Here is a 55,484-nt window from a genome sequence, read left to right as displayed (position 1 = left end):
CCGGCTCCGATGAGGTCTGACCTCGGCGAGCCGGCTTCGGTAAGGCTTGGCTAACTACCGGGCCAGTCTAGGGGCCCGGTTCCGCCGCCCGTCTGGGCACAATGGCCTTCATGCCCCTCGACGCACCCACGGTCGGCTTCGACCTCGACATGACCCTGATCGACTCGCGCCCCGGTATCCACGCCGTCTACCAGGAACTTTCCGCCGCGACCGGGACGTACATCGACGCCGACCAGGCCGTCAGCAGGCTCGGTCCGCCGCTCGACTGGGAGCTGCGCCACTGGTTCCCCGAGGAGCAGATCGCGGCAATGGTCCTCAAATACCGTGAGATCTACCCCACACGCGCGATCCTGCCCACCCCCGCGCTGCCCGGCGCGGCCGACGCGGTGCGCGCGGTGCGGGAGCTCGGCGGCCGGGCCGTCGTCGTCACCGCCAAGAACGCCCCGCAGGCCCGGCTGCACCTCGACCACCTCGGCATCACCCCGGACGAGGTCGTCGGCGGGCTGTGGGCCGAGGGCAAGGCCGTCGCGCTGCGCCAGCACGGCGCGTCCGTATACGTCGGCGACCATCTCGGCGATGTGCTCGGCGCGCGCGCCGCGGGCGCCCTGTCCGTCGGGGTGCCGACCGGTCCGATCGGCGCGGACGAGCTGCGCGAGGCCGGCGCCGACGTCGTACTCGACGATCTGACGTCATTTCCGGCCTGGTTGAAGGGTTACGCCGCCGAACGCGCTTGACAGCCGGGCCTCGTACTCGCGTACGGGACCGGCTGGTTCGGGTGGGCTCCGGGGCCGGTCAGGCGCGGGCCCGGCGGCGCTGCTCCGCGATGGTGAGCAGCACGCCCGCCCCCGCGATCAGGAAGCCGACGCCCATCAGCATGCAGACCAGATAGGCGACGGACGGGAACGGGGCGGTGTGCAGGAACAGCGGCGCCACGGTGACCAGTGTGGCGAGCGCGCCGACGAAGAACACGACGACGCCGACGCGAACCAGCCGATCACCGGTGGTGAGGGCGTCGCGGTCGGTCCTGGCCTGGGTTTCGGTACTCACCCAGCCAGGGTAGTTCCCTGCTCGTAAGGACAGGCCGGGACGTCTTGTCAGCTGCCCCTGGACCATTAGCCTTGGTGTCGGCGGGTCGGAAGGCGACCCGCTGTCGTGCTATCCAGAGCCGTTTTCGGCGCCCCCGCACACAACGACGAGTACGAGGACGAGGACAGACGTGCCTACCGGCAAGGTCAAGTGGTTCAACAGCGAGAAGGGCTTCGGCTTTCTCTCCCGCGACGACGGCGGCGACGTCTTCGTCCACTCCTCCGTGCTCCCCGCCGGGGTCGACGCACTCAAGCCCGGCCAGCGCGTCGAGTTCGGCGTCGTCGCCGGTCAGCGCGGTGACCAGGCCCTGTCCGTGACGGTCCTCGACCCGGCCCCCTCGGTGGCCGCGGCCCAGCGCCGCAAGCCCGACGAACTGGCCTCGATCGTCCAGGACCTGACCACGGTCCTGGAGAACATCACGCCCATGCTGGAGAAGGGGCGCTACCCCGACAAGGCGGCCGGCAAGAAGATCGCGGGCCTGCTGCGCGCGGTGGCCGACCAACTGGACGTGTAGCCCCGTCGGGGTTCAGCCGAAGGACAGCGCATCGCGGCCGAGGGGCGGGACGAGCCCCTCGGCCGCGGCGCGTGTCAGCAGACCCCGCACCGCGGCGTAGCCGTCCTCGCCGAGGTCGGCGGTGAACTCGTTGACGTAGAGCCCGATGTGCCGGTCGGCCACCGCCGGGTCCATCTCCTGGGCGTGCTCCAGCACGTACGGCCGGGACGCCTCCGGGTCCTCCCAGGCGAGCCGCACCGAGGCGCGGGCCGACTCGGCGAGCAGGCGCAGCGTGTCCTCGCCGAGGGAGCGCTTGGCGATGATCGCGCCGAGCGGGATGGGCAGCCCGGTGGTGGACTCCCAGTGCTGGCCCATGTCGGCGAGGCAGTGCAGCCCGTAGTTCTGGTACGTGAAGCGGGCTTCGTGGATGACGAGCCCCGCGTCGACCTTGCCGTCGCGCACCGCGGGCATGATCTCGTGGAACGGCATGACGACGACCTCGCCGACCCCGCCCGGCACGACGTCCGCGGCCCACAGCCGGAACAGCAGGTACGCCGTCGACTTCTCGCTCGGCACGGCGACGGTCCGGCCCGTGAGGTCCGTGCCGGGCTCGCGCGTGAGGACCAGCGGGCCGCAGCCCCGGCCGAGCGCGCCGCCGCACGGCAGCAGCGCGTACTCGTCGAGGACCCACGGCAGCACCGCGTACGACACCTTGAGCACGTCGAACTCACCGCGCTCGGCCATGCCGTTGGTGATGTCGATGTCGGCGAACGTCACGTCGAGTCCGGGCGCGCCCGGCACCCGGCCGTGCGCCCACGCGTCGAAGACGAAGGTGTCGTTCGGGCAGGGAGAGTAGGCGATCTTCAGCGCCGGTTCAGTGCTCATGCGAGGTCCAACTCTCCAGTGCGGGCGGGAGCTTCCCGAATGCGTCGGTGAGGGCGGCGAGGGCGTCGCCGATCCGCCAGGCCGAACGGTCGCGCGGGCCCACGGAGTTGGAGACCGCACGGATTTCGAGGGCCGGCAGGCCGTACTGGTCGGCGGCCTCGGCGACGCCGAAGCCCTCCATCGCCTCGGCGGCGGCGGACGGGTGGCGGGCCAGGAGTTCGGCGGCGCGCTCGGCGGTGCCGGTGGCGGTGGTGACGGTGAGGACCGGGCCGGGCAGGGCCCCGGTGGCCCGGGCCACGGCCTGGCACAGGCCGGGCGGGGCGGCCAGGCGGTCGCGGCCGAAGCCCAGTTCGGTGACGGGCAGGAAACCCTCGGGGGAGCCGGCGCCCAGGTCGGCGGCGATCAGGTGCGAGGCGACGACGAGCGAGCCGAGCGGCGCGACACCGGGGAAGCCGCCGCCGATCCCGGCCGACACGACCAGGTCGTACGGGGCGCGGGCGAGCGCGATGGCGGTACCGGCCGCGGCCGCCGCCGGGCCCACCCCGGCGGGCAGCACGTCCACGTCGACGGCACGGCCCTCGGCGCGGAAGGCGCGGGCGTTGAAGCCCGCGGACGTACGGGTGGCCGGCGGCCGCGTGCCGCCGGGACGATCCGGCTCCTCGGCGGGCGGCGCGTATCCGGCGACCGCGAGGCCGGCGGCGACGGAGTCCGCCTCCGCCGCCACCGCGGTCACGACCAGTACACGCATCAGGCGGGGCCCGGTCGTCAGGAGTTGGTGCGCTTGAGCGTGAAGCTCCAGACCGACTCGGGCTTGTTGTCCTTGTCGACCTGCACGATGCTGACCTTCTTCTCCTTCGGCGTGGCGCCCTGGCCGCCGGTGGAGAAGACGTCGGCGTTGGGGAAGCTCCGGTAGGTCTGCGAGGACGCTTCGGTGATCGGGCTGCCGTCGAGCAGCGCGATCCACTTGCTGCCGTTCTCCACGACCTTGGGGTCGACGCCGAGGCGCAGGGTCGAGCCGGGTGCGTAGTCGATCGACTTGGCGTCCTTGACGCCGCTGAGGCAGCCGGTGAGCTTGGTCTCGGCGAGCGGCTTGCCGTCCTCGCCGCGGCAGGAGGCCTCCGCGTTGACGGAGTTCGTGCCGACCGTCACGGTCGCGAGCGCCGTCGGCTTGTCGCAGGCGGAGAGGACGAGGAGTCCGGCGGAGGCGGCGGCGAGTGCGAAGCCGGCCCGGCGGGTCCTACCGGAAGCAAGTGACATTGTGCGGCTCCGCCGCGGGGCAACGGTCATGGGGGGAAGGCTATCGGTCGCCCCGAGCCAAGCCGCGCGGGGGTGCGGCGTACGGTGTGGCGCCGCCCCGCCCGGCCCGTACGGGCCCTGGCGCGCCCGGCGGCTCAGGCCACCCGGGGGTGGGGCGTACCGCGGCGGGCCGCGCCGAGCAGGCCCCGCACCGAGACGGCCGCTCCCAGGGCGAGCAGGGCCGCGGCCACCGACATGCCGAGGATCCCGTTGAGCGGAAGCGCTATGCCGATCGCGCCGCCGAGCACCCAGGCCACCTGGAGCAGCGTCTCCGAGCGGGCGAACGCGGAGGTGCGGACCTCCTCGGGCACATCGCGCTGGATCATCGCGTCGAGGGACAGCTTGGCCAGGGCCTGCGTGAGCCCGGCCGTCGCGCCGAGCACGGCCACCATCACCCCGCTGAAGAACGCGGCGGACAGGACCGCCGCGCCCAGCGCGATCGTCAGCATCGTCACGATCAGCACCTCGGGCCCGCGCGCCCGCAGCAGCGAACCGACCGCCGTGCCGAGCGCGTTGCCGACGCCCGCCGAGACACCCACGATGCCGAGCGAGACGGCCGCGCTCTGCCCGGACAGCGGGTGCTCGCGCAGCAGGAACGCCAGGAAGAAGATCAGGAACCCGGACAGGGAGCGCAGCGCGGCGTTGGCGTACAGGCCGTTCTGCACGGACACCCCGACCGTGCGCAGGCTGGGCTTCTGGCCGCCCCGGTCGGACAGGCGCGCCTTGGTCTCGCCCTTGGCGGAGTCGACCTTGGCGGGCAGCGTGAAGGCCAGGAACGTACCCCCCATGAAGACACAGCACGCCCCGTAGAGCGGCCACTCGGGCCCGATGCGGGAGAGCCCGGCGCCGATCGGGGCGGCGGCGCCGGTGGCCAGCAGACCGGCGAGGGTGACCCGTGAGTTCGCCTTCACCAGGGAGAAGCGCGGTGGCAGCAGGCGCGGCACCACGGCGCTTCTGACCACGCCGTACGCCTTCGACGCGACCAGCACGCCGAGCGCGGCGGGGTAGAGCTCGAGGCCGCCGGTGGCGACCGCGCCCGACATGGTCAGGGCGAGCAGGGCGCGGGCCAGCATCGCGCCGGCCATCGCGGCGCGCCGCCCGTGCGGCATCCGGTCCAGCAGCGGGCCGATGACGGGCGCCAGGAGGGTGAACGGCGCCATCGTGATCGCCAGGTAGAGGGCGACCCGGCCGCGGGCCTGGTCGGTCGGCACGGAGAAGAACACGGTCGACGCGAGCGCCACGGTGATCATGACGTCGCCGGCGCCGTTCACCGCGTGCAGCTCGATCAGTTTGCCGAGCCCCGACTCACCGGCGCCGTGCGCGTGGGTGGCCTTTCTGATCGAACGCGCCGTCCCCGTGAAGGGCGAATGCAGGGCGCGACCGACCGTCCGCCCTGCCCTGCCCAGGCGGCCGGACCCGTCCGAAGAACCTGACGACCTCGCGGTTGCCACCCCGCCATAGTGCCCCAAGCCCGTCCGACCCGAACCAGGATTCGGACGTGCAGGTGGGCCGGGGGCCACGAAGGGGGTAGCGTGACAGGCGCGCCGCCCGCGGCTGCCCAAGGCCGCGCGCCTCTCCGTGATCCCGCAGAATGGATCGCAGAAGGTGCGCCTCCACGCTCATACGGAGCAGGGGGGACCCCCTTGGTCAGTGAACTGGACAGCCGCTGGGCAGTTGATCGCCCGGGCGCGGACGTTGACGCGGCCCCCTGGTCCGCTCCGCCCGCCCCGTACGCATTCGGCTCCCCGGCGCACCCGTGAGACGGCGTAGGAGAGAAGCGAGACCTGTGAGTGCTGCGACGACGCGAAGCCGTACCCCTGACCGCCTGTGCGCCGAGGCGGTCGACCTAGCCCGCGAGGCGGCGGAGGAAGCCGCCGCGCCCGGTGTGGTCGGCGAGCACGTGACCCTCGTGTCGGAGGGCGACCGGGTCGTCACGCACTTCTTCGAGTGCAAGGAGCCCGGATACCGGGGCTGGCGCTGGGCGGTGACCGTCGCCCGGGCCTCCCGCGCGAAGCTGGTCACCCTCGACGAGACGGTCCTGCTGCCCGGGCCCGACGCCCTCCAGGCACCCGAGTGGGTGCCGTGGAGCGAGCGGCTGCGGCCCGGTGACATGGGCCCCGGCGACCTGCTGCCCACCGAGGCCGACGACCTGCGCCTCGAACCCGGTTACACCGGCGAGGACGCGCCGCCGCCGAACTCGGCGGTCTCCGAGGAGATGGCCGAACGCGTCGACGCGGAGGACGCCGAGCTGGCCGACCGGTCCGACGCGGCCCCGGCGGGCACCGCGCGCGGCTCCATCGCGTCCGTCGCCGACGAGCTCGGCATGCGGCGGGCGCGGGTGCTCTCGCGGTACGGGCTGCACGCCGCGGCCGACCGCTGGGAGGAGTCCTTCGGCGGGAAGACCGCGATGGCTCAGGCGGCGCCGGCCTCCTGCGAGTCCTGTGCGTTCCTCGTCCCGATCGCGGGGTCGCTGTCCCAGGCGTTCGGGATCTGCGCGAACGAGTTCGGTCCCGCGGACGGGCGTGTCGTGGCGCTCGACTACGGGTGCGGGGGGCATTCGGAGGCGGCGGTCATGCCGAAGCCGCCGCGTCCGGCGGCGCCGGTCCTGGACACGGTCGCCCCCGACCCGCTGCCGCTGCGCCCCGCGCGGGACGGCTCGGTCGGGGAGACCCCGGACCCCACGGAAGATCTGGGCCACTCGTAACCCCGGGCACACGGGCACCCCTTGGGCTGCGCCCCGGACCCCCTGAGGGGCTGCGCCCCTCGAACCCCCGCAAGGGGCTCCGCCCCCTGCACCCCCGGTCGCGCCTTAAGGGCGCTCGTCCTCAATCTCCCCCAAGGCCTTAAGGGCCAGGGGGGACCCCCATGACGGGCTGAAGGTGTCCCAGCACCGGTGCTGCTAGGGGCGCGGGGAACTGCGCGACCAGCCACGCATGGTCCGCAGCCGAAAAACCCGCACGGTCCGCAGCCGAAAAAAAGGGGGCCCGGGGCGCAGCCCCCGGAAGCCCACCCACCCCACTCCACCGGCCCGGGGCAGAGCCCCGGTCGGCGGAATTGAGGCCACCCGCCCGGCGCGCGGTACCTTCGGGCCGCGGTCCCGGGACGCGGGGCAGGACAGAGCGGAGTACGGCGTGATCGTCAAGGCGATGGCGGCCGAAGGGGCCGACCCCTTCGGGACGGCGCGGCTGCGGCGCGGGGTCCTGAACGCCTGGGGCGCGGGCCCGGCCAGATTCCGCGAGGACGCCAACGCCGAGGAGGACCTCGCCCTCGGCGGCTACCGCGACCGCCTCGTCGTGGAGCTCGCCCAGAACGCCGCCGACGCGGCGGCCAGGGCGAACACCACGGGCCGCCTCAGGCTGACGCTGCACCCGGCGTCCCAGGACACCCCCGCCGTGCTGGCCGCGGCCAACACCGGCACCCCCCTGGACGCCGTCGGCGTCGAGTCGCTCTCCACGCTGCGCGCCAGCGCCAAGCGGGCCGACACCGAGGTCGCCGTGGGCCGCTTCGGCGTCGGGTTCGCCGCGGTGCTCGCCGTCAGCGACGAGCCCGCCGTGGTCGGACGCACCGGCGGCGTGCGCTGGTCGCTCGCCGAGGCCCGCGAGCTGGCCGCCGACGCGGCCCTCGCCAGCCCCGGCCTCGGCGACGAACTGCGCCGCCGCGACGGACACGTACCGCTGCTCAGGCTGCCGCTGCCCGCCGAGGGCGCCGCCCCCGAGGGCTACGACACCGTCGTGGTGCTGCCGTTGCGCGACGGCACCGCCGAGGACCTCGTACGCCGTCTCCTCGACGGCATCGACGACGCCCTGCTGCTCACCCTCCCCGGCCTCAGCGAGATCGTCGTCGAAACCCCGGACGCCACAAGGGTGTTGAGGCGGTCCGTGCACGACGCGTACGTACACATCGACGACAGCCGCGACGAATCCATCCACCGCTGGCGGACCGTCAGCCACCACGGGCCGATCGGCAAGGAGCTGCTCGCCGACCGGCCCGTCGAGGAGCGGCTCCGGCCGCACTGGACGGTGACCTGGGCGGTCCCGGTCGACGAGGACGGCGCGCCCGAACGGCCCCGTACCGCCGCCGTGGTGCACGCGCCGACCCCCACCGACGAGCCGCTCGGCGTGCCCGCGCTGCTCATCGCCTCGTTCCCGCTCGACACCGCGCGCCGCCACCCCGCGCCCGGCCCGCTCACCGACTTCCTGGTGCGGCGCGCGGCCGACGCGTACGCCGAACTCCTCGGCGCCTGGCGGCCGGTGTCGACCGGCGTCGTCGACCTGGTGCCGGGTCCGCTCGGCCGGGGCGAGCTGGACGGAGCCCTGCGCGCGGCCGTCCTGAAGCTGTTGCCCCGGGTCGCGTTCCTGGCGCCCGCCGCGCCCACCGAGGAACTCGTCGCGCTGCGCCCCTTCGAGGCGGAGGTCGTCGAGGGCGTGGGCGTGGACACGGTGCGCGTGCTCGCCGAAGTGCTGCCCACGCTGCTGCCCGCCGGTCTCGAACGGCGCCCGGAACTGAGGGCGTTGGAGGTCGGGCGGCTCTCGCTCGGCGACGCCATCGAGCGCATCGCGGGCGCGGAGCGGGACCCCGAGTGGTGGTACCGGCTGTACGACACGCTGGCCGGGGTCGACCCCGACCGGCTGTCCGGACTTCCGGTGCCGCTCGTGGGCGGCCGTACCGCCATCGGGCCCCGGCAGATCCTGCTTCCGCTCGCCGACACCCCGTCCGACCTGGGCCGCCTCGGTCTGAAGGTCGCCCATCCGGACGCGACCCACCCGCTGCTCGAAAAGCTCGGCGCGCTGCCCGCGACCCCGCGCGCGGTCCTGACGACCCCTCAGGTACGGGCGGCCGTGGCGGGCTCGCTCGACAGCGGGGAGGTGTGGGACGAGGACGCCCTGGATGCCGATGAACTCGCCGACACCGTACTGACGTTGGTGCGGGAAGCGGCTCTCGAACCCGGGGACGAGCCCTGGCTCGGCGCGCTCGCCCTGCCCGACGAGGACGGCGAGCTCGCCCCGGCCGGCGAACTCGTCCTGCCCGGATCGCCGTTCGCCGCCGTCATCCGTGAAGGTGAACTCGCCGAAGTGGACCGGGAGTTGGCGGACGGCTGGGGCGAGCAGCCGCTCACCGCGTGCGGAGTGCTCGCCACCTTCGCCCTCGTACGCGCCACCGACGTCGTCCTCGACCCGGACGAACTGGAGCCCCGCGACGGGGACTTCGCCGAACCGGACGACGCGGGGCTGCTCGACGCGGTCGACGTGTGGTGCGAGGACGTCCTGGACCGGCTGCCCGAGACGCCGGTCCCGCCGGTCGCCACCGAGATCGTCGCCGTCCGGGACCTCGACCTCGTCGACGACGAATCCTGGCCGCAGGCGCTCGCCCTGCTCGCCCGGCCGCCGCTGCGGGACGCCCTGGTCCAGCCGGTGCGCGTGCTGCTGCCCGACGGCACGACGGAGTCCGTACGCCCCTACACCGCGTGGTGGCTGCGCGACCACCCGGTGCTCGCCGGGCGGCGCCCCGCGGGCCTGCGCGCGGCCGGCTCCGACCCGCTCCTGGCCGGTCTGTACGAGTCCGTGGACGCGACCGGGTTCGACGACGCGCAGGTCCTGCGGGCGCTGGGGGTACGCACCTCGGTGGCCGCGCTGCTCGACGAGCCGGGCGGTGCGGCGGAACTCCTCGGCCGTCTGGGGGATCCGGAGCGCCCGGTGTCCGCCCCTCAACTCCACGCCCTCTACACGGCGTTGGCCGACCTCGACCCCGAGCAGGTCACGCTGCCGGACGAGTTGCGGGCGGTCGTGGACGGGGAGGTGCGGGTGGTCGACGCGGCCGACGCGGTCGTGGCGGACGCGCCCGATCTGCTGCCCCTCGCCGCCGGCCTGCCCCTGCTCCCGGTCGCCCCGGCGCGGGCGGCCGAGCTCGCGGAGCTGCTCCAGGTGGGGCGGCTCGGTGAGGCGGCGGCCGCGGAGGTGACGTCCGAGGGCGTCGAGCACGAGGTGCCGGAGGCGGTGCGGGCCCTGCTGGGGCCGGCCGCGCCCTCGACGTACGTCGAGCACGAGGAGCTGCGGGCGGGTGGGGTGGAGCTGGACTGGCGTCGTTCGGCCGACGGTACGGTCCACGCGTCCACCCTGGAGGGGGTGGCGGCGGGCCTCGCCTGGGCGGCCTCCCAGTGGCCCCGGCGCTTCGAGGTGGCGGCGCTTCTGGAGGACCCGTCCCGCACGGCCGAACTGTCGACGGCCCGCTGGTTCGACTAGCGGGGCGTACGCCGGGGCTCCGCCCCGGGCCCGGGGTTTTGGCCCCTCCCCGCCCCTTCCCTCAACCCTCCGGGGGCGGGTGGGGATGGTAAGGGCTTCCGGGGGCTGCGCCCCCGGGCCCCCTGGTTCGGCTGCGGACCGTAGGGGCCGTTCGCGCAGTTCCCCGCGCCCCTAGCGGCGCCGGGTGCTGGGACACCTACAGCCTGTCCGGCGTTTGAGGACGAGCGCCCTTTAGGCGCGAACGGGGGTCTGGGGCGGAGCCCCAGGGTCTGGGGCGGAGCCCCAGCGGGGCCGGCCGGGCCCGGGCAACGGGCACCCCCTAGTCCGGGTAGCGGAGCGTTACGCGGCGCCACACCAGCTCCAGCAGCGCCGACGCCAGCACCGCGATGCCGACGGCAGTCCACGGCATCACCGCCCCGACCAGCTTCAGCGCGAAGAAGTTCTGCAGCCACGGCACCGCCAGGACCAGCAGGAACGCCACGCCCATGGCGACCACCAGGACGATCCGCCACCACGTGTAGGGGCGGGCGATGATCGCCAGGACCCACATGGAGACCAGGAAGAGGGTCAGCGTCGTGACGCTGGTCTCCGCGTCCAGCTCGCCCGAACCGGTGTAGTACGCCCGCGCCACCATGTACGTCACGAACGTGGCCACCGCCGCGATGACCCCGCTGGGGATCGCGTACCGCATCACCCGCCGCACGAAGTGCGGTTTGGCGCGCTCCTTGTTGGGCGCGAGGGCGAGGAAGAACGCGGGGATGCCGATGGTGAAGGTGGAGAGGAGGGTCAAGTGCCTTGGCAGGAAGGGGTATTCGACCTGGAAGCAGACCACGAGGACGGCCAGCAGGACCGAGTAGACCGTCTTCGTGAGGAACAGCGTGGCCACCCGCGTGATGTTGCCGATGACGCGACGCCCCTCCGCCACCACCGAAGGCAGCGTGGCGAAGCTGTTGTTGAGCAGGACGATCTGGGCGACCGCCCGGGTCGCCTCCGAGCCCGAGCCCATGCTCACGCCGATGTCCGCGTCCTTCAGCGCCAACACGTCGTTCACGCCGTCGCCGGTCATCGCGACCGTGTGCCCGCGTGACTGGAGGGCGGCCACCATGTCGCGCTTCTGCTGCGGGGTGACCCGGCCGAAGACCGAGTTGGAGTCGAGGACGTCGGCCATCTCGTCCTGGTCGGTGGGGAGTTGGCGCGCGTCGACCGTGTCGGCCGCGCCGTGCAGGCCGAGCTTCCCGGCCACCGCGCCGACGGAGACCGCGTTGTCACCGGAGATGACCTTGGCCTTGACGTTCTGCTCGTCGAAGTAGCGCAGGGTGTCCGCCGCGTCCGGCCGCAGCCGCTGTTCGAGGACGACGAGCGCGGTGGCCTTGGCGTCGGAGGCGACGGCGGGGTCGTCGAGTTCGCGGGAGGCCCGGGCCAGCAGCAGCACCCGCAGGCCCTGCTCGTTGAGCGCGTCGATCTCCGCGAGCGCCGGGTCGCCGGTCTTCAGCAGGACGTCGGGCGCGCCGAGCAGCCAGGTGCTGTTCTCGCCGTCGCCCTCGCTGAACGCGGCGCCGCTGTACTTGCGGGCCGAGGAGAACGGCAGCGACTCGGTGCAGCGCCACACCTCGCTGTCCGGGTAGGCGTCGATGATCGCCTGGAGGGAGGCGTTGGGGCGCGGGTCGGACTCGCCGAGCGCGCCGAGCACCTTGCGTACGTACGCCTCGTCCGAGCCGTTCAGGGGGCGCAGCTCGGTGACGTCCATGCCGCCCTCGGTGAGCGTGCCCGTCTTGTCGAGGCACACCACGTCGACGCGGGCCAGGCCCTCGATCGCGGGCAGCTCCTGGACCAGGCACTGCTTGCGGCCGAGCCGGATGACGCCGATCGCGAAGGCGACCGAGGTCAGCAGGACGAGCCCTTCGGGGATCATCGGGACGATGCCGCCCACCGTGCGGGCGATGGAGTCCTTGAAGTTGTTGTCCTTGACCACCAGCTGGCTGATGACCAGGCCGAGCGCGGTGGGGATCATCATCCACGTGACGTACTTGAGGATGGTCGAGATGCCGCTGCGCAGCTCGGAGTGGACGAGGGTGAACCGGCTTGCCTCCTCGGCCAGTTGAGCCGCGTACGCCTCCCGGCCGACCTTGGTGGCGGTGAACGCGCCGCCGCCCGCGACGACGAAGGCGCCCGACATCATCTTGTCGCCGGCCTTCTTCAGGACCGGGTCGGCCTCACCGGTCAGGAGGGACTCGTCGACTTCGAGGCCGTCGGCCTCGACCGCCTCGCCGTCCACCACGATCTTGTCGCCGGGCCCGAGCTCGATGACGTCACCGAGCACGATCTCGGACGTGGAGATCTCCACGGCCCGTCCGTCGCGCCGGACCGTCGGCTTGGCCTCGCCGATGACCGCGAGCCCGTCCAGGGTCTTCTTGGCCCGCATCTCCTGGATGATGCCGATGCCGGTGTTGGCGATGATCACGAAGCCGAAGAGGCTGTCCTGGATCGGCGCGACGACCAGCATGACCGCCCAGAGCACGCCGATGATCGCGTTGAACCGGGTGAAGACGTTGCCGCGGACGATCTCGGCGGTGGAGCGACTGCTGCGTACCGGAACGTCGTTGACCTCGCCGCGCGCCACCCGCTCGGCGACCTCGGCCGTCGTCAGACCGCCGGCCCGCCGCGCCGTGGCGGGCGGCTTCATGGGATGGACGGGGTCGAGTTCCGCCCCGGCGTCGATGTTGGCGGGCTGCGTCATGATTTCGACGGTACGGGGGGATCGGGCGCTTCACCTGCCGGGACGGCCGAACATCCGACCCTGGGAGGAGACGAATGGTCCTGCGGCTGTACAGAGGTCCCGCGCGTTACTGACCTTCGGCCCTTGCGCCCTGCCCGGCGGCGCCCGCCTCCTGCGCGGCGTGCCGCTTGAGGGCGGCGTCGCGGCCCCGGACGTACCAGATGCCGATGAGGCCGAGGCCGCCGCCGGCCAGGCAGGTCCACACCCACCACAGGTGGCCGTGGTCGTCGAACCAGCCGTAGAAGGGGAGCTGGACGAGGAAGAGGACGAACCAGAGGATCGTGCCGCCGGTGATGGTGGCGACCACGGGGCCCTCAAGGGGCTCCGGCGCCTCGTGCTGGGGTGTCCACTTCGCCATGCGATCAGTGTAGGGCGCGCCGTTTTCGCGGAATCCGGACACCGGGAGATGCCCGGTCCGGCATCGTGGCGATCCCCGTCCACCTGCGGTGACCCCTTGGCGTTGCAGGGGTCTACGCGCGGAGATGGTGATCTTCGACTTATGTATTCATACTGAAACGGCTTACGGCTGACTCATTCTGTTCGTTAAAACGTCCAAAGAAGTTCGGGTACGTGCCGTTTCCCCGCCCCTTCACGACTGAGGTTCCGCATGCCCTCCTCGGCCCCCGACACGGTCGACGCCGCAGCTCAGCCGCCGGTACCCAACAGGCCGACCAACGGCCTCGACCGCTACTTCAAGATCTCCGAGCGGGGTTCCACCCTGGCCCGTGAGGTCCGTGGCGGATTCGCGACCTTCTTCGCGATGGCCTACATCATCGTGCTGAACCCGATCATCCTCGGCAGCGCGAAGGACATGTACGGGCACCAGCTCGACAGCGGACAGCTGGTCACCGCGACCGTGCTCACCGCGGCCTTCACCACGCTGCTCATGGGCGTCATCGGCAATGTGCCGATCGCGCTCGCGGCGGGGCTCGGTGTGAACACCGTGGTCGCCCTCCAGCTGGCGCCCCGGATGAGCTGGCCCGACGCCATGGGCATGGTCGTCCTGGCCGGCATCGTGGTGATGCTCCTGGTCGCGACCGGGCTGCGCGAGCGCGTCATGAACGCGGTGCCGCTCGGCCTGCGCAAGGGCATCGCGATCGGCATCGGCCTGTTCATCATGCTGATCGGCCTGGTCGACTCCGGCTTCGTCTCGCGCATGCCGGACGCCGCGCACACCACCGTGCCGCTCGAACTCGGCGGCAACGGGCACCTGCTCGGCTGGCCGGTCCTGGTCTTCGTGCTCGGCGTGCTGCTCACGCTGGCGCTGATGGTCCGCAAGGTGCCCGGCGCGATCCTGATCTCCATCGTCGCGATGACCGTCCTCGCGATGATCATCAACGCGGTGGCGACGGTGCCGTCCTGGGGTCTGACGACCCCGAAGTGGCCGGGCAACCCCGTCGACACCCCGGACTTCGGGCTCGTCGGCCAGGTCAGCCTCTTCGGCGGCTTCTCCAGGGTCGGCGTCCTGACCGGCATCCTCTTCGTCTTCACCGTGCTGCTCTCGTGCTTCTTCGACGCGATGGGCACGATCATGGGCATCAGCGACGAGGCGGGCCTGACCGACGCCAAGGGCAACATGCCCGGCATGAACAAGGTGCTGTTCGTCGACGGCATCGCGGTCGCGGTGGGCGGTGCCTCGTCCTCGTCGGCCACCACCTGCTTCGTGGAGTCCACGGCGGGCGTCGGCGAGGGGGCCCGCACGGGCCTCGCCAACGTGGTCACCGGCGGGCTGTTCACCGTCGCGCTCTTCCTGACCCCGCTCGCCACGATGGTGCCCTCCCAGGCGGCGACCCCCGCGCTGCTCGCGGTCGGCTTCCTGATCCTGTCCGGCTCGATCCGCGAGATCGACTGGGCGGACTGGACGATCGCCATCCCGGCCTTCGTGACGATGCTGATGATGCCGTTCACGTACTCGATCACCAACGGCATCGGGATGGGCTTCGTCACCTTCACGGTCCTGCGTCTGGTGGCGGGCAGGGCGCGCGAGATCCCGGTCGCGATGTACATCGTCTCGGCGGTGTTCGCCTTCTACTACCTGATGCCGGCACTGGGTCTGACCTGATCCGGGCCCCCTGCGGGTTCGGGCTGAGGGTGCCCATGCCCCGGTACGGCCAGGGGCGCGGGGAACCGCGCGAGCGGCCCCGCCCGGGTGGCACGCCTACGCCGCCCCGTAGAACCGCTCCGTCTCATCGACCGCCGCCTTGAAGCGCTCGTCGAAGTCGTCGCGAATGAGCGTCCGGACCACATAGTCCTGGACGCTCATTCCGCGTTTCGCCGCATGGTGCCTGAGCCGTTCGAGCAGCTCACCGTCTATCCGCAGGCTGAGCACGCTGGTCCCCATGGAGCGAGGGTCGCCGCCCGCCAGGGCATCGCGCGTCACTTTTCCCGGCCAACTCACTCGTTCGGGTGATGTTCGGTGATGCCCGGCGGGATGGGGCCGGTGTGGCGCTCGACACCTGGGCTTAACCCAGTGGTATTTAGCCAGAGTAATGAGTTATGCTAACGAACATGTCTGACCTGTCCCACGACAGTGGCGAGGACGCCGCCGCCGTGAACTCCCTGCGCTCGGCCGTCATGCGGCTGGGCCGGCGCCTCAAGCACCAGCGCGTCGACGAATCGCTCAGCCCGACCGAGATGTCGGTGCTCGGCACCCTTGCCCGTTGCGGTTCCGCCACCCCCGGTGAGCTGGCGCGCAAAGAGCACGTACAGCCGCCGTCGATGACCCGAATCGTCGCACTGCTGGAGGCGAAGGGCCTGGTCAGGCTGGAGCCGCATCCCGATGACCGCCGCCAGAAGGTGGTCAGCCAGACCGAAGAGGCCGAGGCGATGCTCGAAGAGAGCCGCCGCAAGCGCAACGTCTGGCTGGCTTCCCTCGTGGAAGGTCTGGACGAGGACGAATGGGCGAAGCTGCGCGCGGCCGCCCCGGTCCTGGAGAAGCTCGCACACCTGTAAACGCGCATCACTAGGAGGCGAGCCCTTTTGAGTACGGGATCCGGAGCAGACTCCGCCCCCGCACCTACCCCCACCTACAACAAGCGTGGCGGGGGGACGTTCTCCTCGCTTGCGGTACGCAATTACCGACTGTTCTTCTCCGGCGCCATCGTGTCCAACATCGGCACCTGGATGGCCCGGATCACCCAGGACTGGCTGGTCCTGACGATCACCGGCTCCTCGGTGGCGGTGGGCATCACCACCGCCATGCAGTTCCTGCCGATGCTCCTGTTCGGCCTGTACGGCGGCGTCATAGCCGACCGGTTCGCCAAGCGGAACATCCTGTTCGTGACGCAGGCGGCGATGGGCCTCGGCGGCCTCTTCCTCGCCGTGATGACCCTGTCCGGACACGTCCAGGTGTGGCACGTGTATCTGACGGCGTTCTTCACCGGCCTGGTCACCGTCGTCGACAACCCGACCCGGCAGTCCTTCGTCTCCGAGATGGTCGGACCCGACCGGGTGCGCAACGCGGTCAGCCTCAACTCGGCGAACTTCCAGTCCGCCCGGCTCGTCGGCCCCGCCGTCGCGGGTGTCGTCATGGCGGCCGTCGGACCCGGCTGGGCGTTCCTCGCCAACGGCCTGTCCTTCACCGCCCCGCTGATCATGCTGACGCTGATGCGGACCAAGGAGCTCCAGCCGACCCGTCTCGCCCCGCGCGGCAAGGGCCAGCTGAGGGAAGGGCTCGCGTACGTCTCGGAGCGGCCCGAACTGATCTGGCCCATCGTGCTCGTCGGCTTCGTCGGCACCTTCGGGTTCAACTTCCCGATCTGGCTGAGCGCGTTCGCCTCCGACGTCTTCCACGGCGGCTCCGGAATGTACGGCGTGTTCAACAGCCTGATGGCGATCGGCTCGCTGGTCGGCGCGCTCCTCGCGGCCCGTCGCTCCAGTACGCGGCTGCGGATGCTGGTGCTCGCGGCGGTGCTGTTCGCGGTGCTCGAACTCGCGGCCTCCGGGGCGCCCGACCTCGGTCTGTTCATGGCGCTGCTCATCCCCGTCGGCATCCTGGGCCTCACGGTGAACGTGACCGCCAACGCCTCCGTGCAGATGGCCACGGACCCCGAGATGCGGGGCCGGGTGATGAGCCTGTTCATGATGGTCTTCACCGGCGGAACCCCGCTGGGCGGCCCGCTCTTCGGCTGGCTGACCGACGTCTACGGCGTCCGCGTCAGCCTCGCGCTCGGCGGTCTCATCTGCGGCGTGGCCGCGGTCGGGGTCGGCCTGATGCTGGCCCGCGCGGCCAACCTGCGCCTGAAGGTCGACGTACGCCCCGGCCACCGGCACCTCGAATTCGTTCCGAGGAACCCGGCGCTCGTGGCCGCCGCCTGACGGCCCGTGCCCGCGCCCGCAAGCCCACCGGATGCGGCAGCACGACCCGGCACGGCCAGGCCCGGAACGGCACGACCCGGCTCGGCACGGCTCAGCACGACCCGGCACGGCTCGGCCCGGCCCCCGACTGCGGGGGCCGGGCCGTTTCCGTACCGGGTCGCGGCGGCCGGTCTCCCACGGGCGGTACTCGCCGTGCGCGACACCCGGGGCCGATCTTGGTTGACTGTCCCCATGCGCCTCTTCGCAGCCGTCCTTCCTCCCGCGCGGGCCGTCGACGAACTCGCCCGTGCGGTAAGGGAGTTGGCGGAGCTGCCCGGCGCGGATCGGCTGCGCTGGACCGGGCGCGAGGGATGGCACCTCACCCTCGCGTTCCTGGGCGAGGTCGACGACGCGGTCCTGGACGAGCTGCGCGAACGGCTGCGCCGAGCGGCCCGCCGCACGGAACCCTTCGCGCTGCGCCTGCACGGCGGCGGCCGCTTCGACGGGCGCGCCCTGTGGGCCGGGGTCGCGGGCGGCCTCGACGAGCTGCGGCTGCTGGCCGAACGGGCGGACGCGGCCGCCCGCCGCTCCGGCATCCCGATGGACCAGCACCGCCGCTATGTGCCGCACCTCACCCTGGCCCGCTCGCGCGCCCCGATGGACCTGGGGCCCTATGTCGGCGGGCTCGCCGCGTTCGAGGGAAGCCCCTGGCGGGTCGCCGAGTTGGCGCTGATCCGCAGCAGCCTGCCGCACACGGGCGTCCCCGGGGAGCGCCCCCGCTACGAGGCGGTCGCCCGCTGGCCGCTCGGCCGGGACGGTTAGGCTCAAGGGGTGGACCCGAAGACCAGGAACCGGATCATGGCCGGTGTGCTCGTGCTGATGTTCGTCGTCGTAGCGGTGGCGGCCGCCGTCGGCTGACCGCGCGTCCCTGACGAGACCGCGCGCCCCTCAAGCGGGACCGGAGGGACGGCGCCCGCACGCTCGCCAAGCCCCGACTCCGGTTACGGGGACCTCCAGCTGATCGGGCCGGCCGGCTGACCGGTCCGGAGCTCCCGGGCTCCGGACCGGCGCGCGGCGGCTACCAGGCGAAGGCCTCCGGCGACGGGCCGGGGCCGGGGAAGACGTCGTCGAGGGCGGCCAGGAACTCCTCGGACAGGTCGAGTTCGACCGCCCGCAGCGCCGCGTCCAGCTGGTCCGCGGTGCGCGGCCCGACGATCGGGCCCGCCACTCCCGGCCGGGTCAGCAGCCAGGCGAGGGCCACCTCGGCGGGGTCGAGGCCGTGCTTGGCGACGAGTTCCTCGTACGCCTCGACGCGCTGCCGCACCGCCGGATCCGTGAGGGCCTGGGCCGCGAGGCCGCCCTTGGAACGGGCACCCGTGCCCTCGCGCTCCTTGCGCAGGATGCCGCCGAGCATGCCGCCGTGCAGCGGCGACCAGGGGATGACGCCGAGCCCGTACTCGTGCGCCGCCGGAACGATCTCCATCTCGGCGCGGCGTTCGGCGAGGTTGTAGAGGCACTGCTCGCTGACCAGGCCGAGGCGGCCGGTGCGGGCGGCGATCTCGTTGGCCTGGGCGATCTTGTAGCCGGGGAAGTTGGACGAACCGGCGTACAGGATCTTGCCCTGCGCGATGAGGACGTCGATGGCCTGCCAGATCTCCTCGAAGGGGGTCAGGCGGTCGATGTGGTGGAACTGGTAGAGGTCGATGTAGTCGGTGCCGAGGCGCTTGAGCGAGGCCTCCACGGAGCGGCGGATGTTGACCGCCGAGAGCTTGTGGTGGTTGGGCCAGGGCTCGCCCGCCGCCATGTTGCCGTTCAGCTTGGTGGCGAGGACGGTCTTGTCGCGCCGGTCGCCGCCCTTGGCGAACCAGCTGCCGATGATCTCCTCGGTACGGCCCTTGTTCTCGCCCCAGCCGTACACATTGGCCGTGTCGAAGAAGTTGATGCCGGCGCCCTGCGCGGCATCCATGATCGCGTGGCTTGCCGCCTCGTCGGTCTGCGGTCCGAAGTTCATCGTCCCCAGGACGATCCTGCTCACCTGGAGACCCGTGCGTCCGAGCTGCGTGTACTTCATGGGAGACCAGCCAACGTCTTCGAGCGCGCTCAAGGCAAGGGGCCGGGCCGGGACTCCCCCGCCCGGGACCGGCCCCTCGGGTACGGCGGGCGGCGCGGGACCGGCCCCTCGGGCACGGCGGCCTACCAGGCGAAGGCCTCCGGGGAGGGGCCGGGGCCGGGGAAGATCTCGTCGAGCGCGCCGAGCAGCTCCTCGCTCAGCTCCAACTCCAGCGCGCGCAGAGCCGATTCGAGGTGGGCCGCGGTGCGCGGTCCGACGATGGGGCCGGTCACGCCGGGCCGAGTCAGCAGCCAGGCGAGGGCCACCTCGCCCGGGTCGAGGTCGTGCTTGGCGAGCAGGTCCTCGTACGCCTGCACCCGGGCCCGCACTGCGGGGTCGGCCAGGCCGGCGGCGGAGCGGCCCTTGCTCGTCGTGCGCGAGCCCGTGCCGTCGCGCTCCTTGCGCAGCGCGCCACCGAGCAGGCCCTGGTGCAGCGGAGACCAGGGGATGACGCCGAGCCCGTACTCCTGGGCGGCCGGGATGATCTCCATCTCGGCGCGGCGTTCGGCGAGGTTGTAGAGGCACTGCTCGCTGACCAGGCCGAGGCGGCCGGTGCGGGCGGCGGTCTCGTTGGCCTGGGCGATCTTGTAGCCCGGGAAGTTGGAGGTTCCCGCGTAGAGGATCTTGCCCTGGGTGATCAGGACGTCGATGGCCTGCCAGATCTCCTCGAACGGGGTGGCCCGGTCGACGTGGTGGAACTGGTAGACGTCGATGTGGTCGGTGCCGAGGCGCTTGAGCGAGGCCTCCACGGAGCGGCGGATGTTGACCGCCGACAGCTTGTTGTGGTTGGGCCAGGCCTCGCTGCTCCACGGCTTGCCGGGCGTCATGTCCCCGTACATCTTGGTGGCGAGGACGACCTTGTCGCGGCGGCTGCCGCCCCGGGCGAACCAGGAGCCGAGGATCTTCTCGGTGAGCCCCTTGTCCTCCTCTACGCCGTAGATGTTGGCGGTGTCGAAGAAGTTGATGCCCGCGTCGAGTGCGGCGTCCATGAGGACGTGGCTGTCGGCCTCCTCGGTCTCGCCGCCGAAGTTCATCGTGCCGAGGACGAGACGGCTGACCTGGAGTCCGGTGCGTCCGAGCTGGGTGTACTTCATGGGGCCATCAAAGCCTGCTCGAGTGTGCTCGAAGCAAGGGCTCCGCTCAACTCCCCAGCCAGCTCGACGCGTCGAGGCGGAAGGCCTCCGGAGGCACGGCGGTGCGCAGAGACGCTTCGAGCTCGCGCAGCCGGTCGCGGCCCAGCGTCTCGCCCCAACTCGCCCTCAGCTCCTCGAAGACGGCCGCCGACCGGGCGAGCGCGTCGAGGCCGCGCGGGGTGAGCCGGACCAGTTTGCGGCGGGCGTCGCCGGGGTCGTCGGCGCGCTCCGCGTAGCCGAGCGCGATCAGCCGGTCCACCGTCTTGCCCGCCGCCTGCTTGGAGACGCCGAGCCGCCGCCCGATCTCGCTCGCGGTCGACCCCGGCAGGCCGATGGCCTGGAGGGCGAAGCCGTGCGCGGGCCGGATGTCGGGGTGTCCCTGGCGCGCGAGCTCGGCGTGCAGCCGGTCGATGAGCGAGCGGAACCCGGCGAGCAGGAGCAGGGGCAGCTCGTATCCGGGCGCGTCGACGGGAGGCGCCGGCGGTGGCGTGTGCCCGGCCTTGCCGGTCGGCGGCGCCTGGGGCGTGCCCGCGTCGGCCGGGGGCCCCGAAGGCCGGACGTTGCGAGAATCGACAACCTGGTTTACCTTTTTTTCGTCAACCACGTTGTCCATTCTAGTCCCGGGGCTTCGGCGTGGGCCGCCGTCCCGGCCGTACGGAAGCAGGGCTTCACCATGTCCACCGAGACCAGCCCGTCCACCAGCCCGTCCACCACGGCCTCCACGGCGCTGTTCGCCGAGCACACCCTGGAATCGGCTCCGGCCGCCTCGCGCAAGTCGATGGAGGCCACCATCCGCCACCTCGGCCGGCTCACTCCGCCGGTCGCACGGATGGCCACCTCCCCGCACCTGCTCGACGGCTTCCTCAAACTGAACGCCCTCTTCGAGCAGACCACCCTGGAGCCGGTGGCGCGCGAGGTCCTCGTGATGACGGTGGCCGTCCGCAACGAGTGCCATGTCTGCGTGGACATGCACACCCGCAGACTGCGCGAACTGGGCGCGGACGAAGCCCTGTTGACCGCCCTGCGCGAGCGCCGTCCGCTCGAAGACCCCGAGCTGGACGCCGTACGCCGCTTCGCCCTCGCGGTCCTGGCGAAGGCGGGCGGCGTCGAGGACGAGAGCGTCAAGGACTTCCTGTCGTACGGCTACACCGAGCAGAACGCCCTCGAAGTGGTCCTCGGCATCGGCACCTACACGCTGTCCACCTTCGCGAACCGCCTGACGGGAGCCGGCATGTGATCACTTCGAGCCGACGGGGCTGACGTACGTGCCGGGGTGGGTCGCGCCGTCCTGGAGCAGGACGGAGGAGTACTCCCAGGCCAGGGTGTGGGAGTGGGTCTCGTTCGGCGGGGTGATCACGATCGACTTCGGCTGGAACTCCTGCCCGTCCCCCTTGTCGAACGGCAGGTAGAAGATGTTGAAGGTGGTCGTCGCGCCGGGTCGTACGGTGACCGCCGAGGGGGTCTCGGAGGTCTGACGCGTCAGTGACCACTTGGTCGTGCCGCCGACCAGATCGACGCCCGGATAGCCCTTCATCACACAGGACTTGGCGCCCCTGTTGGTGAGCGTGATCGTGACGGCACCCTGCGAGCCCTTCGACTGGGCTCCGCTGCCGGGGGCGATGGCGAAGGCGAGCTGTGAGGTCTGGCAGTGGGAGCCCCCGGCGCCCGTGCCGGTCCCGGTCCCCGCGTCGGTGCCGCCGCCGGTGCTGCCGCCGGAGGGGGCCATGGTCCGGCCGCCGTCCGTGCCGGGGGAGCCGGAACCGGACCCGGTACCGGCACCGGTACTGCTGGTGGCGGTGCCGGCCGGGGTGTCGGTGGCGACCTTGTCGGAGCCACCGTTGGCGCCGCCGCAGGCGGTCAGGGTCAGGCCGGCGGCGAGGAGGGTGAGCGCGGCCAGGGAGGAGGTGCGCAGAGGCGACACGGCGATCCTTTCGTTGGGCGGGCCCGGCCCATCAGGGCCGGTGGGGCGGCCCGCGTTTCGTGGTTCCGTTCGACAGCTGGGACGATTGTCGGGTCCGGGACGCCAGGATTCGTAGAGATCCGTCGAGCATCGTGTCGAGCTTTGTCGAGGAGAGACTTCCATGACGGTGGGGCCCATCGCGGTGACCTGGCCGCGCGTACGCCGGGCGGTGCGGTGATGGAGGCCGTGGACCGCGCGTTCGCGGCGGCCCTGTACATCGAGGGCGACGCGGCGCTCGACACCGGCGCCTCACTGCTGGCCGCCGCGCCCGAAGCGGATGCCGAACTCGCCCTGCGCGGGCGGGAGTTCGTGCGGCGCGCCTGGGACCGGGGGTGGCAGCCCGCCGATGTCGTACGGATCGTACGGCGCGACCTGGACGAGCCGCAGGTACGCATCCTGGCCGGGCTGATCCGCGACGAGCTGTCCCGTTACGAGCGGCTGCCCGCGCGCTGGCAGGGGCAGCTCGACGAGCTGCCCCGCGAGGAGTGGCGGGCCGACCGCTTCTCGTACGCCACGGCGGTTCTGGAGCTGTACCGGGTGCTGCTCGCGCTGCCCGCGATCGAGCCGGCCGGGCCCGCGCCCGGCGCCTCGGTGCTCGGACCGCCGGTGCACGGCGAGCCGAAGACGCTGGCCCGCATCCGGGCGCTGCTGGCCAAGGCCGAGGCGACCGGGTTCCCCGAGGAGGCGGAGGCGCTCACCGCCAAGGCGCAGGAGCTGATGGCCCGGCACAGCGTGGACGACGCGCTGCTCGCGGAGCGCGGGGCGGGCGGGGAGGTGCCGGGGGCCTGCCGGATCGGGGTGGACGCGCCGTACGAGACGGCGAAGGCGATCCTGCTCGACGCGGTGGCCTCCGCCAACCACTGCCGGGCGGTGTGGAACTCCGAGCTGGGCTTCTCGACGGTCGTCGGGTTCGAGGGCGACCTGGAGGCGGTGGAGCTGCTCCACACCTCGCTCCTCGTGCAGGGCACGGCGGCGATGACGGCCGCGGAGGCGGCGCAGCGGGCGGGCGGGCGCAAGCGCACGAAGACGTTCCGGCAGTCGTTCCTGCTGGCGTACGCCGGGAGGCTCGGGGATCTGCTCGCGGCGACGGCGCGGGGGGTGGAGGCGGAGTTCGGAGGTGAGCTGCTTCCGGTGCTGGCCACGCGGGCGGTGGCGGTCGCGGGGCGGGCGGAGGAGATGTTTCCCCGGACGGTGTCGACGCGGGTGCGGGGGGTTTCGGACGAGTCGGGCTGGCGGGACGGCCGGGCGGCGGCGGACCGCGCCCACCGGGGTCGCATGCGCGGCCTGGAGGGCTAGGGGGGGTAGGCCGAGCCCCCTGGGGCTCCGCCCCAGACCCCGTTCGCGCCTTAAGGGCGCTCGTCCTCAAACGCCGGACGGGCTGAGGTGCCCGGTGCTGGCCCGCACCGGGCATTCAGGGGCGCGGGGAACTGCGCGAGAAGCGAGCACGGGCCGCAGCCGGAAACAGGGGGCCCGGGGCGCAGCCCCGGAAGCCCACCCACCCCACTTCCCCCCGGAGGGTTGCGGGAAGGGGCGGGGAGGGGCAAAGAACCCGGGGCCTGGGGCGGAGCCCCAGCGCACCTCGACCGGCCGCACCCCCAACCCGGAGCCACGCCGCAGGCGACCCGGTAGCCTCGGGATCATGAGTTGGGTTCGGGCGCTGAAGGAGACCGCCCGCTCGGGGCTGAAGGTCGAGCGGCGCCGGCTCGAACCCCTCGTCGCCCTGCGCGGCGCGGCCGGCCTCGCCATCGTCGTCGGCATCAGCCTCACCCTCTTCGGCCCCTCCGTCGCCGCCAGCTCGGCATTCGGCGCGTTCCAGGGCGCCATCGCCACGTACCAGCGCAGCTGGCGACCGCGCCCCGTGCTCGCCCTCGCCTCCGGCCTCTCGCTCGCGATCTCCACCTTCCTCGGCTACCTCGTCGGCACCCACTCCCCGTTCTTCCTGCTGCTGCTCGCCCTGTGGACGTTCATGGCGGGCCTGGCCTGGGCGGTCGGCCCGACCGTCGGGGTGATCGCCTCGTCGAACGTGGCGATCATGCTGGTCACCGTCACCCTCCCCAGCACCGTCGCCGAGGCCGCCGGGCACGCCGGGATGATCGCGGTCGGCGGGATCGTCCAGGCCGCCCTCGTCGTCCTGTTCCCCATCCGCCGCTGGGGCGCCCAGCGCGACGCGCTCGCCGACGCCCTGGCCGCGGTCGCCGACTACGCGCGCAGGCTGCGGCACGACCCGGTCGCCCCGTTCGACCCCGAGCCGCTCATGACCGCCCGGCTCGCCGCCGCCGTCACCCCGCGCGAGGCCCGCCGCCGTCCCGCCGAACTGCACGGCGCCCGAGGTGTCGCCGAGCGGATCAGGCCGGTGCTCGCCTCGCTCGCCGACCCCGCGCTCGGCGTGCCGGAGGAGGGCGAGGAACGCCACCGGGTAAGGGAGTTGCTCGCCGCCGCGGGCACCGTCCTGGACGCCGCCGCCCGGGCCGTCCGGCACGGCGAGGCACCCACCATTCCGCCACCGGCCCTGGCCGCCCTCGCCACCCCCGACACCGGCGCCATCCTCACCGGACCCGCCCGCCGCGCCGCCGGCCGGCTCACCACCCTGCTCGCGGACGTCGTCGAAACCGCCCAGGGCAGCGGCACCGGCCAGGGAGCGGAGCCCCTGCTCCGGCCGACCCTGCCCCGGCTGGTCCCGGGCGCCCTGCGCACCATGCGCGCCGAGCTGGGCCGCCGCCGCTCACCGGTGTTCCGGCATGCGGTACGGGTCTGCGCGGTGGCGACGGTGGGCTATCTGCTCGGCTACGTCCTGCCGTTCGGCCACGGCTACTGGGCCCCGATGGCCTCCGTCATGGTGATGCGCCCGGACTTCACGCTCACCTACGCCCGCGCGGTCGCCCGCTTCGGCGGCACCCTCGTCGGCGTCGCCCTCGCCACCGGCATCGTCCAGCTCACCCACCCCGACACCGGTCTGTCCGCCGCCATCGCGGTGGCCTGCGCGTTCCTCGCCTATCTGCTGATGCGTACCGGCTACGCGGTGCTGAGCGGCTGCGTCTCCGCGTACGTCGTCTTCCTGCTCGGCATGGGCGGCCTCCAGTGGACCCAGACCGTGCCCGACCGCGTGTTCCTCACGCTGATCGGCGGCGCGCTCGCGATGGTCTCGTACGCCGTCTACCCGGCCTGGGAGACCCCGCGTCTGCGCACCCGCCTCGCCGACTGGCTGGCCGCGAACGGCCGTTACGCCTCCGCCGTCGTCGCCCACTACGCCGACCCGGACCGCGGCACCGGCGAGCTGCGCCAGGCGCTGCTCGACACGCGCGAGGCCCGCATCGCCTGGCAGGAGGCGCTCGACAAGGCGACCCACGAGCCGGTGCGGCACCGGGGTCTCTCGCACCTCGCGGCGGACGAATCCGCCCACGCGCTCAGTCAGTTGGGGCGTACGGCCATGCTGATGGAGGCACACCTGCCGGACCGGGACGCGGTGCCGGTGCCGGCCGCCGCGAAACTCGCCGAGGCGCTGCGCGAGGCCACCGAGCAGGGCGCGAAGGCGGTCCGCGAGCGGCGCGTCCCGCGCTGGGAGGAGGTCGAGCAGGCCCTGGACGCCTGGGACGGCGAGGGCGTGCCCGACCGCGTGGTGCGACGGGGGGCCGGTCTGGTCCTGCACTGCCTCGATGATCTGACGGACGCTCTTACCGTCTCCAACTCGCCTAAGCCGTAGGAAAGTTGGGGTTCCCGACCGGCCCTCCGGCTGCCGTTACGGGGTCGGCAGGCCCGCCGTCGGGAGGCCGGCCGGGAGCGAGCCCGCCTGGCCCCGGGTGAACGAGTCCGTCCCGGCGCCCTCCCACGTGACCTCCAGCTTGTCGCCCTTGATCGTGGCCATGCCCTGGGTGCGCTCGGTGTTCCCGTCCGCGCACTTCAAGGTGAGCATGGTCATGCTGGAACTCTCGGCGACGGTGCCGGAGCACACGTGCGGGGAGAGCAGCGCCGCCTTCTTGTCCGCGACGGCCATGGTGACCTTCTTGCCGCCGGTCGTCGCGGTCCAACTGCCTTGCAGATCGGCGGCCTTGGCCGGGGTGCCGGCGGCGCCGGGCGCCGAGGACGCGCTGCCCGAGCCGTTGGACGACTTGGCGGCCGGCTCGTCGTCGCTCTTGCTACCGCTGCCGCAGCCGGTCAGGACCAGGGCGACCGAGAGCCCGGCCGCGGCGAATCCGGCGGTACGTATGTGCCTGTGCACGGTGTGACTTCCCCCTGTGAGCGCCGAGGCGCTGAACGGTGTTCAAGACCGCGACAAGCTACCAGCCGAAGCGGCCCGCCCCTGGGCGCGAAAGTCTGAACCAGCGGGCGCCGGAGCGCGTCTCTTCTTGTGTACGAGGAGTTCGAACGGGGACGGCCCGGCGCGGATGTCGTGGCGCGAGGGGGCCGGGGCGGCTGTAACCGCTCGGGCACCCCGCGTGCACGTGCATCTTCCCATGCAGGCGCACATGAACACAGCTATGATCCGGGGCAGTTGACCATTCACAGTTGCACGTCTGCACATCCCGGGAGCGACCTTGCACCACGCGTACAACGGCATGGCGGCAGCGGCGCTTCAGGGTGCCGCGTGGCAGAAGAGCCGGCACAGCAACTCGCAGGGGTCCTGCGTCGAATTCGCCAAACTGCCGGGCGGTGGGGTGGCGGTACGCAACTCACGCCATCCCGACGGGCCCGCCCTCGTCTACACCAGAGCGGAGATCGAGGCGATGCTGCTCGGGATCAAGGACGGCGAGTTCGACCATCTGATAGCCGACTGACGCCGGGTGGTGGTGACGGCCGGGAGGATGGTCCGCGCACGGCCCTCGACTGACAGGTGTCAGCAGCGGGGGTGCGGGGCCCCACAGGCGTCAGCGGCAGGCGAGAAGGGTCCCTGGGGGGGTCCCTGGGAGCTGGCTTCCCGTCCGTTCAGTCCGACTCAGTCCGACGGTTGCAGCCGGAACAGGGCCCAGACGACCTTGCCGCTGATCGCCCCGGACAGCGGGTGCCAGCCCCAGCTGTCGGCGAAGGATTCCACCAGGAACAGGCCGCGGCCCGACTCGGCGCCGAAGTCGTCACCGGCGCGCTCGACCGGGCTCTCGTCGCTGGGGTCGCGCACCGCGCACACCAGGCGGCTGGTCCAGCGCATCAGGTGCAGCCGTACCGGGACCTCGGTCTCGCGCGGGGTGTCGGCGGGCAGGGCGTGGCGCAGCGCGTTGGTGACGAGTTCCGACACGACCAGGGCGACGTCGTCGAAACGCTCGCCGAGACCCCACTGCGTGAGGGTCGAGCCGGTGAACTTCCTTGCTCCGCGCACCGCTTCGTAGCGCGCGGGCAGCGCACAGGACGCGGAACCCGCCACGGTCGAGGGGTCGATGGGCGGAAGCGCCTGCCTTAAGGGCTCGTAAGGCTCCAGCATGGTCGATCCATTCGTCCCCATGCGAGGCACTCCCGGGTTCGCGGCCGTGGCGGTACAGGACGCAAGCGACTAGACGCAGTTGAGCACGCAGGTGCGCGAGGACCATGGTTCCGAATGCTTCGGCCCGATGCAAGGGCAGATGCACGTGCACGCGACCGACCTGTCCACGACCGTGCCGTTTCTTGCTCATTTCTTCCTCAGAAGTTCCTCAGGCCGATTTCACTCCTTGACCATTTCCGTAATCACGCGGGTACGGGGTGAAGCGTTTTGATGGCAGACTGCCCACCACCATTGGATGGGGAGGACGGCGAAGTGACCGCAGGGGAGGCATGGGGATCCCCCCGGCCGAGCGCAGTCGAGGCCGGCGGAGGCTCGGTGGTCCGGCGCATTCTGCTGGGCTCTCAGCTGAGGCGCCTGCGCGAGTCGCGCGGCATAACCCGGGAAGCAGCCGGCTATTCGATCCGGGCGTCCGAGTCCAAGATCAGTCGTATGGAGTTGGGGCGGGTGAGCTTCAAGGCCAGGGATGTCGAGGACCTGCTCACGCTCTACGGCGTCGGCGACGAGGCGGAACGCATGTCGTTGCTGGGCCTCGCCAAGGAAGCCAACATCGCGGGCTGGTGGCACAGCTTCGGCGATGTGCTGCCGGGCTGGTTCCAGACGTACATCGGTCTGGAGGGCGCGGCCTCGCTCATCCGCATCTATGAAGTCCAGTTCGTGCACGGCCTGTTGCAGACCGAGGCGTACGCCCACGCGGTCGTCTCGCGGGGCATGCACGGTGCGCCGGCCGCCGAGATAGACAAGCGCGTCGCGCTGCGTCTCGAACGTCAGAAGGCCCTGGTGTCGGAGCGGGCCCCGCAGTTCCACGCGGTGCTCGACGAGGCCGCACTCCGTCGTCCCTACGGTGAACGTGACGTCATGCGGGGCCAGTTGAAGCATCTGATCGAGATGTCGGAGCAGCCCAACATCAACCTTCAGGTGATGCCGTTCAGCTTCGGCGGGCACGCGGGCGAGAGCGGCGCCTTCACGATGCTGCGGTTCCCCGAGTCCGATCTGTCGGACATCGTGTATCTCGAACAGCTCACCTCCGCACTGTATTTGGACAAGCCCGAAGAGGTCGCGCAGTACGAGCGGGCCATGGCCCGGCTGCAACAGGACAGTCCCGGCCCGGAAGAGAGCCGCGATCTTCTGCGCGGACTCCTTCAACTCAGCTGACTCATCAGTAGGATGACGTCACATCAGGCCAGTGACGCGGTTGACCGCGCGGAGCCGGCGGACACAGCAGTAGGGGATGGCATGTCCTTCTTCACCGACCTCGCCCACCAGTTCATAGACGGCCAGTGGCGCACCGGCAGCGGGTCGTGGGACATCATCGACTTCGATCCGTACAACGGGGAGAAGCTCGCCACCATCACCGTGGCCACCGTCGAGGAGGTCGACGAGGCCTATCGCGCCGCCGAGCGCGCCCAGCGGGAGTGGGCCGACACCAACCCGTACACCCGTCGGCTCGTCTTCGAGCGCGCCCTGCGGATCACCGAGGAGCGCGAGGCCGAGATCATCGAGGCCATCGTCAGCGAGCTGGGCGGCACCCGCCTCAAGGCCGTGTACGAGGTCCACCTCGCCAAGGAGTTCCTGCGCGAGGCGATCCAGCTGGCCCTGCGTCCCGAGGGGCGCATCCTGCCGTCCCCGGTCGACGGCAAGGAGAACCGGGTCTACCGGCTGCCGGTCGGTGTGATCGGCGTGATCAGCCCCTTCAACTTCCCCTTCCTCGTGACCATCAAGTCCATAGCCCCGGCACTTGCGTTGGGCAACGCGGTCGTCATCAAGCCGAACCAGAACGCGCCGGTGGTCGGCGGCGGGCTCATAGCGAAGATCTTCAAGGACGCGGGGCTGCCCGCGGGCCTGTTGAACGTCCTGGTCACCGACATCGCCGAGATCGGCGACGCGCTCATCGAGCACCCCGTTCCCAAGGTGATCTCCTTCGCGGGCTCGGACCGCACCGGGCGGCATGTCGCCTCGATCGCCGGCAGCCACTTCAAACGCGTCATCCTGGAGCTGAGTGGCAACAGCGCGCTTGTTGTCCTCGACGACGCCGACCTCGACTACGCCGTGGACGCGGCTGTTTTCAGCCGTTTCGTCTACCAGGGCCAGGTCTGCATGGCCGCCAACCGGATTCTGGTCGACCGGTCGGTGGAGGAGGCGTTCACGGGCAAGTTCCTCGCCAAGGTGGCCTCGCTCAGAACGGGCGACCCGGCCGACCCGGCCACCGACATCGGCCCCGTCATCAACAACTTCCAGGCGGAGGCGCTGACTTCGCTCGTCGAGCAGGCCCTCGCGGAGGGCGCCACCGCGCTCGTACGGGGCCGCACGCGCGGCAACCTGGTGGAGCCCACCGTCCTGACGGGCCTGCCCGCCGACTCTCCCGTACTGCGCCAGGAGATCTTCGGCCCGGTCGCCCTGCTCATCCCCTTCGACGGGGAGGAGGAGGCCGTACGCATCGCCAACGACAGCCCGTACGGGCTCAGCGGGGCCGTGCACACGGCGAACGTGGAGCGCGGGGTGCGGTTCGCCAAGCGGATCGAGACCGGGATGATGCACGTCAACGACTCGACGATCCAGGACGAGCCGCTGGTCGCCTTCGGGGGCGAGAAGTACTCGGGGCTCGGCCGCCTGAACGGGGACTCCACGGTCGAGGCGTTCACGACCCAGAAGTGGATCTCGGTCCAGCACGAGCGGAGCCCGTTCCCGTTCTGAGCGGGGTGCGGGGCGGGCTGCCGGCCGCCGCGCCGACGCCCGAAGTAGAGGACAGCATCTGACCTCTATGCCTCCTACCGTGTCTCTTGTCGGGTTGAACGGCAAGCGCGGAAGAAGGCGGTTGGATCATGGTCACTCACGTTCCCTCGGAGACGCACGGCGACGAGCGCGGCGCTCTCATCAACTTCGTGGAGGCCCAGCGCGGCGGGCTGCGCCGGGCGCTCATCGGGCTCACCGACGAGCAGGCGGCGAGCCGGCCGAGCGCCAGCGAGCTGTCCCTGTCCGGGCTGCTCAAGCACGTCGCCGAGTGCGAGCTGAACTGGCTGCGGATGGCGCAGCAGCGGCCCAACGAGAAGCAGCGGGACCAGTCCACCTGGCACGAGAGTTTTGTCCTCGTCGGGGACGAGACCGTCGAGGGCATGCTGGCCTTCTGGGCCGAAGTGGCCGCCGAGACCGAGGAGTTCATCCACAAGGTGCCCTCCCTCGACGACACGTTCCCGCTGCCCGATGCGCCGTGGTTCCCCAAGGAGGGCCGGGTCTCGATGCGCTGGCTGATGATGCACCTCGTCGAGGAGATCGCCCGGCACGCCGGGCACGCGGACATCATCCGCGAGTCGCTCGACGGGAAGACGGCGTTCGAGCTGGTGGCGCTCGCAAACGCCTGACGCTTCGCGCGCGGGGGCGGGGTCATAGTCTTGCGGTCATGTCAGCCATCCGCCTCCTCGTCCTCGGCGCGGTACGTCAGCACGGCCGGGCGCACGGCTACCAGGTGCGCAACGACCTGGAGTACTGGGGCGCCCACGAGTGGTCCAACGCCAAGCCGGGTTCGATCTATCACGCGCTCAAGCAGATGGCCAAGCAGGGCGTGCTCCTCGCGCACGAGGTGGCGCCCAGCACGGCGGGCGGGCCGCCGCGCACGGAGTACGAGCTGACGGAGGCGGGACGGGCGGAGTACTTCCGCCTGCTGCGCGAGGCGCTCGCCTCCTACGACCAGAAGATGGACGTGCTCTCGGCGGCGATCGGCTTCATGGTCGACCTGCCGCGAGCGGAGGCGCTCGCGCTGCTGCGCGACCGGCTGGAGAAGCTGGCGGCGTGGCGCGGCTCGGTGACGGAGTATTACGTGCCGGAAGGCGGCCCGGCCCAGCTGGGCCACATCGGCGAGATCATGAACATGTGGGTGCACTCTGCGGATGCGGAGGCGGGGTGGACGCGGGGGCTGATCGCCCGGATCGAGGGCGGGGCGTACGTCTTCGCCGACGAGGGCGACCCGTTCGTGGGCGTCCTCCCCTGACCTCGTGGCGCCCCGGGGCCCGCCAGCCCCGGGGCGGAGGGGGTCAGTGGTGGAAGGCCGTGGCCTCGGATTCGTCGCGGCCCAGGGGAGCGGACTGGCGGCGGAGCTCGGGCAGCAGGCGGCTCAGGTCCTCCAGGAGCAGGGCCGCCAGGTCGGAGGAGAAGCCGTTGCGGCACACCACCCTCAGCACCGACAGATCCTCCCGGTTCGCCGGGAAGGTATAGGCCGGAACCAGCCATCCCCGCTCCCGCAGACGCCGCGAGACGTCGAACACGTCGTACTGGCGCACATCCGGCGCCGTGGTGAAGGCGAACACCGGCAACTCGTCGCCACGGGTGAGGAGTTGGAAGTCCCCGAGCGCGTCGATCCGCTCCGCGAGCCCGCGCGCGACGTCCCGCGTGGTCTGCTGCACCGCCCGGTACCCCTCCCGGCCGAGCCGCAGGAACGTGTAGTACTGGGCCACCACCTGCGCCCCGGGCCGCGAGAAGTTCAGCGCGAACGTGGGCATGTCGCCGCCGAGGTAGTTCACCCGGAAGACCAGCTCCTCGGGGAGCTCCTCCGCCGAGCGCCACAGCGCCCAGCCGACCCCGGGGTAGACGAGGCCGTACTTGTGGCCCGACGTGTTGATGGAGGACACCCGCGGCAGCCGGAAGTCCCACACCAGGTCCTCGTCGAGGAAGGGCGCGACCATCGCCCCGGACGCCCCGTCGACGTGGACGGGGACGTCCAGACCCGTACGCTCCTGCAAATCGTCGAGCGCCGAGCAGAGCGCGGCGATCGGCTCGTACGACCCGTCGAAGGTCGAGCCGAGGATCCCGACGACGCCGATCGTGTTCTCGTCGCAGAGGGCCGCGGCGGCCTCCGGGTCGAGGTGGAAGCGGTCGCCCTCCATGGGCACCTGCCGCGCCTCGACCTCCCAGAAGGTGCAGAACTTCTCCCAGCACACCTGCACGTTCACACCCATGACCAGGTTCGGGCGGGCATCGCGCGAGGGATAGCGGTCCGCGTTGCGGTTCATCCAGCGCCGCTTGAGCGCCATCCCGGCCAGCATGCACGCCTCGCTCGACCCGGTCGTGGAACAGCCGACCACGGCACCGGGGTCCGGGGCGTGCCACAGGTCGGCGAGCATCGCCACGCACCGCCGCTCCAGCTCGGCGGTGCGCGGGTACTCGTCCTTGTCGATCATGTTCTTGTCCCGGCACTCCGCCATGAGCACCCCGGCCTGCGGTTCCATCCAGGTGGTGACGAAGGTCGCCAGGTTGAGCCGGGAGTTCCCGTCGAGCATCAGCTCGTCATGGACCACCTGGTACGCGGTCGCGGGGGCCAGCGGCCGGTCGGGCAGCCGGTGCCGGGGCGGCGCGGAGGTCATCGAGCCGACCGGGTCGGCCTCGCCGAAGAACGGGTTCAGGGCGAGCCTCCCGTACTCCTTCTCGTCGGTACGGTCCTTGTCGCTGCCGCCGCGGTGCAGTGCCATGAAGGATCAACCGCCTTTCCGGGAAGGGGAGTTGGAGGGGGCGACCTCAGTTGCGGGCCAGGATCACGGCGGTCCCGTACGCGCACACCTCGGTGCCCACGTCGGCCGCCTCCGTCACGTCGAACCGCATCATCAGGACCGCGTTGGCGCCCCGCGCCTTCGCCTGCGCCACCAGCCGTTCCATCGCCTGGTTCCGGGTCTCGACCAGCGTCTTGGTCAGGCCCTTCAGCTCGCCGCCGATCATCGACTTGAGGCCGGCGCCGATCTGGCTGCCCAGGTGGCGGGAGCGTACGGTCAGGCCGAACACCTCTCCGATGACCTGTTGCACGGTGTAACCCGGCACGTCGTTCGTGGTGACGACGAGTACGTCCGACTGCGGGCCCTGTCCGCCGCCGTATTCCTCGATGCCCATCCGGTTCCCCTTCGGTAGCGCCTGTCCGTCCTTCCAGCCTGCCCCTGGAACCTCGCTTTCGCGCGTTACGTTGATAACTTTGGCTGCCGACGGCAGACAGCCCGACCCACACCCACACCCAGGAGCCCGGTACCCGTGACTTCCCTCGCCCTCGGACCGAGCTGGCTGGACCCCGACTATCTGTTGCAGACCTTCGGCCTGGTCGGCCTGCTGATCATCGTGTTCGCCGAGTCCGGCCTGCTCATCGGCTTCTTCCTGCCGGGCGACTCGCTCCTGTTCACCACCGGCCTGCTGGTCACCACCGGCAAGCTGGACACCCCGCTGTGGCTGGTGTGCGTCCTGGTGGTGTTCGCCGCGGTCCTCGGTGACCAGGTGGGCTATCTGTTCGGCAAGAAGGTCGGCCCCTCGCTGTTCAGCCGGCCCGACTCGAAGCTCTTCAAGCAGGAGAACGTCGAGAAGGCCCACGAGTTCTTCGAGAAGTACGGGCCCAAGTCGCTGGTCCTGGCCCGCTTCGTGCCGATCGTGCGGACGTTCACGCCGATCATCGCGGGCGTCAGCGGCATGAACTACCGCTCGTTCGTCACCTTCAACGTCATCGGCGGCACCCTGTGGGGCGCGGGCGTCACGCTGCTCGGCGCGGCCCTCGGCAACGTCGAGTTCGTGCACAAGAACATCGAGCTGATCCTGGTCGCGATCGTGCTGGTCTCGGTCGTCCCGATCGCCATCGAGTTCCTGCGGGCCCGCTCCAAGGCGAAGAAGAACCCGCCGGCGGCCGAGGGCCCGGGCGGCCCCGGTGAGGCCCCGCAGCGCGGCGGCCGCCACGCCAAGCGCTGAGCGCTGAGCGCTCAGCGGCGGGTAAGCGGCTGGGCTGGGCCGGCGCCTATGGCCGCAGCCCGGTGGGGGCCGGCCGCGCCCCGCGCGGCGGAGCCGGGCCCCCTTCGGGGCCGGCTCAGAAGCCGCGGGTCCGCTTCGCGGCCGCGCGGCCCGCGCCCGGGGCCCGCAGGAAGAGCCGGGCGATCTCGTTTCCGAGGTTCACGCCGATCGCGATGGCCAGGGCCAGCGCCGCCGCCTTGGCCAGCGAGGTGACACCCTGGTTGAGATGGTTCTGGGCGATCGCCAGGACACCGAAGTAGGTGGCGCTACCGGGCAGCAGCGGGCCGATCGCGGCGGTCACGTACAGCAGCGCCGAGGTGTTCCAGTACCGCGAGAGCAGCTGGCCGAACAGGCCGACCAGGCCGGCCGCGACGGCCGTCGCCATGATCGGGGAGCCCTTCGCGGTGACGGCGATCGAGGCGTACACCACCCAGGCGACCCCGCCGTTGGCGGCCACGATCAGCACGGTGGAGCGGTCCTGCTGGAGCAGGACCGCGAAGGTCAGACAGAGCAGGATCGACGCGAGGGTCTGCAGGATCGGCCGGTCGATGGGCTGGAAGGTGCCCTCCGGGTTGAGCTGGGCGTGGAACTGGAGTCCGCCGTACAGGACGGTCAGGACGCCGACGACGATCGCGACGAAGAAGTACCCGACTTCGAGCAGCCGGGCCGCGGCGGTGACGTAGAAGCCGGTCAGACCGTCCTGGACGGCCGCCACCAGGGCCCGTCCGGGGATCAGGGCGAACAGGCCACCGGTGATGACCGCGGGCGCGCTGAGCTTCCACTGGAGCAGACTGAGGGCCACGCCCATCGCGGCGGGCGGCATCGCGGCCACGGCGAACTGGTAGAACTCCGGCAGCCCGCGCGACGCGCACAGCCAGGCGAGACGGTCGCCGAGCACCGCGCCGACCGCCGCCACCAGGAACACCGTGATGCCGCCGCCGAGCAGCACGGAGGCCGCGCCGGCGAGCAGCCCGCAGGCGGTGGTGAGGGCCCAGCCCGGGTAGGGGTGGCGGTTACGGCGGATCTCCGCGAGGCGCCGGTAGGCCTCTTCGAGAGAGACCTCGTGGTCCTCGCTGGTCATGTCCGTGACGAGCCGGTGCACGGCCGCCAGACGGGTGTAGTCGGTGCCGCGGCGGCGCACGGTGCGGTTGGCCGTCACCGGGTCGTCCACGAGCGAGGGCTGGTGGGTGATGGCCAGCATGGTGAAGGTGACCGTCGGCTCGCAGCGGTCCAGGCCGTAGCTGCGGCAGATCGCGAACATCGCGGCCTCGACGTCCTCGGCGCCCTCGCCGCCCGCGAGCAGCAGCTCGCCGATACGCAGCACCAGGTCGAGGACGCGGGGCACCGCGGGGCCCGTGTCGTCGTGCTTCTGGATCGGCTCGGCGACCGGCCGGTCGCCGACCGGCATGCGCAGCATGGTGCGCATCCGGTCCTGCCAGGGCGCGTCCTTGGACAGCCGCACGAGCGGCATCGACCCGGTGGTCGCCATCGGGTTCGGCTCGCGCGCGGTGTAGCCGCTGGGGGTGGTGAACGCGGAGGCCGGCTGGTCGGCGGGCTGCTCGACGACCGGAGTGGCGAGCCCGGCGGGCAGCGCGAACTCGGAGGTCGGCGACTCCTCCTCGGGCACCTGCGGCTGGTCCACACCCTCGGGGGGCGCGAAGGCGCTGCGGGCCTCGTCGGACTGCGGCTTGCGGTCCTCGATCACATCGTGCTGCTCGGACCCCACTGGTCCCTCGCCTCCCTCCGGCCGCTTGCGTGCGCCTGCCCAGTATGTGGGCCGTCATGAACTCATACGACTGCGGGCGGCCCACCCCGGAGGTGAGCCGCCCGCAGTCGTTACGGAAGTACGCGCGTCAGTGCGCGCCACCCTGCGCCTCAAGGCGCTTGTAGGAGGCCTCGACCTCGGCCTCGGCCTCGACGCGGCCGACCCAGTCGGCGCCCTCGACGGACTTGCCGGGCTCCAGGTCCTTGTAGACCTCGAAGAAGTGCTGGATCTCCAGGCGGTCGAACTCGGAGACGTGGTGGATGTCGCGCAGGTGCTCGACACGCGGGTCGGACGCCGGGACGCACAGCAGCTTGTCGTCGCCGCCGGCCTCGTCGGTCATCCGGAACATGCCGATGGCGCGGCACTTGATGACGCAGCCCGGGAAGGTCGGCTCGTCGAGCAGGACCAGGGCGTCCAGCGGGTCGCCGTCCTCGCCGAGGGTGTTCTCGACGAAGCCGTAGTCGGCCGGGTAGCTGGTCGAGGTGAAGAGTCGACGGTCCAGGCGGATCCGGCCGGTCTCGTGGTCGACCTCGTACTTGTTCCGCGATCCCTTCGGGATCTCGATGGTGACGTCGAACTCCACGGGTGGCTCTCCTCCATGATCAGCACATGCATCGGACGGGGCTGCGTCGCCGCCGAGTTCCCGGCCGGACGCAGTTCTGGTGATTAAGTGTCCCTCACGCAGGTGTGTGATCGCGAAAGGGGCTGGTCCTCGGTGCCGGGACCCAAGACATGGCAGCTCACGGCAGGTGCGGCGGCGGTCGGCCTGGCACTTTCGGCCGGGGCCGTGGCCCTGGCCGGACCGTGGGACTCAGGCCAGCGTACGGCCGAGCGCGACCGGGCCGCATCGCGGGAGGCCAGGGGTGGCGCACATCACCAGCGCCCCACGGATCCGGACGCTCCGGCTCCGGCTCCGAGCGCGCCCAGCGTCCTCGCGGCCCTCGGTGTCCCCGGCGGCGCCCCCGTCGCGGCCGCGCTGCCCGCCGCCCTCGCCCCGCTGCTCGGCGACCCGGCGCTCGGGGCCCGGCCGGCGGCCTCGGTGATCGACACGATCACCGGCCAGGAGCTGTACGCGTCGCGCGCGGACGCGGCCATGACACCGGCCTCCACCGTCAAGATCGCCACGGCGACCGCGGTCCTCACCGCGCTCCCGGCCGACCACCGCTTCGCCACCACCGTGGTGGCCCCCGTGGAGGGGAGCGCGCTCACGCTCGTCGGGGGCGGCGATCCCACCCTGGACACGGCCCGCCTGACCGCGCTCGCCGACGGCACCGCCCGCGCGCTGCGGGCCCGCTCCCTCGACCACGTCCAACTCGCCTACGACGCCTCGCTGTTCAGCGGTACCCCGGTGCATCCGATCGGGCCCAACGAGAACCTGGCGCCGGTCGTCGCCCTCATGACGGACGAGGGGCGCACCTCGGACGCCGGAGCCGCCGACGGCGGGCCCGCCGGGCGCACCGCCGACCCGGCCGGCGACACCGCCCGGGCCTTCGCCCGGCTGCTGCGGGACCGGGGAGTGCGGGTGGACGGCCCGGTGGCGGGCGCCAGGCCCGCCGGCGCCAAGGAGCTGGCGAGCACGCTGTCCGCGCCGCTGCCCGATGTCGTCGAGCGGATGCTGACCAACAGCGACAACGACATCGCCGAGGCACTGAACCGCCAGACGGCGATCGCCACCGGCAGGCCCGCGAGCTTCGACGGGGGCGCCGAGGCGGTGGCCGCCCAGCTCGGCAAGCTCCAACTCCCTTTGAACGGAAGCGTGTTCACGGACGGCAGCGGACTCAACCGGGCCGACAAGGTCACCGCGGGACTGCTCACGAGACTGCTCGCGAAGGCCGCCGACCCGACCCGCCCCGAACTGCGCCCGGTCCTCACCGGCCTGCCGGTCGCCGGGTTCACCGGCACCCTCAGCGCCCGCTACGGCTCCGCCTCCGCCGCGACCGGCCTGGTCAGGGCGAAGACCGGCACGCTGGGCGGCGCCGGGGTCAACACCCTGGCCGGCACGGTCGTGGACGCGAGCGGCCACCTCCTGGCGTTCGCCTTCCTCTCGGCCGGGCCGCCCGGCGCCGACCCGGCCCCCGCACAGCGGGCGCTCGACCGGCTCGCCACCCGGCTCACCGCGCACTGAGGGACGCCGACCGGGTTCCCTCACGGTGTCGACAACGTACGGTTGACGCATGACTGGCATCGGCGGTGCAGGTACCTCTGGGATGGTCGACTGGAACCTCGCGGTCGCGACCGCGACCCGACTGGTGCGGCCGGGCCCCGACGTGAGCCGCGACGAGGCACGTGAGATCGTCGCCGAGCTCCGTCGGCACGCCAAGGCCGCCGAGGAACACGTACGGGCGTTCACCCGGATGATCCCGGAGGGCGTAGAGCCCGAGGACACCCCGGTCCTGGTCGTCGACCGGGCCGGCTGGGTGAAGGCCAACGTGGCCGGCTTCCGCGAGGTGCTGCGGCCACTGCTCGACAAGATGCAGGAGCGCCGGGGGAGCAGCCCCGGCGGGGCCGTGCTCGGCGCGGTCGGCGGCAAGGTCACCGGCGTCGAGCTGGGCGCGCTGCTCAGCTTCCTGTCCTCGCGGGTCCTCGGGCAGTACGAGACGTTCGCGCCGCCCACCCGGGACCTGCCCGCGGCGCCCGGCGGCGGCGGGCGGCTGCTCCTCGTGGCGCCCAACATCGTCCACGTGGAGCGCGAACTCGACGTGGCCCCGCACGACTTCAGGCTCTGGGTGTGCCTCCACGAGGAGACCCACCGCACCCAGTTCACGGCCGTGCCCTGGCTGCGCGACCACCTGGAGAGCGAGATCCAGTCGTTCCTCGACCAGACCGAGGTCGACCCGATGACCGTCCTCGAGCGGCTGCGCGAGGCCGCCCAGACGTTCGCGGGCGGCCGCCCCGAGGGCGAGGAGGACGAGGGCCGCTCCCTCGTCGAGCTGGTGCAGACCCCGGCCCAGCGCGAGATCCTCGGCCGGCTCACCGCCGTGATGTCCCTCCTGGAGGGGCACGCCGACTACGTCATGGACGGGGTCGGCCCGCAGGTCGTGCCCTCGGTGGGGGAGATCCGCGAGAAGTTCCAGCAGCGCAGGGCCAAGGGGGCCTCCCGGCTCGACATGGCGCTGCGCAAGCTCCTCGGCCTCGACGCCAAGCTCCGCCAGTACCGCGACGGCGAGCGGTTCGTGCGGGCCGTGGTGGAGGAGGTGGGCATGGACGGCTTCAACCGGGTGTGGACCTCGCCGAACACGCTTCCGACGAAGTCCGAGATCGCCAAGCCGGCCGACTGGGTCGCCCGGGTCCACCGCCGCGCCGAGTCCTGACCCGAAAGCCGCCGGTGGGCGGGTGTCAACGCGGGAATCACCCATCCGAGGGACCGTGGGGCATGGGTAGGCGTGCAATGCTCGGGTAACGGCTCTGTTCTGTCACCATCTACGCACTCTGTGTGACTGAACAGCCCCGGTTGTTACCCCGCTCCTCCGATTCCCCCGCTTCCTCTCCGCGCCGAGGCACCCCCCAACTTCACCGAAGGGCACCGGACATGGGTCCCCATCCTGCGGTCGCAGCGATACGCCTGGCGGTTCGCCGCGTACTCCACGACGTACTGAACGAACACTCCCGCGACCACGAGGCCGTCGCCACCGCCGTGACCGCGGGGGCCCCCGCCGGTCCCGGGACCGGCGGCCGCAGCACCGCGCCCGAGCCCCTGGTGCTCGTGGCCTGCTCGGGCGGCGCCGACTCCATGGCGCTCGCCTCCGCCCTCGCCTTCGAATCCCGCAAGCTCTCGCTGCGCGCCGGCGGCATCACCGTCGACCACGGCCTCCAGCACGGCTCCGACCTGCGCGCCGCCGAGGTCGTCTCCCGCATGACCGGCCTGGGCCTGGACCCCGCCGAGGCCGTCGCCGTGCGGGTGGGCCGCGAGGGAGGGCCCGAGGCCGCCGCCCGGGACGCCCGCTACGCCGCCCTGGACGCCGCCGCCGAGCGCCACGGCGCCGCCGCGATCCTGCTCGGCCACACCCGCGACGACCAGGCCGAGACCGTGCTCCTCGGGCTCGCCCGCGGTTCCGGCACGCGCTCCCTTTCCGGCATGGCCGCCGTCTCGGGGGCGGCGGGCCGCTACCGGCGCCCCTTCCTGGAGATCGACCGCCAGACCGCCCGCAAGGCCTGCATGGTGCAGTCCCTGCCGGTCTGGGACGACCCGCACAACGCCGACCCCGCCTACACCCGCTCCCGGCTGCGCCAGGAGGGCCTGCCCGCCCTGGAGAAGGCGCTCGGCAAGGGCGTCGTCGAGGCCCTCGCCCGCACCGCCCAGCTCTCCCGCGACGACGCCGACGCCCTGGACGCCTGGGCCCTCCAGGCGGAGGCGACCGTACGGGACGACGCCGGGCTCCTGGAGTGCGCGAAGCTCTACGCGCTGCCGCCCGCCGTGCGCCGCCGCATCGTGCGCCGGGAGGTCATCGAGGCGGGGGCGCCCGCCGGTTCGCTCTTCGCCCGCCATGTGGAGGAGGTCGACAAGCTGATCACCAGCTGGCGCGGCCAGCGGGCCATCAATCTCCCGGGCCGCGTCGTCGCCCGTCGGCAGGGTGGCAGACTGGTCATTCGGCAGAGCTGAGCTCACGCACGTAACTCGGCTCCCGCACGGACCAACCGAACCCCCCAAGAAAGCGGCCCGGGTGAACGAGAAGGACATGGGCACCGACCTCCAGTCGGTGCTCATCACCAAGGAAGAGATCGACGCGAAGCTGGCGGAGCTGGCCGGGAAGATCGACGCGGAGTACGCGGGCAAGGACCTGCTCATCGTCGGCGTTCTCAAGGGCGCCGTCATGGTCATGGCGGATCTGGCCCGCGCGCTGTCCACCCCGGTCACCATGGACTGGATGGCCGTCTCCTCGTACGGTGCGGGCACCCAGTCCTCCGGCGTCGTGCGGATCCTCAAGGACCTGGACACCGACATCAAGGGCAAGCACGTCCTGATCGTCGAGGACATCATCGACTCGGGCCTGACCCTGTCGTGGCTTCTTTCCAACCTCGGATCGCGCGAGCCCGCCTCCCTCGAGGTCTGCACGCTGCTCCGTAAGCCGGATGCCGCAAAGGTCGCGATCGACGTGAAGTGGATCGGTTTCGACATTCCGAATGAATTCGTCGTGGGCTACGGCCTCGACTACGCCGAGAAGTACCGCAATCTCCCCTTTGTCGGCACGCTCGCGCCGCACGTCTACGGCGGCTGACGCAACCCGGGCCGTTCGGGGAACCACAGGCCGCCTCCCGCCGTTGGAGCAGGGGAAGGTCCCTTTGTCAGCCGTACCGTGCGACCACGGGTGACAATGCTGGGGTACCGTCCGAAGAACAGTCTTTACACACAGTCTTAGTCACACTCACAGCAGCATTTACCTACGGGCAGGAGGGACGGGGCGTTCTCGCTCCGTATGGATGGACGTGAAGCGATACTTCCGTGGGCCGGTCATGTGGATCGTGCTGGCCGTCCTCGCCGTGGTCGTGTTGATGCAGGTCGTCGGCTCGTCGGGCGGCTACAAGACGGTCGACACATCCGATGTCGTTCAGGCGATCAACAACAAGCAGGTCGAACAGGCCAAGATCACCACTGGTGACAGTCAGGTCATCAAGATCGACCTGAAGGACGGCCAGAAGGTCAAGGGCAGCAGCAAGGTTCAGGCCAACTACATCGGTGACGCCCAGGCGACCGACATGGCCAACCAGCTGCAGACCGGAGTGAAGGGCGGTGACATCCCGAAGGGATACACCGTCTCGCCCGACAAGCAGAACCCGTTCCTCGGGATCCTGCTGTCGCTGCTCCCCTTCGTCCTCATCGTCGTGGTCTTCCTGTTCCTGATGAACCAGATGCAGGGCGGCGGCTCCCGAGTCATGAACTTCGGGAAGTCCAAGGCCAAGCTCATCACCAAGGACACCCCGAAGACGACCTTCGCCGATGTGGCGGGGTCCGACGAGGCCGTCGAGGAACTGCACGAGATCAAGGAGTTCCTCCAGGAGCCGGCGAAGTTCCAGGCCGTCGGCGCCAAGATCCCCAAGGGTGTGCTGCTGTACGGCCCGCCCGGTACGGGCAAGACGCTGCTCGCCCGCGCCGTCGCGGGTGAGGCCGGCGTTCCCTTCTACTCGATCTCCGGTTCCGACTTCGTCGAGATGTTCGTCGGTGTCGGCGCCTCGCGCGTGCGTGACCTCTTCGAGCAGGCCAAGGCGAACGCCCCGGCGATCGTCTTCGTCGACGAGATCGACGCCGTCGGCCGACACCGCGGTGCGGGCCTCGGCGGCGGTCACGACGAGCGCGAGCAGACGCTCAACCAGCTGCTCGTCGAGATGGACGGCTTCGACGTGAAGGGCGGCGTCATCCTGATCGCCGCCACCAACCGGCCCGACATCCTCGACCCGGCGCTGCTGCGCCCCGGCCGCTTCGACCGCCAGATCGCGGTCGACCGTCCGGACATGCAGGGCCGTCTGGAGATCCTCAAGGTCCACCAGAAGGGCAAGCCGGTCGCCCCGGACGTCGACCTCTCGGCCGTCGCCCGCCGCACCCCCGGCTTCACCGGCGCCGACCTGGCGAACGTGCTGAACGAAGCGGCGCTCCTGACGGCGCGCAGCGACAAGAAGCTGATCGACAACCACGCCCTCGACGAGGCGATCGACCGCGTCGTGGCGGGTCCGCAGAAGCGGACGCGGATCATGTCCGAGAAGGAAAAGAAGATCACCGCGTACCACGAGGGCGGTCACGCCCTGGTCGCCGCGGCTTCTCCCAACTCGGACCCGGTCCACAAGATCACCATCCTGTCGCGCGGCCGGGCCCTGGGTTACACCATGGTCCTGCCGGACGAGGACAAGTACTCGACCACGCGCAACGAAATGCTCGACCAGCTGGCGTACATGCTGGGCGGGCGCGCGGCCGAGGAGCTCGTCTTCCACGACCCGACGACGGGCGCGGCCAACGACATCGAGAAGGCCACGTCCACCGCTCGCGCGATGGTCACGCAGTACGGCATGACCGAGCGTCTTGGCGCGATCAAGTTCGGCGGTGACAACACCGAGCCGTTCCTGGGCCGCGAGATGGGGCACCAGCGCGACTACTCGGAAGAGGTCGCGGCGCTCGTCGACGAAGAGGTCAAGAAGCTCATCGAGACGGCGCACAACGAGGCCTGGGAGATCCTGGTCGAGAACCGCGACATCCTCGACAACCTGGTCCTCCAGCTCCTCGAGAAGGAGACGCTGGGCAAGGAGCAGATCGCCGAGGTCTTCTCCGGCATCGTCAAGCGCCCGGCCCGCCCGGCCTGGACCGGCTCCTCGCGGCGTACGCCGTCGACGAGGCCGCCGGTGCTCTCGCCCAAGGAGCTGGCGCTCACCAACGGCGCCACCACCAGCACCAACGGCTCCACGCCCCTGGAGACGCCCACGGAGGCCATCCCGGCCCCCGAGGACCGTCCCGAGAGCTGAGCACCGGGGCCGCACCGGCCCCGGAATGCATGCCGCGCCCCCCAGGTTCTAGCCTGTGGGGGCGCGGGTGTTTTCCGGCCACGCGCATGGATTGCCAGTCGAGGAACGAGGCACAGATGACCGACCCGGTGACGCTGGACGGCGAGGCCAAGATCGGCGAGTTCGACGAGAAGCGGGCCGAGAACGCGGTGCGCGAGCTCCTCATAGCCGTCGGCGAGGACCCGGACCGCGAGGGCCTCCAGGAGACGCCGGCGCGGGTGGCCCGGGCCTACCGGGAGATCCTGGCGGGTCTGCGGCAGACGCCCGAGGAGGTCCTGACGACGACGTTCGACCTGGGCCACGACGAGATGGTCCTGGTGAAGGACATCGAGATCGTCTCCCTCTGTGAGCACCATCTGCTGCCGTTCCACGGGGTGGCCCACGTCGGCTACATCCCCGCCGAGTCCGGCAAGATCACCGGCCTGTCCAAGCTGGCCCGCCTGGTGGACGTGTTCGCCCGCAGGCCCCAGGTGCAGGAACGCCTCACGACCCAGGTGGCGGACTCGCTGATGCGCATCCTCGACGCGCGCGGCGCCATCGTGGTGATCGAGGCCGAGCACATGTGCATGTCGGTACGCGGCATACGCAAGCCCGGTGCGAAGACGACGACGTCGGCGGTCCGCGGCCAGCTCCGCCACCCGGCGACGCGCAGCGAGGCGATGAGCCTGATCCTGGCCCGCTGAGCCCGAGCGCGGCCCGCTGGACTCCGTACCGCCGAACTCCCGGCGGGATGGGGCCCCTTGACGGCGAACGGCCCCGCTCCTCTGCTTCGGCAGGGGGGCGGGGCCGTTCGGCGTCGCGGCGGGGGTGACGGCGCCTCAGGTGACCGGGGCCGTGTTGTCGTCCTCGTCGTCGGGCAGCTTGCAGACGCGCTCCAGGAACAGCGCGGCGGCCACCACCGCGATGCCGGCGAGCACCGAGAAGCCGGCGTAGATCGCCTGGTCGCGGCGGGCCGGGACGTCGAGGTAGCTGAGCAGGTAGACGCCCGTGCCGCCGTACATCCCGCAGACCAGGGCCGCGACCAGGGCGCTGGCCTGGCCGAAGACCACCGCGCGGGCCGCCATCAGGGGCTCCACGCCCTTGGCGCCCGGGCGGCGCTCGCGCTGGGCCCGCAGCCGGGCGCGGATGGAAAGGCCGGTCGCGAGCAGGACGACCGCGATCACTCCGAGCACGATGGGCGCCGCGAGCGGCACGCTGGGCAGGGTGGAGACCGAGTCCCACAGCCGGGCGCCCGCCCAGGAGAGCACTCCGGCGATGGCGAAAAGACCGGCCAGCACGCCCAGGCGCAGTTGCTTCACGGAGTAGGGCCCTTCGCGTCTCGAGTGATCGACCTTAAGAAGCGTAACGACTACTCGGGCAGGCGGAGTTCCAGATCGGCGCGCGGCTGTACGCCGGTGCGGCCCACGCCGCTCAGCAGGTCCGCGATCGCGCCGTGGCCGGGCAGCTGGGCCTCGGGGTCCACGTCGAGCCACGGGGCGAGCACGAAGGCGCGCTCGTGGGCGCGGGGGTGGGGCAGGGTGAGGACCGGGTCGTCGGAGACGACGTCGGCGTAGGCGACGATGTCGACGTCGATGGTGCGCGGGCCCCAGCGCTCGTCGCGGACGCGGTCGAAGGCCTCTTCGATGGCGTGGCCGCGCTCCAGGAGCGAGGCCGGGGGCAGGGTGGTCTTCACGACGACGACCGCGTTGAAGTACGAGGGCTGGGAGCCGGGGTCGACGCCCCAGGGCTCGGTCTCGTACACCGGCGAGACGGCTTTGACGCGCAGGCCCGGGGTGTCCTCCAGGGCGTCGATGGCGCCCTGGAGCGTCTCCAGGCGGTTGCCCAGGTTCGACCCGAGGGCGATGATCGCGCGGCGCGGGTTGGAGAGCGTCACGTCCGCCGCGTCGACCTGCTCGACCACGGAGGCGGGCACCGGCTGTACGGTCGGGTCGCTCTGCGCGGCCCCCTGCGAGAACACGCTCATACTCGGCTCCGGGTGATGGTGATGGTCACGTCGTCGAACGGGACGGTGATCGGCGCGTCGGGCTTGTGGACGACCACCTCCACCTCCTGGACCCCTTCGTGCTTGAGGCACTGCTGGGCGATCCGCTCGGCGAGCGTCTCGATCAGGTCGACGGGCTCGCCCTGGACGACGTCCACGACCTCCTCGGCCACCACGCCGTAGTGCACGGTCTTCGCCAGGTCGTCGTCGGCCGCCGCGAGGCGGGTGTCGAGGCCGAGCACCAGGTCCACGATGAAGGTCTGGCCCTCTTCGCGTTCCCGGGGGAAGACGCCATGGTGCCCACGGGCCTTGAGGCCGCGCAGCGCGACACGATCCACGCGAATCACTCCTGCTGTCGTTGGTCAGACGGGCATGCGGCCGCGTGCGGGCGGCATGGTGCCCACAATCGAATCTACCTGCGGGCACTGACACTGCTCGCCCACGGGGGCTATGGACAGATCAGGACAGGCCTGGTAGCCGCCCCTACCCGATGACTCCGGCTTCAACCCTCCGAGACTCCGGCTTCAGCCTTCCGAAGTCCCCAATCGTGCCCGGATTCAGTCCTCTTCCGACTCTTCGTCGCCCGATTCGGCCAGTACCGGCGAGCCGTGGTGGGACCAGAGGCGCCAGCCCTCGGATGTGCGGCGGAACACATTGGTGGCGACCACGAGCTGGCCGACGAGCGGGCCCAGCTCGCCGCTCTCCTCGGCGGGGCCGCCGCTGAGGATGTTCTCGGTGCAGGTGACGAGCGCGGTGTCGCCGAGGATGACGACCTTCACATCGGTCAGGAAGAACTGGATGTACTCCGTGTTCGCCATGATCAGGGCGTACGAGCGCAGCACCTCGCCGCGTCCCGAGAGCACCGGCCAGCCCGGGTGGACGCAGGAGATCCCGGTGTCGCCGGCCTCGGTGGCGTCCAGCCAGAGGGCGGACAGCTCGTCGAAGTCGCCCCGCTCCAGGGTCTCGTAGAACGCGGTGTTGGCGCGCTCGACCGCCTCGCTCTCGGTGCGCGCGCTCACCGGGCTCCCTCTACGGCGTGCGCCACGCGGACGGCGTCGGCGGTGGCCCGCACCTCGTGGACGCGGACCGCCCAGGCGCCCTCGTGGGCGGCGATGGCGGAGACGGCGGCGGTGGCCGCGTCGCGCTCGCGGGCGGGCGGCGGGGCGCCCTCGTGGCCGGCCAGGACGCGGCCGAGGAAGCGCTTGCGGGAGGCGGCGACCAGGACCGGGCGGCCGAGCGCGCGCAGCTCGGCGAGGTGGGCGACGAGCGCGAGATCGTGGTCGGCCTGCTTGGCGAAGCCGAGGCCCGGGTCGATGACGAGCCGCTCGGGGGCGATGCCGCCCTCGATGACGGCCTCCGTGCGGGCGCGGAGCTCGGCGACGACCTCGGCGACCACGTCGGCGTAGACGGCGCGGTTGTTCATGTCCTGGCTGAAGCCGCGCCAGTGCATGACCACGAAGGGGGCGCCGGTGGCGGCGACGGCGGGGATCATCGCGGGGTCGGCGAGACCGCCGCTGACGTCGTTGACCAGGACCGCGCCCGCCGCGATCGCCTGCTCGGCGACGCGGGCGCGCATGGTGTCGACGGAGACGGTGACGCCCTCGGCGGCCAGGCCCCGTACGACGGGGATGACGCGGCGCAGCTCCTCGTCCTCGTCCACACGGGAGGCGCCGGGGCGGGTGGACTCGCCGCCGACGTCGACGAGGTCGGCGCCCTCGGTGACGAGGTCGAGGCCGTGCTTGACGGCGGTGGAGGTGTCGAACCACCTGCCGCCGTCGGAGAAGGAGTCGGGCGTCACGTTGACCACGCCCATGACCGCGCAGCGGTCCCATTCGGGCAGGCCTTCGACGGACCCCCGCGCGTTCCACGTACTCATACGTCAAGCCTAGGCGTCAGCCGGGCGTTCCAGGACCACGCTCGGGGGTGGCGAAAAGGCGCTGGAGGAGATCGTGCAGGGCGACGCGGTCGGCGTCGGGGAGCCCGTCGAGGGCGGTGTGGGTGGCGAGCATGCCGGTGCGGACGGTCTCCACGGTGCGCATGCCGTCGTCCGTCAGGACGACGTTCTTGACGCGGCGGTCGGTGGGGCTGGGCTCACGGCGCACCAGGGCGCGGGCTTCGAGGCGGTCGATGATCCCGGTCACGTTGGACGCGTCGCAGTGCAGCGTGGTGGCGAGCGAGCGCATGGAGGCGGGGCCCCGGCGCAGCACGGTCAGGGTCTTGGCCTGGCTGGAGGTGAGGCCCTCGTCGGCGGCGGCCGAGGTGAAGTCGCCGTAGAAGCCGGCCAGGGAGTCCCAGATGGCGTCCATGAGCGCGGCGTTGCTGACGGCGGTCGGGCGGCTGGTTCCAGGCATGCCGTCCACTGTACCCGTGGTTCGAGCGAAACTTGACTACCTCAACCTTTGATGTTTACCTTCATTAAGTTGCTTGAGGTAATCAAGCTTCCATGTGCTCAAGTACCTACTCCTGCCGTACGGAAGAAAAAGTGACCACTAACCAACGCCCCAGCGGCGGTACCGGGCTCGTCCTGGTCCTCGGCCTTGCCGCCATGGTCGTCTCGATGATGCAGACCCTGGTCGTGCCGATCCTCGGGATCATCCAGAACGACCTCGGCACCACCACCTCGGGCGTCAGCTGGGTCACCACCGCGACCCTGCTCTCGGCGGCCGTCTTCACCCCGCTGCTCGGCCGCTTCGGCGACATGCACGGCAAGAAGCCGACGCTGATCGGGGTGCTCGTGGTCATGGTCGTGGGCTCCGTGCTCGCCGCCACCACCAGCTCGCTCGTCCTGCTGATCATCGGCCGGGTGCTCCAGGGCGCGGCCACCGCGATCTTCCCGCTGGCGCTGTCCGTGCTGCGCGAGGAGATACCGGCGCAGAAGCTGCACGGCGCGATGGCGCTGGTCAGCGGCACCCTCGCGTTCGGCAGCGGCCTCGCGCTCGTCGGCGCCGGGCTGCTCACGCAGGGCTCGCACCCCGACTACCACCGGGTCCTCTGGCTCGCCGTGATCCTCGCGGTCCTCGCCCTCGTCGCGGTCATCGCCGTCGTGCCGGCCTCCCGCAACAAGACGGGCGGACGCACCGACTGGCTCGGCGCGGCCACCCTGGCCGCCTTCCTCGTCCTGCTTCTGCTGCCCATCTCGCAGGGCCACGAGTGGGGCTGGTCCTCCGCCCGTACGGTCGGCCTCTTCGTCGGCGCGGTCGTGATGGCCGGGGTGTGGGTCCTGGTCGAGCGCAAGGTCGCGGCGCCCATGGTCGACATGCGGATGTTCGCGCACCGGCCGGTGCTCTTCACCAACCTGGCCGGGCTGCTCCTCGGCTTCGCGATGTTCTCCCAGTTCATCGGCGTCTCGTACCTGGTGCAGATGCCGGACCGCCTCACCGGCTACGGGTTCTCCGCCTCGGTGCTGCGGGCCTCCGTCGAGTACCTGCTGCCGACCACGCTCGTCTCGCTGGTCGCCGCGCCGCTGGGCGGGCAGCTCGTCGGGCGGATAGGAGCGCGCTTCACGCTCGCGGCGGGCGCGGCCTTCGGTGTGCTCGGCTTCGCCTGGCTGACCGGGGCGCACGACTCGACGGCGTCCGTGATCCTCGCGGGCATGCTGATCGGAGCGGCCATCAGCTTCGGGTACGCGGCGATGCCGGCGCTCATCGTGGCGAGCGTCCCGCACCACCAGACGGGCATCGCGAACGGGATCAACTCCATCTCGCGGTCGGTCGGCTCCGCGATCGCCAGTGCGGTGATCACGTCGCTGCTCGCCTCGAAGGTGCTCTCCGGCCTGCCGGCCGGGGTGCCTCCGCTGCCGGCGGAGAGCCAGTTCACGCTCAGCTTCGCGCTGGCCGGGGTCGCGTTCGTGCTCGTGGTGGGCGTGGCCCTGGTGGGCCTCTCCTCCGACGGCCTCCGCGCCCGCCGGGTCACGGCGTCCTCGGAAGCCCCGGACCCGGAGCTGCAGAACGCCTGACGCCTGGGCGGGGCCGCGGCGGGCTGAGACGCCCGGTGCGGCCCCGCACCGGTCCTGCCAGGAGCGCCCCGAGCTTTCCGCAGCGCTCCCGGCGGGCTCCCCGCGAGGGGGTAAACGCGGAACCCCGGCCCAGGCCCCCGCAGGGGGACCCGGAACCGGGGTTCGAGGGGGTGGTGGCGGCTACGCCGCCGTCGCGCCCTGCTTGCCCGGAGGGACGTGCGCGCAGGCGCCGCGGTCCCGTCGGACCGCCCGGGTGAGGCGGGCCAGGGGGGCGGGGAGACCCAGGTTCACGAAGCCCTCCGCCTGCATCACGGCGAAGCCGATGCGAGGGAGGTCCGCGTGGGCCCGGTAGACCATGAAGCGCGGCTCCCACCGAGGCTGGAACTTCGCGTTGAACTTGTACAGCGACTCGATCTGGAACCAGCGGGAGAGGAAGACCAGCAGCCCCCGCCACAGCCGCAGCACCGGCCCCGCGCCGATCTTCTCGCCCCGCGCGAGCGCCGAGCGGAACATCGCGAAGTTCAGCGATACCTGGCGTACGCCGATCTTCTCGCAGGCCTGGAGGGAGGCCACGATCAGCAGCTCGTTCATGCCGGGGTCGGCCGCGCGGTCGCGGCGCATCATCTCCAGCGACATTCCGTCCTTGCCCCAGGGGACGAAGTGAAGGATGGCCTTCAGGTCGCCGTAGGGGGAGGGGACGGCGCCCTCGTCGTCGGCCTTGTGGGCCGTGGCGATCACGCAGTCCCCGTCGTTCGGGTCGCCGATGCGGCCGAGCGCCATCGAGAAGCCGCGCTCGGTGTCCGTGCCGCGCCAGTCCTCGGCGGCCCGGCGGACGCGCTCGAGCTCACCGTCGGAGAGGTCACGAACGCGCCGTACGCGGGTTTCGTAGCCATTGCGCTCGATGCGCTTGACCATCTGGCGTACGTTCCGCATGGCGCGTCCGGCGAGGGAGAAATCCGCGACGTCCACCACCGCCTCGTCACCCAGCTCCAGCGCGTCGAGCCCGGTCTCGCGGGTCCAGACCTCGCCGCCGGTCTCCGAGCAGCCGACGACCGCCGGGGTCCAGGAGTGCGCCTTGGCCTCGTCCATGAAGCGCTCGATGGCGCCGGGCCAGGCCTCGACGTCGCCGATCGGGTCGCCCGAGGCGAGCATCACGCCGGAGACCACGCGGTAGGTGACGGCCGCCTTGCCGCTGGGCGAGAAGACGACGGCCTTGTCGCGGCGGAGGGCGAAGTGGCCGAGCGAGTCGCGGGCGCCGTGCTTGGCGAGCAGTTCGCGCAGCTTGTGCTCGTCGTCCTGGGTGAGCCGGGCCGCCGGGTGCTCGGGGCGGAACGCCAGGTAGATCGTGGTGATCGCGGTGAGCAGGCCGAGCGCGCCGAGCGAGTAGCCGACCGTCCAGCTGGTCTTGCCCTGGTACTCGACCGGCCCCTCGACGCCGAACAGGCCGAACATCACGTGCTGGATGCGGTCCACGATGCTCGGGTTGCCGACCGTGCGGTTGGGGTGGACGCTCACGATCACCAGGCCGAGGCCCAGCGATCCCGCTCCCATCAGGAAGAAGTTGGCGACGGCCTTCCAGCGGCTGCGCGGGTCGGGCAGAGCCGTGAACTCGCTCCGGTGGCGGACGAGCAGGGTGAGAAGTACCAATGAGATCAGCACCCCGACGACGGAGTGCCGGTACCAGAACTGGGCCACCGCCCCGATCGGCAGCAGCACCACGGCGGCCCGCCAGGCTCGTCGCTTGCGGCGCTTCAGGCCGTGCGCGAGGAGCAGCAGCAGGATGCCGGCACACAGTGCCACGGCCGCCGCGAAGGGGCCGAAGGTGCCCGGCAGCACCTCGCTGACGGTGTGGAACCGACTGTGCCGGACGCGATCGAAGACTCCGGCCGCGACGTCCAGGAGGCCCACGATCGTGCAGGCCGTACCGACCAGCTTGGGAACCGACTCGGGGCGCGGCCCGCGGAGGACCTTTCGTACACGAGTCGGAACCGATCCGTTTTTGTCCCCATCTATCCTGACAGACATCGCTTCCCGTGACTCCGCGAGAGATTCAGTTGGCCGGGGGACGGCGTCCGCACCGTCCAGCCGGACAATTTGCGTCCTCTAGGACGGGACTTGTGGGGGGCGGGTTCCCTCGGTCTCAGGAAAATCTCAGTCAGAAAGTTTCATCGACTCATGGGTCTCACGAGCAACAAGGTCCTGGCACTCGCCGTGTTCCTGGCGGTGGTGCTGTTCGCGGTCACCATCTGGTTGTGGCCGCGCCTGGCGCGTCGCAGCTGGAAGGCCGTGACGGGCCGGATCGGGCTGCTGCTCGCGACCCAGCTGGCGATCTTCGCCTCGGTCGGTCTGGCCGCCAACAACTCGTTCCTGTTCTACGGGTCCTGGGCGGACCTGTTCGGGCAGGAGCAGGACATGGGCAAGGTCGTCGACCACTCGGCCGGCGGCCGGAACATCCAGGTCGTCGCCAAGCAGAAGCCCGACACCCCCGGCGCGGGCAAGCCGCAGCTGGGCGGCGAGATACAGAAGATCGTCCTGGCCGGCGAGCAGTCGAAGATCACCAGCCCGGCCTATGTGTACCTGCCCCCCGAGTACTTCCAGAAGGCGTACGAGAACAAGACGTTCCCCGCCTCGGTCGTCCTGACCGGATACCCCGGCACGGCCGAGAACCTGCTCAAGGGCCTCAGGTACCCGAAGACGGCCTGGGCCCAGGCCAAGCAGAAGAAGATGCAGCCGATGATCCTGATCATGATGCGCCCGACGGTGGCGGGCCAGCGGGACACCGAGTGCGTGAACATACCGGGCGGCCCGCAGACCGAGACGTTCTTCGCGAAGGACGTGCCGGACGCGATCTCGGCGAACTACCGGGTCGGCAAGAAGCCGCAGAACTGGGGCTTCATCGGCAACTCGACCGGCGGCTACTGCGCCCTGAAGATCGGCATGCAGCATCCCGAGCGGTTCGCGGCGAGCGCGGGCCTCTCGGCGTACTACGAGGCGGCCGACGACCCGACGACCGGTGACCTCTTCCACGGCAACAAGCACGAGAAGAACCGCGCCAACCTGCTGTGGAGCCTGGACCACCTGCCGGCCGGCAAGTCGTCCTTCCTGGTCACCAGCTCCCTTTCGGGCGAGGAGAACTACAAGCCGACCCAGGCCTTCATCAAGAAGGTGAAGGCGCCGGGCCGCGTCTCCTCGATCACGCTGGACAGCGGCGGCCACAACTTCAACACCTGGCGCCGCGAGATCCCGCCGACCCTGGAGTGGATCAGCGGGCGGCTCAGCGCGAGCTGACCGACTCCACCGACTCGACCCGCACCTCGGTGCGGGGCACCGCCTGCGCGTCCGCGTCGATGGAGCGGCGCAGCGCCTCGTGCAGGCGGGCCGGGGTGAGCACACCGAGGAAGCGGCCCCGCTCCTCGCGGTCGATGACGGCGATCCAGCCCGCGTCGTGCTGGAGCATCGTGGCGAAGGCCTGCTTGAGCGATGCGCCGACCGGCAGCCAGGCCTCCATGCGCCGGGCGTGCTCGCGGACGGTGCCCTTGCCGAGCCGGGCCTGCTCGCCGGAGATCCAGCCGTGCAGGTTGTCCTCGCCGTCCAGGACGACCGCCCAGCGCGCGATGTCGGCCGGCAGCGGGTCGTCGAGGTGGACCACGGGCGGCTGGTCGAGGTCGCTCTCCTCGATCGGGGTCACCGAAAGGCGCTTGAGGCCGCGGTCGGCGCCCACGAAGTCCGCGACGTAGTCGGTGGCGGGGGCGCCGAGCACGGCGGCGGGGGCGTCGAACTGCTCGATGGCGCCCTGCCCGTAGACCGCGATGCGGTCGCCGAGGCGGACCGCCTCCTCGATGTCGTGGGTGACGAACAGGACCGTCTTGCGCACCTGCGACTGGAGCCTCAGGAACTCGTTCTGGAGCCGCTCGCGCACCACCGGGTCGACCGCGCCGAACGGCTCGTCCATCAGAAGCACGGGCGGGTCGGCCGCCAGCGCCCTTGCCACGCCCACCCGTTGGCGCTGGCCGCCGGAGAGCTGCTCCGGGTAGCGCGAGCCGTACGTCTTCGGGTCGAGCCCGACCAGGTCGAGCAGCTCGGCCGCGCGCTCCCGGGCGACGGACTTCTTCACGCCGAGCAGATGCGGGACGGTCGCGGTGTTCTCCAGGACCGTCTTGTGCGGGAAGAGCCCGACCTGCTGGATCACGTAGCCGATGCGGCGCCGCAGTTGAACGGGGTCGACGGTCGATATGTCCTCGCCGTCCAGGAATATCCGTCCGCTGGTCGGCTCGATGAGCCGGTTGACCATTTTCATCGTGGTGGTCTTGCCGCACCCCGACGGGCCGACCAGGGTGACCAGTTCACCCTCGGCCACCTCGAAGGACAGGTCGTCCACGGCGGTGGTGCCGTCGGCGTACCGCTTGGTGACGTGCTCGAACCGGATCATGGTTCCCCATTGTGAAGGCTGGCGGGCGCGCTTGTGTGAAGCCCATGTTGCTGTACTGCAAAGGCGCAGGTCGATTGTCAGTGGTCGGGGATAGGGTTTTGGCACGTACGTTCGGGGCACCGACGAGGTGTCAGGGGGAGGTGGGGGAGTGGCGGGGAACTGCCTGGCGGCGAACGACTGGATCTGCTGGGAATACGTCAGCTCCCGGAGCCAGGAGCTCACCGACGCGACGGTCCAGCACATCTGGATCACCGCGGTCTCGGTGCTGATAGGCCTGCTCATCGCCTTCCCGCTCGCGCTGCTCGCGCGCGGGCGCAAGGGCGTCGCGGCCACCGTCCTCGGCTTCACGACCGTGCTCTACACCGTGCCCTCGCTCGCGATGTTCGCGCTGCTGCTCCCGGTGCTCGGCCTCTCGGCCGGCCTGGTGATCACGGGCCTGGTCCTCTACTCCCTGACGATCCTGGTGCGCAACATCCTGGCCGGGCTCGAATCGGTGCCCGCCGACGCGCTGGAGGCGGCCCGCGGCATGGGGTACGGCCGCGTGCGGCTCCTGTTCGAGGTCGAGCTGCCGCTCGCGCTGCCGGCCCTGATGGCCGGGCTCAGGATCGCCACGGTGGCCACGGTCGCGCTGACCACGATCGGCTCGCTCGTCGACCACGGCGGCCTGGGCAACCTGATCGAGCAGGGCCTGCCCACCTTCTTCAAGGCGCAGATCCTCACCGCGTCCGTCCTGTGCGTGGTGCTCGCGATCGCCGCCGATCTGCTGCTCCTCGGCGTCCAGTGGCTGCTCACGCCGTGGACCCGCATCCGTACGGCGAAGGCGGTCTGAGCGATGGGGGTTTTCCCGCAGGCCTGGACATGGCTGACCACCGGTGCCAACTGGTCGGGGGACGACGGCGCCTGGCACCGCCTCGGCGAGCACGTGTACGTGAGCGCGCTGGCGCTCGTGGTCTCCTGCCTGGTGGCCCTGCCGCTCGCGCTGTGGCTCGGCCACATCGGCAAGGGCGGCGCGCTCGCGGTCAACATCTCCAACGTCGGCCGCGCGATCCCCGTCTTCGCGGTGCTCGCCCTGTTCATGGTGACCCCGCTGCGCAACGCGGGCTATCTGCCCACCGTGATCGCCCTGGTGCTCTTCGCGGTCCCGCCGCTGCTGACCAACGCCTATGTCGGGATGCGCGAGGTGGACCCGGCGGCGGTGGAGGCGGCCCGCGGCATGGGCATGTCGGGCCGCCAGCTCTTCCTCCAGGTGGAACTGCCGCTCGCCTACCCGCTGATCATGACCGGCCTGCGCTCGGCGGCGGTGCAGATCATCGCCACGGCGACGATCGCCGCGATGGCGGGTCTGGGCGGGCTCGGACGCATAGTCACGGAGGGGTTCGCGGTG

At 71.4% G+C, this 55,484-nt stretch carries 53 protein-coding genes (1 of these 53 running past the window's edge); 27 read left to right on the top strand and 26 right to left on the bottom strand.

The features are described from left to right. Nucleotides 1–101 precede the first annotated feature (101 nt). The gene (locus ACFYZA_RS34615; protein WP_382598966.1) at nt 102–734 is read left to right on the top strand and encodes an HAD family hydrolase; all 633 of its coding nucleotides are present in this window, start codon (nt 102–104) and stop codon (nt 732–734) included. A 58-nt stretch (nt 735–792) separates the two neighbouring features. On the opposite strand, the gene ACFYZA_RS34610 is transcribed toward ACFYZA_RS34615, so the two are convergent. Next, the gene (locus ACFYZA_RS34610; RefSeq protein ID WP_382598995.1) at nt 793–1,080 is read right to left on the bottom strand and encodes a hypothetical protein; all 288 of its coding nucleotides are present in this window, start codon (nt 1,078–1,080) and stop codon (nt 793–795) included. A gap of 136 nt (nt 1,081–1,216) precedes the next feature. On the opposite strand from ACFYZA_RS34610, the gene ACFYZA_RS34605 reads away from it, so the two are divergent. Further along, nucleotides 1,217–1,600, top strand: coding sequence for a cold-shock protein (locus ACFYZA_RS34605; protein ID WP_100577723.1), 384 nt, complete (start codon nt 1,217–1,219; stop codon nt 1,598–1,600). Between the two features lie 12 nt (nt 1,601–1,612). Here ACFYZA_RS34605 and ACFYZA_RS34600 read toward each other — a convergent pair whose 3' ends face one another. The 4 genes from ACFYZA_RS34600 to ACFYZA_RS34585 form a co-directional block, all read right to left on the bottom strand. Beyond that, on the bottom strand, nt 1,613–2,464 hold the full coding sequence (locus tag ACFYZA_RS34600) for a 1,4-dihydroxy-6-naphthoate synthase (protein ID WP_388494508.1): 852 nt from the start codon (nt 2,462–2,464) through the stop codon (nt 1,613–1,615). Beyond that, nucleotides 2,454–3,212, bottom strand: a complete 759-nt coding sequence (locus tag ACFYZA_RS34595) for a futalosine hydrolase (RefSeq protein ID WP_388494507.1) — start codon at nt 3,210–3,212, stop codon at nt 2,454–2,456. The genes ACFYZA_RS34600 and ACFYZA_RS34595 overlap by 11 nt, the downstream gene beginning before the upstream one ends. A gap of 17 nt (nt 3,213–3,229) precedes the next feature. Further along, nucleotides 3,230–3,721, bottom strand: a complete 492-nt coding sequence (locus tag ACFYZA_RS34590) for a DUF2771 domain-containing protein (protein WP_382598960.1) — start codon at nt 3,719–3,721, stop codon at nt 3,230–3,232. A 134-nt stretch (nt 3,722–3,855) separates the two neighbouring features. Beyond that, a complete protein-coding gene (locus tag ACFYZA_RS34585; protein WP_388494506.1) occupies nt 3,856–5,211 on the bottom strand; it encodes an MFS transporter in 1,356 nt (451 codons plus the stop codon). 335 nt (nt 5,212–5,546) lie between these two features. Here ACFYZA_RS34585 and ACFYZA_RS34580 point away from each other — a divergent pair, with 335 nt between their 5' ends. After that, the gene (locus ACFYZA_RS34580; protein WP_382598957.1) at nt 5,547–6,464 is read left to right on the top strand and encodes a DUF3027 domain-containing protein; all 918 of its coding nucleotides are present in this window, start codon (nt 5,547–5,549) and stop codon (nt 6,462–6,464) included. Nucleotides 6,465–6,906: 442 nt separating this feature from the next. Further along, the gene (locus tag ACFYZA_RS34575; RefSeq protein ID WP_388494571.1) at nt 6,907–9,999 is read left to right on the top strand and encodes a sacsin N-terminal ATP-binding-like domain-containing protein; all 3,093 of its coding nucleotides are present in this window, start codon (nt 6,907–6,909) and stop codon (nt 9,997–9,999) included. A 319-nt stretch (nt 10,000–10,318) separates the two neighbouring features. Here the strand turns inward: ACFYZA_RS34575 and ACFYZA_RS34570 are convergent, their stop codons facing one another. Both ACFYZA_RS34570 and ACFYZA_RS34565 read right to left on the bottom strand, forming a co-directional pair. Continuing rightward, the gene (locus tag ACFYZA_RS34570) at nt 10,319–12,736 is read right to left on the bottom strand and encodes a cation-translocating P-type ATPase (RefSeq protein WP_382598954.1); all 2,418 of its coding nucleotides are present in this window, start codon (nt 12,734–12,736) and stop codon (nt 10,319–10,321) included. A gap of 106 nt (nt 12,737–12,842) precedes the next feature. Further along, entirely contained in the window at nt 12,843–13,133 is a 291-nt protein-coding gene (locus tag ACFYZA_RS34565) for a DUF2530 domain-containing protein (RefSeq protein ID WP_382598952.1), read from the bottom strand. 249 nt (nt 13,134–13,382) lie between these two features. Between ACFYZA_RS34565 and ACFYZA_RS34560 the strand changes: the two genes are divergently transcribed. Then, nucleotides 13,383–14,837: an NCS2 family permease gene (locus ACFYZA_RS34560; protein ID WP_382598951.1), complete on the top strand. Its 1,455-nt coding sequence runs from the start codon at nt 13,383–13,385 to the stop codon at nt 14,835–14,837. 96 nt (nt 14,838–14,933) lie between these two features. On the opposite strand, the gene ACFYZA_RS34555 is transcribed toward ACFYZA_RS34560, so the two are convergent. Beyond that, nucleotides 14,934–15,116, bottom strand: a complete 183-nt coding sequence (locus ACFYZA_RS34555; RefSeq protein ID WP_382598949.1) for a ribbon-helix-helix protein, CopG family — start codon at nt 15,114–15,116, stop codon at nt 14,934–14,936. A 167-nt stretch (nt 15,117–15,283) separates the two neighbouring features. On the opposite strand from ACFYZA_RS34555, the gene ACFYZA_RS34550 reads away from it, so the two are divergent. The 3 genes from ACFYZA_RS34550 (at nt 15,284) to thpR (ending at nt 17,893) form a co-directional block, all read left to right on the top strand. Next, nucleotides 15,284–15,727 carry a MarR family winged helix-turn-helix transcriptional regulator gene (locus ACFYZA_RS34550; RefSeq protein ID WP_382598947.1) on the top strand — a complete coding sequence of 148 codons (444 nt, stop codon included), beginning with the start codon at nt 15,284–15,286 and terminating at the stop codon, nt 15,725–15,727. A 27-nt stretch (nt 15,728–15,754) separates the two neighbouring features. Next, complete coding sequence (locus ACFYZA_RS34545) at nt 15,755–17,092, top strand: MFS transporter (protein ID WP_388494505.1); 1,338 nt, start codon at nt 15,755–15,757, stop codon at nt 17,090–17,092. A 231-nt stretch (nt 17,093–17,323) separates the two neighbouring features. Next, nucleotides 17,324–17,893 carry an RNA 2',3'-cyclic phosphodiesterase gene (gene thpR, locus ACFYZA_RS34540; protein ID WP_388494504.1) on the top strand — a complete coding sequence of 190 codons (570 nt, stop codon included), beginning with the start codon at nt 17,324–17,326 and terminating at the stop codon, nt 17,891–17,893. A 256-nt stretch (nt 17,894–18,149) separates the two neighbouring features. Here the strand turns inward: thpR and ACFYZA_RS34535 are convergent, their stop codons facing one another. The 3 genes from ACFYZA_RS34535 to ACFYZA_RS34525 form a co-directional block, all read right to left on the bottom strand. Further along, nucleotides 18,150–19,142 carry an aldo/keto reductase gene (locus ACFYZA_RS34535; RefSeq protein WP_388494503.1) on the bottom strand — a complete coding sequence of 331 codons (993 nt, stop codon included), beginning with the start codon at nt 19,140–19,142 and terminating at the stop codon, nt 18,150–18,152. Nucleotides 19,143–19,264: 122 nt separating this feature from the next. After that, nucleotides 19,265–20,275, bottom strand: coding sequence for an aldo/keto reductase (locus tag ACFYZA_RS34530; protein WP_388494502.1), 1,011 nt, complete (start codon nt 20,273–20,275; stop codon nt 19,265–19,267). Nucleotides 20,276–20,321: 46 nt separating this feature from the next. Next, complete coding sequence (locus tag ACFYZA_RS34525; protein ID WP_388494501.1) at nt 20,322–20,927, bottom strand: MarR family winged helix-turn-helix transcriptional regulator; 606 nt, start codon at nt 20,925–20,927, stop codon at nt 20,322–20,324. A 60-nt stretch (nt 20,928–20,987) separates the two neighbouring features. Between ACFYZA_RS34525 and ACFYZA_RS34520 the strand changes: the two genes are divergently transcribed. Next, complete coding sequence (locus tag ACFYZA_RS34520) at nt 20,988–21,551, top strand: carboxymuconolactone decarboxylase family protein (RefSeq protein WP_388494500.1); 564 nt, start codon at nt 20,988–20,990, stop codon at nt 21,549–21,551. On the opposite strand, the gene ACFYZA_RS34515 is transcribed toward ACFYZA_RS34520, so the two are convergent. Then, nucleotides 21,552–22,235 (bottom strand): DUF4232 domain-containing protein, encoded by a 684-nt coding sequence (locus tag ACFYZA_RS34515; protein ID WP_388494499.1) that lies wholly within the window; start codon nt 22,233–22,235, stop codon nt 21,552–21,554. A gap of 216 nt (nt 22,236–22,451) precedes the next feature. Between ACFYZA_RS34515 and ACFYZA_RS34510 the strand changes: the two genes are divergently transcribed. Continuing rightward, nucleotides 22,452–23,570 (top strand): DUF2786 domain-containing protein, encoded by a 1,119-nt coding sequence (locus ACFYZA_RS34510; protein WP_388494570.1) that lies wholly within the window; start codon nt 22,452–22,454, stop codon nt 23,568–23,570. Between the two features lie 343 nt (nt 23,571–23,913). Beyond that, a complete protein-coding gene (locus ACFYZA_RS34505; protein WP_388494498.1) occupies nt 23,914–25,974 on the top strand; it encodes an FUSC family protein in 2,061 nt (686 codons plus the stop codon). A 36-nt stretch (nt 25,975–26,010) separates the two neighbouring features. Here the strand turns inward: ACFYZA_RS34505 and ACFYZA_RS34500 are convergent, their stop codons facing one another. Next, on the bottom strand, nt 26,011–26,490 hold the full coding sequence (locus ACFYZA_RS34500) for a hypothetical protein (RefSeq protein ID WP_388494497.1): 480 nt from the start codon (nt 26,488–26,490) through the stop codon (nt 26,011–26,013). A gap of 316 nt (nt 26,491–26,806) precedes the next feature. On the opposite strand from ACFYZA_RS34500, the gene ACFYZA_RS34495 reads away from it, so the two are divergent. Further along, nucleotides 26,807–27,046 carry a DUF397 domain-containing protein gene (locus ACFYZA_RS34495; RefSeq protein ID WP_382595805.1) on the top strand — a complete coding sequence of 80 codons (240 nt, stop codon included), beginning with the start codon at nt 26,807–26,809 and terminating at the stop codon, nt 27,044–27,046. Between the two features lie 158 nt (nt 27,047–27,204). Here ACFYZA_RS34495 and ACFYZA_RS34490 read toward each other — a convergent pair whose 3' ends face one another. Continuing rightward, complete coding sequence (locus tag ACFYZA_RS34490; protein ID WP_382595802.1) at nt 27,205–27,705, bottom strand: ATP-binding protein; 501 nt, start codon at nt 27,703–27,705, stop codon at nt 27,205–27,207. A 291-nt stretch (nt 27,706–27,996) separates the two neighbouring features. Between ACFYZA_RS34490 and ACFYZA_RS34485 the strand changes: the two genes are divergently transcribed. The 4 genes from ACFYZA_RS34485 to ACFYZA_RS34470 all read left to right on the top strand — a co-directional run bounded on the left by ACFYZA_RS34485 (nt 27,997) and on the right by ACFYZA_RS34470 (nt 31,726). After that, entirely contained in the window at nt 27,997–28,896 is a 900-nt protein-coding gene (locus tag ACFYZA_RS34485; RefSeq protein WP_100577707.1) for a helix-turn-helix transcriptional regulator, read from the top strand. 81 nt (nt 28,897–28,977) lie between these two features. Next, complete coding sequence (locus ACFYZA_RS34480) at nt 28,978–30,435, top strand: aldehyde dehydrogenase family protein (RefSeq protein WP_382595798.1); 1,458 nt, start codon at nt 28,978–28,980, stop codon at nt 30,433–30,435. 128 nt (nt 30,436–30,563) lie between these two features. After that, the gene (locus ACFYZA_RS34475; RefSeq protein ID WP_382595795.1) at nt 30,564–31,100 is read left to right on the top strand and encodes a DinB family protein; all 537 of its coding nucleotides are present in this window, start codon (nt 30,564–30,566) and stop codon (nt 31,098–31,100) included. Between the two features lie 38 nt (nt 31,101–31,138). Further along, nucleotides 31,139–31,726 (top strand): PadR family transcriptional regulator, encoded by a 588-nt coding sequence (locus ACFYZA_RS34470; protein WP_382595792.1) that lies wholly within the window; start codon nt 31,139–31,141, stop codon nt 31,724–31,726. A gap of 43 nt (nt 31,727–31,769) precedes the next feature. Here ACFYZA_RS34470 and ACFYZA_RS34465 read toward each other — a convergent pair whose 3' ends face one another. After that, nucleotides 31,770–33,200: a glutamate decarboxylase gene (locus tag ACFYZA_RS34465; RefSeq protein ID WP_382595789.1), complete on the bottom strand. Its 1,431-nt coding sequence runs from the start codon at nt 33,198–33,200 to the stop codon at nt 31,770–31,772. A 46-nt stretch (nt 33,201–33,246) separates the two neighbouring features. Continuing rightward, complete coding sequence (locus ACFYZA_RS34460; protein ID WP_161250703.1) at nt 33,247–33,612, bottom strand: YbjQ family protein; 366 nt, start codon at nt 33,610–33,612, stop codon at nt 33,247–33,249. A gap of 135 nt (nt 33,613–33,747) precedes the next feature. Between ACFYZA_RS34460 and ACFYZA_RS34455 the strand changes: the two genes are divergently transcribed. After that, nucleotides 33,748–34,446: a DedA family protein gene (locus ACFYZA_RS34455; protein ID WP_388494496.1), complete on the top strand. Its 699-nt coding sequence runs from the start codon at nt 33,748–33,750 to the stop codon at nt 34,444–34,446. Between the two features lie 115 nt (nt 34,447–34,561). Here ACFYZA_RS34455 and ACFYZA_RS34450 read toward each other — a convergent pair whose 3' ends face one another. Next, entirely contained in the window at nt 34,562–36,211 is a 1,650-nt protein-coding gene (locus ACFYZA_RS34450) for a threonine/serine exporter ThrE family protein (RefSeq protein WP_382595782.1), read from the bottom strand. A 127-nt stretch (nt 36,212–36,338) separates the two neighbouring features. Further along, nucleotides 36,339–36,833: an inorganic diphosphatase gene (locus ACFYZA_RS34445; RefSeq protein ID WP_100577700.1), complete on the bottom strand. Its 495-nt coding sequence runs from the start codon at nt 36,831–36,833 to the stop codon at nt 36,339–36,341. 132 nt (nt 36,834–36,965) lie between these two features. Between ACFYZA_RS34445 and dacB the strand changes: the two genes are divergently transcribed. From dacB to folE, 6 genes are all read left to right on the top strand, one after another. Beyond that, nucleotides 36,966–38,375 (top strand): D-alanyl-D-alanine carboxypeptidase/D-alanyl-D-alanine-endopeptidase, encoded by a 1,410-nt coding sequence (gene dacB, locus ACFYZA_RS34440; RefSeq protein WP_388494495.1) that lies wholly within the window; start codon nt 36,966–36,968, stop codon nt 38,373–38,375. Nucleotides 38,376–38,424: 49 nt separating this feature from the next. Next, entirely contained in the window at nt 38,425–39,561 is a 1,137-nt protein-coding gene (locus ACFYZA_RS34435) for a zinc-dependent metalloprotease (RefSeq protein ID WP_382595775.1), read from the top strand. A gap of 218 nt (nt 39,562–39,779) precedes the next feature. After that, complete coding sequence (gene tilS / locus ACFYZA_RS34430) at nt 39,780–40,850, top strand: tRNA lysidine(34) synthetase TilS (RefSeq protein WP_382595772.1); 1,071 nt, start codon at nt 39,780–39,782, stop codon at nt 40,848–40,850. A gap of 76 nt (nt 40,851–40,926) precedes the next feature. After that, a complete protein-coding gene (gene hpt, locus ACFYZA_RS34425; protein WP_053731222.1) occupies nt 40,927–41,466 on the top strand; it encodes a hypoxanthine phosphoribosyltransferase in 540 nt (179 codons plus the stop codon). Between the two features lie 202 nt (nt 41,467–41,668). Then, nucleotides 41,669–43,696, top strand: a complete 2,028-nt coding sequence (gene ftsH / locus ACFYZA_RS34420) for an ATP-dependent zinc metalloprotease FtsH (RefSeq protein WP_382595769.1) — start codon at nt 41,669–41,671, stop codon at nt 43,694–43,696. A 116-nt stretch (nt 43,697–43,812) separates the two neighbouring features. Next, complete coding sequence (gene folE / locus ACFYZA_RS34415) at nt 43,813–44,418, top strand: GTP cyclohydrolase I FolE (RefSeq protein WP_382595766.1); 606 nt, start codon at nt 43,813–43,815, stop codon at nt 44,416–44,418. 135 nt (nt 44,419–44,553) lie between these two features. On the opposite strand, the gene ACFYZA_RS34410 is transcribed toward folE, so the two are convergent. From ACFYZA_RS34410 to ACFYZA_RS34385, 6 genes are all read right to left on the bottom strand, one after another. Continuing rightward, a complete protein-coding gene (locus ACFYZA_RS34410; RefSeq protein ID WP_382595762.1) occupies nt 44,554–45,033 on the bottom strand; it encodes a DUF3180 domain-containing protein in 480 nt (159 codons plus the stop codon). A 50-nt stretch (nt 45,034–45,083) separates the two neighbouring features. Continuing rightward, nucleotides 45,084–45,698, bottom strand: coding sequence for a 2-amino-4-hydroxy-6-hydroxymethyldihydropteridine diphosphokinase (gene folK / locus ACFYZA_RS34405; protein WP_382595759.1), 615 nt, complete (start codon nt 45,696–45,698; stop codon nt 45,084–45,086). After that, nucleotides 45,695–46,054: a dihydroneopterin aldolase gene (gene folB / locus ACFYZA_RS34400; RefSeq protein ID WP_053731208.1), complete on the bottom strand. Its 360-nt coding sequence runs from the start codon at nt 46,052–46,054 to the stop codon at nt 45,695–45,697. The genes folK and folB overlap by 4 nt, the downstream gene beginning before the upstream one ends. A gap of 219 nt (nt 46,055–46,273) precedes the next feature. After that, nucleotides 46,274–46,735 carry a nuclear transport factor 2 family protein gene (locus ACFYZA_RS34395; protein ID WP_382595756.1) on the bottom strand — a complete coding sequence of 154 codons (462 nt, stop codon included), beginning with the start codon at nt 46,733–46,735 and terminating at the stop codon, nt 46,274–46,276. Next, nucleotides 46,732–47,592 (bottom strand): dihydropteroate synthase, encoded by an 861-nt coding sequence (folP, locus tag ACFYZA_RS34390; RefSeq protein ID WP_388494494.1) that lies wholly within the window; start codon nt 47,590–47,592, stop codon nt 46,732–46,734. Before folP ends, ACFYZA_RS34395 begins: the two co-directional genes overlap by 4 nt. A gap of 16 nt (nt 47,593–47,608) precedes the next feature. Beyond that, nucleotides 47,609–48,067, bottom strand: coding sequence for a MarR family winged helix-turn-helix transcriptional regulator (locus ACFYZA_RS34385; protein WP_382595750.1), 459 nt, complete (start codon nt 48,065–48,067; stop codon nt 47,609–47,611). 131 nt (nt 48,068–48,198) lie between these two features. Between ACFYZA_RS34385 and ACFYZA_RS34380 the strand changes: the two genes are divergently transcribed. Then, nucleotides 48,199–49,671, top strand: coding sequence for an MFS transporter (locus ACFYZA_RS34380; protein WP_388494493.1), 1,473 nt, complete (start codon nt 48,199–48,201; stop codon nt 49,669–49,671). 180 nt (nt 49,672–49,851) lie between these two features. Here ACFYZA_RS34380 and ACFYZA_RS34375 read toward each other — a convergent pair whose 3' ends face one another. After that, on the bottom strand, nt 49,852–51,696 hold the full coding sequence (locus ACFYZA_RS34375) for a phosphatidylglycerol lysyltransferase domain-containing protein (protein WP_382595744.1): 1,845 nt from the start codon (nt 51,694–51,696) through the stop codon (nt 49,852–49,854). A 150-nt stretch (nt 51,697–51,846) separates the two neighbouring features. On the opposite strand from ACFYZA_RS34375, the gene ACFYZA_RS34370 reads away from it, so the two are divergent. Continuing rightward, complete coding sequence (locus tag ACFYZA_RS34370; RefSeq protein WP_382595741.1) at nt 51,847–52,959, top strand: alpha/beta hydrolase; 1,113 nt, start codon at nt 51,847–51,849, stop codon at nt 52,957–52,959. Here the strand turns inward: ACFYZA_RS34370 and ACFYZA_RS34365 are convergent. Then, complete coding sequence (locus tag ACFYZA_RS34365) at nt 52,946–54,100, bottom strand: ABC transporter ATP-binding protein (protein WP_382595738.1); 1,155 nt, start codon at nt 54,098–54,100, stop codon at nt 52,946–52,948. The two genes, ACFYZA_RS34370 and ACFYZA_RS34365, sit on opposite strands and share 14 nt — an antisense overlap. A 148-nt stretch (nt 54,101–54,248) precedes the next feature. On the opposite strand from ACFYZA_RS34365, the gene ACFYZA_RS34360 reads away from it, so the two are divergent. Further along, the gene (locus ACFYZA_RS34360) at nt 54,249–54,929 is read left to right on the top strand and encodes an ABC transporter permease (RefSeq protein ID WP_382595735.1); all 681 of its coding nucleotides are present in this window, start codon (nt 54,249–54,251) and stop codon (nt 54,927–54,929) included. A 3-nt stretch (nt 54,930–54,932) separates the two neighbouring features. Next, nucleotides 54,933–55,484: the 5' portion of an ABC transporter permease gene (locus ACFYZA_RS34355; protein WP_388494492.1), read on the top strand. 117 nt of this gene lie beyond the right edge of the window; 552 of the gene's 669 nt are visible here — the first part of the coding sequence; it begins with the start codon at nt 54,933–54,935; its stop codon lies beyond the right edge, outside the window.

Source organism: Streptomyces sp. NPDC001828, assembly GCF_042892175.1.
GTDB lineage: Bacteria > Actinomycetota > Actinomycetes > Streptomycetales > Streptomycetaceae > Streptomyces.
This window is presented reverse-complemented; position numbering and strand designations above follow the sequence as displayed.

What these genes read in the sequence shown, in the direction of transcription:
- ACFYZA_RS34365 (WP_382595738.1), bottom strand. Translation starts at nt 54,100, where the DNA reads ATGATCCGGTTCGAGCACGTCACCAAGCGGTACGCCGACGGCACCACC.
- ACFYZA_RS34565 (WP_382598952.1), bottom strand. Translation starts at nt 13,133, where the DNA reads ATGGCGAAGTGGACACCCCAGCACGAGGCGCCGGAGCCCCTTGAGGGC.
- ACFYZA_RS34370 (WP_382595741.1), top strand. Translation starts at nt 51,847, where the DNA reads ATGGGTCTCACGAGCAACAAGGTCCTGGCACTCGCCGTGTTCCTGGCG.
- ACFYZA_RS34520 (WP_388494500.1), top strand. Translation starts at nt 20,988, where the DNA reads ATGTCCACCGAGACCAGCCCGTCCACCAGCCCGTCCACCACGGCCTCC.
- ACFYZA_RS34505 (WP_388494498.1), top strand. Translation starts at nt 23,914, where the DNA reads ATGAGTTGGGTTCGGGCGCTGAAGGAGACCGCCCGCTCGGGGCTGAAG.
- ACFYZA_RS34555 (WP_382598949.1), bottom strand. Translation starts at nt 15,116, where the DNA reads ATGGGGACCAGCGTGCTCAGCCTGCGGATAGACGGTGAGCTGCTCGAA.
- ACFYZA_RS34530 (WP_388494502.1), bottom strand. Translation starts at nt 20,275, where the DNA reads ATGAAGTACACCCAGCTCGGACGCACCGGACTCCAGGTCAGCCGTCTC.
- ACFYZA_RS34465 (WP_382595789.1), bottom strand. Translation starts at nt 33,200, where the DNA reads ATGGCACTGCACCGCGGCGGCAGCGACAAGGACCGTACCGACGAGAAG.
- ACFYZA_RS34560 (WP_382598951.1), top strand. Translation starts at nt 13,383, where the DNA reads ATGCCCTCCTCGGCCCCCGACACGGTCGACGCCGCAGCTCAGCCGCCG.
- ACFYZA_RS34525 (WP_388494501.1), bottom strand. Translation starts at nt 20,927, where the DNA reads ATGGACAACGTGGTTGACGAAAAAAAGGTAAACCAGGTTGTCGATTCT.
- folE (WP_382595766.1), top strand. Translation starts at nt 43,813, where the DNA reads ATGACCGACCCGGTGACGCTGGACGGCGAGGCCAAGATCGGCGAGTTC.
- ACFYZA_RS34600 (WP_388494508.1), bottom strand. Translation starts at nt 2,464, where the DNA reads ATGAGCACTGAACCGGCGCTGAAGATCGCCTACTCTCCCTGCCCGAAC.
- ACFYZA_RS34590 (WP_382598960.1), bottom strand. Translation starts at nt 3,721, where the DNA reads ATGTCACTTGCTTCCGGTAGGACCCGCCGGGCCGGCTTCGCACTCGCC.
- ACFYZA_RS34435 (WP_382595775.1), top strand. Translation starts at nt 38,425, where the DNA reads ATGACTGGCATCGGCGGTGCAGGTACCTCTGGGATGGTCGACTGGAAC.
- folP (WP_388494494.1), bottom strand. Translation starts at nt 47,592, where the DNA reads ATGAGTACGTGGAACGCGCGGGGGTCCGTCGAAGGCCTGCCCGAATGG.
- ACFYZA_RS34475 (WP_382595795.1), top strand. Translation starts at nt 30,564, where the DNA reads ATGGTCACTCACGTTCCCTCGGAGACGCACGGCGACGAGCGCGGCGCT.
- hpt (WP_053731222.1), top strand. Translation starts at nt 40,927, where the DNA reads ATGGGCACCGACCTCCAGTCGGTGCTCATCACCAAGGAAGAGATCGAC.
- ACFYZA_RS34480 (WP_382595798.1), top strand. Translation starts at nt 28,978, where the DNA reads ATGTCCTTCTTCACCGACCTCGCCCACCAGTTCATAGACGGCCAGTGG.
- ACFYZA_RS34535 (WP_388494503.1), bottom strand. Translation starts at nt 19,142, where the DNA reads ATGAAGTACACGCAGCTCGGACGCACGGGTCTCCAGGTGAGCAGGATC.
- ACFYZA_RS34470 (WP_382595792.1), top strand. Translation starts at nt 31,139, where the DNA reads ATGTCAGCCATCCGCCTCCTCGTCCTCGGCGCGGTACGTCAGCACGGC.
- tilS (WP_382595772.1), top strand. Translation starts at nt 39,780, where the DNA reads ATGGGTCCCCATCCTGCGGTCGCAGCGATACGCCTGGCGGTTCGCCGC.
- thpR (WP_388494504.1), top strand. Translation starts at nt 17,324, where the DNA reads ATGCGCCTCTTCGCAGCCGTCCTTCCTCCCGCGCGGGCCGTCGACGAA.
- ACFYZA_RS34575 (WP_388494571.1), top strand. Translation starts at nt 6,907, where the DNA reads ATGGCGGCCGAAGGGGCCGACCCCTTCGGGACGGCGCGGCTGCGGCGC.
- ACFYZA_RS34510 (WP_388494570.1), top strand. Translation starts at nt 22,452, where the DNA reads ATGGAGGCCGTGGACCGCGCGTTCGCGGCGGCCCTGTACATCGAGGGC.
- ACFYZA_RS34490 (WP_382595802.1), bottom strand. Translation starts at nt 27,705, where the DNA reads ATGGGGACGAATGGATCGACCATGCTGGAGCCTTACGAGCCCTTAAGG.
- ACFYZA_RS34385 (WP_382595750.1), bottom strand. Translation starts at nt 48,067, where the DNA reads ATGCCTGGAACCAGCCGCCCGACCGCCGTCAGCAACGCCGCGCTCATG.
- ACFYZA_RS34595 (WP_388494507.1), bottom strand. Translation starts at nt 3,212, where the DNA reads ATGCGTGTACTGGTCGTGACCGCGGTGGCGGCGGAGGCGGACTCCGTC.
- ACFYZA_RS34550 (WP_382598947.1), top strand. Translation starts at nt 15,284, where the DNA reads ATGTCTGACCTGTCCCACGACAGTGGCGAGGACGCCGCCGCCGTGAAC.
- ACFYZA_RS34460 (WP_161250703.1), bottom strand. Translation starts at nt 33,612, where the DNA reads ATGGGCATCGAGGAATACGGCGGCGGACAGGGCCCGCAGTCGGACGTA.
- ftsH (WP_382595769.1), top strand. Translation starts at nt 41,669, where the DNA reads ATGGACGTGAAGCGATACTTCCGTGGGCCGGTCATGTGGATCGTGCTG.
- folK (WP_382595759.1), bottom strand. Translation starts at nt 45,698, where the DNA reads ATGAGCGTGTTCTCGCAGGGGGCCGCGCAGAGCGACCCGACCGTACAG.
- ACFYZA_RS34615 (WP_382598966.1), top strand. Translation starts at nt 102, where the DNA reads ATGGCCTTCATGCCCCTCGACGCACCCACGGTCGGCTTCGACCTCGAC.
- ACFYZA_RS34570 (WP_382598954.1), bottom strand. Translation starts at nt 12,736, where the DNA reads ATGACGCAGCCCGCCAACATCGACGCCGGGGCGGAACTCGACCCCGTC.
- ACFYZA_RS34375 (WP_382595744.1), bottom strand. Translation starts at nt 51,696, where the DNA reads ATGTCTGTCAGGATAGATGGGGACAAAAACGGATCGGTTCCGACTCGT.